The sequence below is a fragment of the Staphylococcus sp. FW104-15G4D genome, assembly GCF_058790135.1.
In genome coordinates, this window is record NZ_JBYTCH010000001.1 from 1,062,291 (window position 1) to 1,119,961 (window position 57,671).

Sequence of the window (57,671 nt, forward strand, 5' to 3'; positions counted from 1 at the left end):
AACAATCACGTTCACCTAAATGAACATAGTTATTTTTACCATCACCGATGACTTGAACCTCTACATGCTTTGCAACGGGAATAAAAGCTTCAACGTATACACGATCATCATTAAAATATTTTTGACCTTCACTTTTAGCTTCTTTTAATGATTTTTCTAATTGTTCAGGTTCTTTAACGATACGGATACCCTTACCTCCACCGCCACTTGCAGCTTTAAGAACAAGGGGGTATCCTATTTCTTCCGCGAGTTTTTTAATTTCATCAACAGATTCAACCTCGCCGTCAGATCCAGGAATTACTGGAACATTTGCAGCATGAACGGTCTGACGAGCTGTAATTTTATCCCCCATCATTTCCATTGTCTTTTTATTAGGGCCAATGAAGTGGATATCATTTTCTTCAACAGCTTCAGCAAAAGTAGTTGATTCAGATAAGAAACCGTAACCAGGGTGTATCGCATTTGCTCCGGTAATTTCTGCTGCTGAGATAATACGTTCTATATTTAAATAGCTATCTAAAGGATTAGCTTCTCCAATACAAATCGCTTGATCAGCTAAACTTACATGCAGACTATCTTCGTCGCCTTTGGCATAGATGGCTACTGTTTCGATTTTCATCTCTCTACATGCGCGAATAATCCTTACGGCTATTTCCCCTCTGTTTGCAATCAAACAACGATACATAAGTCTATTCCCCCTTACTTCACTTTGACTAATACTTGATCATATTCAACATTAGTACCATGTTCTACAACAATTTCAGTAACCTCACCACTCACGTCACTAGTGATTTCGTTCATTACCTTCATTGCTTCTATGTAACCAATGATATCTCCTTCTTTAACTTGATCACCAACTTTAATTTGGGGATCCGTTAATTCTTTACTATCTTGTAAGAAAAACGTACCAACCATAGAAGATTTAATTTCTTTGTCATCACTAGAATCTTGCGTTTGGTTGTTAGTATCTTGAGTTTCATTATTAGTTTGTGTCATTTCATTTGATTGTACATTTGCAGTTTGAGATAAACCTTGTGATGAATTACCCTCTGTGAAATCAAGTTCAATTTCATTCTCAAAGTCTTTATATTTAAACTTTTTTACATCATTTGATTTTACTAAATTTATAATTTCTTCTATTCTTTCAAGATTCATTATTATTTGTCCTCCTTAATTAGTGATGCTAATTTCTTAGAAGTGTTTCTTACATTGCTTAAATTAAATAATGGTTGTTCTGACACGTTTTTTAATTTTTGATCAAAATCATTTTCAAATTCAATTAATTGTTTAAACGCTTCTTCTGTAGATATCCATTCAAATCGAATAGTCTCTCCAGGTTTAAGTTGCGCTAATTTTTTTAAATCTAATTGAGAAACTGTAGCAATTTTAGTATAACCACCTACAGTTTGTTTATCATTTAATAGAATAATTGGATTTCCGTCATTAGGAACTTGGATGCTTCCTAAAGCTACAGGTTCAGAAATAATGTCAGCCGTTTTCAAAGGTGAAACGGATGGACCAACTAATCTGTAACCCATACGATCCGACTGATCTGAAACCTTAAATTCAGAATTGATAAATGTATCTACTGCTTCCTCTGAAAATGAACTAAATTGAGGACCTTTAATAACATGAATAGTATTATCCTCTACTAATGGTTTATAGTCGGTTGCTTTACCTAAATTCTCATTATAAGATGCATTACTTTGAGTAGGTATAATATCATGCTTTTTAAGCGCTCGTCCTTCAAAACCACCAAGTCCACTTCTAGTATGAGTAGAATAACTCTCTGCAATCCTTTCTATTTTTAACGGATGACCAAACACAAGATATCCTCTCGCACCTTCAGTAACCTGACCGATTTCTAATACATCGTTAGTCTGTACTTTATATACTACTTGTGAATCAATGGAATTACCGTTTAATTTTGCATTGGATGTACCACCGATAAATGCAAAAGTATTTTCTTTAAGAAACTGTACTTTAGGGCCAATAACAGTGTATTCAATCGCAGGTCCATCATTACCAATTAATTTTTGAGCCATTTTAAAACTATAAAAGTCTAAAGCACCAGCTCCGGAAAATCCTAAATCTTGATAACCTATACGTCCTTCGTCTTGGATTGTTGAAAATAAGCCAGGTTGTAAAATTTTAATACTCATCTTTATTTGTCACCCACTTATCTATATCAAATTTTCCATTTTCAATTTCCTCAGATATATTGTTATATTCATGTTGATCAATCTCATAAAACTGAATATAATCTCCAGCTTCATACATTGTCATCGGAGTTCGATTGAGATCAAAAACCTTAAGAGGTGTACGACCAATAATTTGCCACCCTCCTGGAGAGTCCATTGGATATAATCCCGTTTGATTATTGGCTATTCCAACAGAACCAGCCTCAATCTTAAGTCTTGGCTCAGAACGTCTTGGTGTATGTAAACGTTCGTCAAGCCCCCCTAAATAAGGAAATCCTGGCATAAAGCCTAACATATAAATAAGGTATGGCTGACGAGTGTGAATCTGTTTGACTTCTTCTTTAGTTAAATGATTATGTTCTGCAACTTCAGCCAAGTCAGGTCCATATTCCTCACCATATAAAACAGGAATTTGAATAATACGCTTATTTCGAGTTCTAGCATCTGACTCGTTTTGTAAGCGGTTAAGTTCTAAATTTTCTAACAATTCATTTCCTTCTATCCTCTTATTATCGAAGTATATTAGAATTGCTCTATAAGATGGAATGATTTCTGTTATCTCTGAATGATTCTGATTCTTTATGTATTGTACTGTTGATTGAACGAGTTGGTAAGTGCTTTCACTAATTTCATTATCAAAATAAATCATCACAGTTTGTTCATTTATAATTTGAGTTTCCAACTTTAAAATCCCTCCCCTTTAAATTTTTAAGGATTTATTTGCTGTAACTATTTAATTGTATCATTGCAATAAAATGTTTGTTTAATAATTAATTCAAATTGTTAGTGATAATTACTAATAATTTGATATTTAGAAATTAAGGTCTTTCAAAAAATATAGCATTTCTATTTCAAAAAATCGCTAATATTTATTTAATCATACATATTATTTTTTGTCATGATAAAAATGATGAATAACAAAAGGATTTTATCCTACTCATCTATTAAGAACTACATTTAATGGTGTAATGTTTCTTTAAAGCTAAAATTTCTATAATAATAACATAAAAAAGTCCAAGTCATAAAATATGACTCGGACTTAATACTAGAATTCATTAGTACTAGCAATTTTAAAATAAAATATTTAATTATTTGATATCAACGATTTTAACGTTCATTTCTTCGCCGTTAGGAAGAGGAACACGAACTTCGTCATTTAATCCTTTACCTATTAAAGCATTTGCCATAGGAGATTCATTTGAAATTTTTCCTTTGAATGCGTCAGCTTCAGCAGAACCTACTATTTGATAACTTTCTTCTTCATCACCTGGTAATTCAACAAAAGTGACTGTTTTACCAATTTGAACAACGTTATTATCGCCATTATCTTCAATGATAAGCGCATTTCTAATCATATGTTCAATACGTTGAATATCTTGTTCGATAAATCCTTGTTCATCTTTTGCTGCATCGTACTCAGAGTTCTCTGATAAGTCACCAAAAGAACGAGCTACTTTAATTTTTTCAACAACTTCTGGTCTTTTAACCGTTTTTAATTCTTCTAATTCTTGCTCAAGTTGTTCATAACCTTCTTGAGTCATTGGGTATTGTTTTTGGTTTTCCATAATGTCATCTTCCTTTACTATAAGTTACTATTTTTTGCTAACGAGTGATTGAATCTTCGTAGTCATAATATCTATTGCGACCTTATTACTGCCACCTTCAGGTATGATTATATCTGCATGTTTTTTTGTTGGTTCAATAAATTGTTCATGCATTGGTCTGACTACATTTAAATATTGATTAATTACAGACTCCATAGAACGTCCACGTTCTTGAGTATCACGTGTAAGTCTACGTAAAATTCTTAAATCTGCATCTGTATCAACATAAATTTTTACATCCATCATATCTCGTAAAGTTTTATTTTCTAAAGCAAAGATACCTTCTACGATAATAACATCTTTTGGTTCAAATGCAATCGTTTCATCACTACGAGTATGTTTCGAATAATCATAAGTAGGAACTTCGATGGCCACACCATTTCTTAAATCTTTAAGATTTTGTATAAGTAAATCATTATCGAATGCGAATGGATGATCATAATTTGTCTCAAGTCTTTCTTCAAAAGTTAAATGAGACTGGTCTTTATAATAGTAATCTTGAGCTAAAAGTGCAACACTGTGGCCTTCAAGATTCTTCATAATTTCATTAGTAACAGTGGTTTTACCTGAACCAGAGCCACCAGCAATACCAATAATTGTCGTTTGATTCATTAGCCGATTTCCTTTCTCATCATGTTATTAGCATAAATAGGTTTGTCGACTTTAATTTGAACAATTTGCAGTGGATGACGTGCGGCATCTAAACTATTGCCTTCCTCATCATAAATAGCATCAACAATTTGCCTGAAACTATCAATTTCAGGACCAAAGAATTCAATTTCTTGTCCTGGTTTGAAATGGTTTCGCTGTTGTATGGTAGCAAGTTGCGTTTGTTCATCATAGTCGAGTACTAGTCCGCAAAAATCGTAAGCTGATTTCTTAGATTGTTCTTCTCCAAACATTTGCTCTTCATATCCAGGTGTCCCTTGGAAGAAAGCTGGCGCTGTATCACGATTTGCGCATTTATCCAGTTCTTTGAGCCATTCAGGTTTAATCTTAAAATTCTCAGGATCCATAGCATAAGCGTCTATGACTTTTCGATAAACTGATACGACAGTTGCAATATAATGAATAGATTTCATCCTACCCTCAATTTTTAAAGAGTCGATTCCTAATTCCATCATTTGTGGTATAGATTCAATTAATTTTAAATCTTTTGGACTCATTGCAAACGGTGTAACATCTCCATCTTCATAAAATAAATCAAGTTCTCCATCATTATCTACTTGAAGTAAATCATAGTCCCAACGGCAACTTTGACAACAACCTCCACGGTTTGAATCACGAGCTGTCATATGATTACTTAATGTACAACGTCCTGAATATGCTATACACATTGCACCATGAATAAAAGCTTCAATTTCAATATCAACTTTTTCCTTCATTTCTTTCATTTCCATAGCGCCTGTCTCACGTGCTAACACAACACGGTCTAAACCTTCTTCTTTCCAAAATTCAACAGCTTTATAATTTGAAAGAGATTGCTGAGTAGATAAATGAATTTCAAGTCTTGGTGCGACCTCTTTGCATGTTTCTATGATTAATGGATCAGCTACAATAATTCCAGTTGCGCCTGTTTTATCTAACTGACGTAGATAGTCCTCTAATCCATCCATATTTTCATCATGTGCAATAATATTTGTTGTAACGTAGATTTTAGCACCATAACGATTTGCAAATTCTACGCCTTCAGCAATTTCATCCATAGTAAAATTATCTGCATTTGAACGTAAACCATACTCTTGACCACCTAAAAATACTGCATCAGCACCATAATGTACAGCTATTTTAAGTTTCTCTAAATTTCCTGCTGGAGCAAGTAATTCTGGCTTTTTCATTTTTGGTTTCGAACTTGATTGAACTTCTTCTAGAGTTTTCATTATTAATGATAAGCCTCCCTTAGTAAACCGTTTGTTTATATAAGAAACCTTCATCGAATGGACGATGTTCAGGTTGAATTTCCTCTATAGGATCGACTAACATGAATTTTTCATCATCATATGCTTCAGGGTCTTCATTATATAAGTCAATTGCTTCTCTATATTGCTCTGTTACTACATTGATATAGTCTTCTGATTGTAGAACGCCATCGATTTTGAATGCGTCAATTCCCGCTTCAAAGAATGGTTCTAATTCCTCGATTAAACAAATATCATTCGGAGACATAATATGCGTTCCATTATAATCTTCAAAAACTGGATATTTGTTATCGCGTTCTTCATCATATAAAAGTAAATCTTGTTGTGCATTATTGCGCTCAATCTTCATTTGTCTGTCTTGGAATGTATAGTAATTACCTAACAACATTCGTTTCGATTGAAACATGCATGTCATTCCATGTACTTGGACTTCGATTTCAACATTAGCATTCTTTTTAATATTAATCATCTCTTCTAAGCTAAGCTCTTTAGCTAAAACAGCTCTTGATGCACCCTTTTTCCCCCAATAATTACATTGGAAATAATTTGTTACTAATGCTCCAGCATCCCAATGTAAAGGGATAGGATTTGATTGTTTTTTAACAAACATTACTACTGCTGGATCACCGAAAATAATTCGATCCACTTGAATTTGATGTAAAAAATGTATGTAATCTTCTAAAGCATCTAAATGATAATTATGAAACAAACCATTGACCGCAGCATAAACTTTTTTATTGTTTCTATGTGCTATTTCAACAGCTTCTTTCATCATTTCACGATTAAATTCTCCTGGAAGTCTTAAACCAAATTTTTGTTCACCAATAACAAATGCATCTGCACCTTTTTCTATTAGTGTTTCCATATGAGTTATTGACTTAGGAGTAACTAATAATTCAACCATAGTCATTCTCCTTTAATTGATATTGCTAAACCATCATCTATATTTAAAAAGTTAGTTGTATACCCTGATTGCTCCATTAACCACTGGTTATATTGTTGTACCTTTTTAACCATTTGACGAACATTTCTAGATCTCACAATGTCTATATTCGATACAAAACCGTGGTATAAGACATTGTCAGTTACTACAATCCCACCTTTTCTTAAAAGAGGCGTATATAACTCAAAGAACTTTTTGGATTGAGCTTTGGCTGCATCGATAAATATCATATCATATTCTCTATCATTGACTTGTTGGTATGTTTCTAGCGCATTACCTTCAATCAATCTTATTTGTTCATTGTAACCATATTGATGAAAATAATTTCGCGCCAAAGCAATCATATCTTCGTTACGTTCAATGGTAGTTACATGTATATCATTTGCTACTGAAGAAAATTGCATTGAACTATAGCCAATAGCAGTACCAATTTCTAGAATGTTTTTGGTATGATTCATTCTTATTAATTGTTTAATCATATCTAAAGTTAATTTATCTACAATAGGAACTTGATTGTCTTCTGCATAAGGTCTTAAATTCTCTATGTTTGTATCTAACTTTTGATGTAATTGAGTTAAATAGTTTTGGTTCAAATCCATTTTGAAATAACTTCCTTTATTATAAAAACTAAAAAGATTTGTAGACATAAAATAAATCAGTCCAAAATTGATTATCATTTTAATCAATATAAATGACTGATTTCTATAATGGTGCTTCTATTTCTTTCATATTAGAAGTGAATGATCGTTTCATAGAAATTAACTTTACATATTTTACCATAAATTATTAATAAATATAAGTGCGAAATATGTGATTCAATTTATTTTAGTATGTTATTAAAGTAATTATAGTTTGAGTTTTTAAGTTCGATATTACTAACTCAATTAAATAACAATAAACTCATTTTTAATCAAAAAAGCTCTAAGATGTATACTAAAAACTTACATCTTAGAGCTATGAGTTTTAAACAATTAAAGCTTACATATTAATAATGAGATACTATTCATTAATCTCAGTATTTACAACCTCTTCAATCATATCCCATTCTTCATCTGTTTCGATAGGTACTAATTTACCACCATCTCCAGATTCATCAGGTTCATTAATCATAGGTACGAGTTCAATCATATCATCTTCATCAGATTGAGCACCTTCTTCGGCTAATACAACATACTCCTTTTTGTATTCAGGATGGTAAAATTCTAACATTTTACGATATAAAACTTCATTGCCGTCTTCATCGAATAAAGTTAATAATTCTTCTTCGTTATTAATGCTTAAATCTGATTCATGATTTTGTTCGTGGTTATGTTCTGTCATTTTTATATCTCCTTTATTGGATAGAGTCTAAATAGCCTTGTAATATAAACACAGCTGCCATTTTATCTATAACTTTCTTTCTCTTTTGCCTAGAAACATCTGCTTCTAGTAATGAACGTTCAGCAGCCATCGTACTTAATCGTTCATCCCACATTATAATTTCTATGGAAGGCAAGGCTTCTTGAAGTTTCTCTTTGTATTGTAACGAAGCCTCTCCTCGAAATCCAATAGAATTGTTCATATTTTTAGGTAATCCTATAACTACAGTACCGACTTGATTTTTTTTAATAATATCGACTAATTCTTCTATGCCTAATTCGTTTTGTTCTTCGTTGATACGGAGTGTGTCTAAACCTTGGGCAGTCCATCCCATTAGGTCACTTATAGCAATGCCAACAGTTTTGCTTCCTACGTCTAAACCTATAATTTTATGTTGTAACATTTTAATGGTCAGACTCTTTTAAATAATAAGAAACAAGTTCTTCCATAATCACATCTCTATCAATATGACGAATTTGATTTCTCGCTTCATTTTGGCGTGGAATATAGGCAGGATCACCAGAGAGTAAATAACCTACAATTTGATTTACTGCGTTATATCCTCTTTCTTCTAATGTACGGTGCACATTGTTAAGTACTGATTTGACATCTTCTTTTGGAATCTCTTCATAGTCAAATTTCATCGTTTTATCAAAGTTTTCCATATGTGACACTCCTTTTAATGCATATTATTATTCAAGTTAATTCTACAATATTATGAAATTAAGTTATAGATTTTTAATGTAATCTTTAATGAAGTGTAATGCTTCTGTTATGTTTTCAGGTTGTGTGCCGCCACCTTGAGCCATATCCGGACGACCACCGCCTTTACCACCTACGATAGGTGCCATGTTTTTTATAATGTCTCCTGCTTTAACTTGATCTGTAAGTGATTTAGGAACAGTAGCTATTATGGAAACTTTACCATCAACATTACTTGCTAACACAATAATCATGTCTTGTAACTTAGATTTAAAATCATCCATCGTTGAGCGTATCGCTTTAGCGTTTGGAACTTCAACTTCAGTTGCTAATACTTTCAAGTCATTGATAACTTCAACTTGGTCTTCAACATTTCCCATTTTAAGAGAGGTGATTTCTTTGTTACGTTGTTCTAATTGTTTAAGTAATGATTTTTCTTCTTCTTGTAACTGAGTTACTTTACCAACTACTTGTTCATCTGATTTGACTTTAACATGATTTTTAATGGTATTAAATTTAGACTGAATATCTTCGAGATAAAGGAAAGCAGATTTTCCTGTTAACGCTTCAATACGTCTAACTCCTGCACCAGTACCAGATTCACTTACAATTTTAAATAAACCAATTTCTGCAGTATTACTTACATGAATACCACCACATAATTCGATAGAAAATGGAGCCATATTTACTACTCGAACAATATCACCATATTTTTCACCGAAGAGAGCCATTGCCCCCATAGATTTGGCTTCATCTATACCCATTTCTTGAATACGAACATCAATGCCTCTCCATATTTCTTCATTCACTCTTCGTTCAACTTGATCTAATTCTTCTTGCGTCATTGGGCCGAAGTGCGAGAAGTCAAAACGTAACCGATCTGCTTCTACTAATGAACCTGCTTGGTTTACGTGATCACCTAATACTTCTTTTAAAGCAGCATGTAATAAATGCGTAGCACTATGATTCTTTTGAATTGCACGACGGTCTTCTTTATTAACGCTAGCATCCACTTCTGCTCCAACTGTAGCTTGTCCATATTGCACAATACCTTTGTGTAGATTCTGACCATTTGGTGCTTTCGTCACTTCAGATACTGCAATTTCAAATTTATCATTTCCAATTGTACCTTCGTCTGCTACTTGGCCACCACTGACAGCATAAAATGGCGTAGCTTTTAGTGTGAAATAAACAGTCTCTCCAGCTTCCACTGACTCGACTTCTTCACCATTGTATATTAAATGCGTGATTATAGATTGGTAATCAGTTGTTTCATATCCAACAAATGTACTATCATCAGTAATATTTTTTAGCACTTCACTTTGTATTTGCATAGATTGAGAGCTTTGACGTGCTTGTCTAGCACGGTCTCTTTGCTGTTGCATTTCATTTTCAAAAGTAGTCATATCAACTGATAAACCTTCTTGAGTTGCTAATTCTTCGGTTAATTCTACAGGGAAACCATAAGTATCATACAGTTTAAATGCATCTTCCCCTTTAATTTCATGATTGTCTTTTTTAGCTTTTTCAATTAACTGATTTAGAATTGATAAGCCTTCCTCGAGTGTCTCATGGAATCGTTCTTCTTCTGACTTAATCACTCGTTTAATAAAATCGGCTTTTTCTTTAACATTTGGATAATATGGTTCCATAATTTCAGCAACAATATCCACAAGTTTATACATAAATGGTTCATTAATACCTAGTGATTGACTAAATCTAACTGCACGACGTAATAAACGACGTAGGACATATCCACGCCCTTCATTTGCAGGTAATGCACCATCAGCAATAGCAAACGCAATGGTTCTAATATGATCTGCAATAACTTTAAATGCTACGTCTTGCTCTTCAACTTCTAAATATTTCTTTCCTGAAACATTTTCAACTTCATTTATAATAGGCATAAATAAATCTGTTTCATAATTTGTTCTGACATTTTGTGAGATTGAAGCCATACGCTCTAATCCCATGCCAGTATCAATATTTTTATTAGGAAGTGGTGTATACGTATTGTCTTTATTATGATTAAATTCACTAAATACTAAATTCCATACTTCTAAATATCTTTCATTTTCTCCGCCAGGATACATTTCTTCGGCAGGATCATTCTGACCATATTCGTCACCACGATCATAGAAAATTTCTGTATTAGGTCCCGATGGCCCTTCGCCAATATCCCAAAAGTTACCTTCGATTCGAATAATACGAGTTTCATCTAAACCAATATCTTCATTCCAAATTTGATAAGCACCCGTATCTTCTGGATGAATTGTTACATATAATTTTTCTGGTTCCATACCCATCCATTTCTCACTAGTTAAGAATTCCCAAGCGAATTCAATTGCTTCTTGTTTAAAATAATCTCCAATTGAGAAATTTCCAAGCATTTCAAAAAATGTATGATGTCTCGCTGTAAAGCCAACATTTTCAATATCATTAGTACGAATGGCTTTTTGTGAGTTTACAATTCTTGGCTTTCTTGGCGTCTCGCGACCATCAAAGTATTTTTTTAGTGTTGCTACACCTGAGTTAATCCATAGTAATGAATCATCATCAATAGGTACAAGTGGTGCAGAAGGTTCAATCATATGACCTTTTTCAACGAAGAAATCTAAATATTTTTGTCTAATTTCACTAGCTTTTAAATTTTTCATCTATAGAACACTCCCTTGGGAAATAAGTATTTAATAAAGAAATACGAATTTTAACTTAATGATAATCACACGAAAAATAAAAAACGTTCATCCACAAAGGGACGAACGTTATCGCGGTACCACCCTAGTTATAAGAAAAATAATAGTAGCTATAAAAGAAACTATTTATAACTTAATTAAATTTCTTACCACTTAAAATCACGTATTCTCTATGACATAAAGTAGCGTTCAGTAACATTGATTGCACTTTACACCAGCCAGTACATCTCTAAAATCAACAAGTTACTTACTCATCTTTATGTGAACTTAAGTTTATTTTATTTATTTTAATGACGAATGTCAATGCTCGGCAAAATCGTAAGGCGTCATTTCTCCCATATTAATCATAGGATCAATCTTAAATATAGTGGTTTCACTAAGAACAATGTCATTTTGTGGTGCGTCAGTTGTTGCGTTCTCTTCATCAGTTTGTGTAGTATCATGTTTTTCAGTGCTATTTACAGATGAATGACCTGAACTACCTATAACTTCTTGCTCATCACCAAAATAAGATTTTAATAAGTGATTCAACTGAGTTAAACGTTCTTGGCCTTTTGTCTTCAGTCCTATATCAAATGCTTGGGGATCCCCAAGTAAAACAAGTGATTGCTTAGCACGGGTCAGACCCGTATAAAGGATAGGTCTTTGTAACATACGAAAGTATTGTTTAACTATAGGCATAATAACAATTGGAAATTCTGACCCTTGAGATTTATGAATAGATGTACAATAAGCATGAGTAAGTTCAAGTAAGTCTTGTCGAGTAAAGGTAATTTCATTTCCTTCAAAATCTACTACTATTACATCTTTATTAAGAGCATTTTCTTTAGCCCAAAATATGCCTACAATTACACCAATATCACCATTAAATATATTGTCATTAGGTCTATTGACCAACTGAAGTACTTTATCTCCTTTACGAAATACAACATCTCCGAATTCAATTTCACGACTATCTTTTTCCTTTGGATTTAAAATAGATTGTAATACTTGATTGAGACGTTTTATTCCTGCATTACCTTTATACATAGGAGCAAGGACTTGAATATCACTCATATTATACCCTTTACTCACTGCACTTTTAACAACTTTATCTACTACATCAGGTATTTGGTCTGAAGTACAGTTAATGAAACTGCGATCGTGAAAACGTTGAGTTATATCTATGGGTTCGCCTACTTTCATACGATGTGCTAAATCAACAATACTTGAGCCATCCTGTTGGCGATACACTTCCGTAAGATTAACACGCGGAATTCTTTTAGAATCAATGAGGTCTTTAAACACTTGACCCGGTCCAACTGAAGGGAGTTGGTCTTCATCTCCTACAAATACAATTTGAGCATCTAATGGAACAGCACTTAAAAATTGATGAAATAACCATGTATCTACCATAGACATTTCATCTATAATGATAAGCCGTGCATTAATTTCATTATCTAAAATATCTTCAGGTTGTGTTTCTTGATTCCAACCTATTAAACGGTGAATTGTCATTGCTTCTAATCCAGTAGATTCCTGAAGTCTTTTAGATGCGCGTCCAGTTGGTGCAGCAAGTACAACTGGATAATCATCCTCGTTGTAATCATCATAATCTAATGATAATCCATGTATTTCTGCATAAAGCTCTACGATGCCTTTAATGACAGTAGTTTTACCAGTACCGGGACCACCAGTAAGAAGCATCACTTTTGAATTGATTGCCGTCTCTAAAGCTTCTTTCTGTGAAGTTGCATAATTTACTTGATTTAGTGACTCAATTTCACCAATATGCATTTGTAAATCTGATTGTTCGATTTCTTTTAACTTTTTATTATTAGTTTGAATACGATAAAGATTTTGAACACTCTTTAATTCCGAATAATACAAACTTGGAATTGAAACTTGTTCTTCGCTTTGAATCAATTTTTTCTCTTCAGAGAGTTGCTCAATCTTTTGCTCTAGCATTTTAGTAGAAATTACAACTTCAGAGCTATCGTTAAGCATAGTTTGCGTTGATTCAATCACATATGAATTAGGCAAATATGTATGTCCTTGTTTGATACATTCTTCTTCAAGTGTATAAAGCAATCCTGCTTTCAAACGCTCTTCAGAATCTGCTGCAATACCAATGTTTCGCGCTAATTGATCAGCTTTATTAAAACCTATTCCTTTAATATCATAAACGAGTTGATAAGGATTTTCGTCTAGTATTTTCAATGTATCTCCCATATAAAACTGATAAATTGCCATTGAAAGTTTAGGACCAAATCCTAAATCATGTAACCGAATCATTATTTTTTCTGATTCTTGATTCGAACTTATTTGTTCTGCAATCTGCTTTTGCTTTTTCTTAGGTAAACTAGGGACTTTTTCTAACACTTCAGGATTATTTAATATATCATTGATTGCATTCTCGCCTAATGCATTAACAATATTTTGAGCAGTTTTCTTTCCTATTCCTTTAAATAAATCACTAGATAAATAACTAATAATTGCATCTTTGGTTTGTGGAAGTTCCTTTTCAAAAGTTTCAGCTTTTAATTGTTTACCATAACGTGGGTGGTCGACAATTTGCCCTTTAAACGTATAGACGTCTCCTTCAACTACATTTGGAAGAAACCCTACAACAGTTGGCATGCTATCAAAGGACTCATTCGTTTCAATCGTGTCTACTTTAAGAACTGTATAGAAATTATCATTATTTTGAAATAATATAGCATCTACAGTACCTTTGATCATTGATTTATCAAAAAGTGTAGGGTCAGACATGTTACTCCTCCTCTTTCATCGTCTTAAACGTTTTTAAAGCGTGTTGACTTAATAAATGCTGTTCATCAATAGAAACTGCTTGTTCAAAATAAGCAATAGCTTCATCAACATCTTCTTTTTTCATATAGCTTGCTAGGCCGAGATTATATATAGCATCTACATGTTTAGGGTCAATTTTTAATACGTGATTTAACTGATTAATGGCTTGTTCAAACATTTCGAGCTGGCATAAGACAAGTCCATATTGAAATTGAATCTCAACATCATCGTTATCGTCTTTTTCAGCTGCAGTCATCAAGAATGGTAATGCTTCTTTAAAAGCTTCTAATTGGTTAAATGACATTCCAATCATATAATTACAATCTACAGTAGCTACATTGTTTTTTAATGCCTTTTGATATAATTTAATTGCTTCTTTAAAGCGACCTTGATTATAGTAAACATTCGCTAAATTATAATATACAGCACCATTAGACGGATCAATAGTAATCGCTTTTTGGAAGAAACGCTCGGCTTTTTCTATTTCTCCTGCATCAGATAACACAATTCCTGCATTAATGTAGTTTTCAACTGCATTAGGATTTTCTTCAATATTTTCGAAAAGCGCTTTTAAAGCATCTTCGAACTTACCATCTTTAATATATTGATAAATCTGATTCTGTTCATGCATCATTCGTACCTCGTTTCTAAATAATTATAACATGTTAAAAAAATAAAAACCGTTAACCCAAAGATAGTCATCTTATGAATTAACGGTATTCAAGTTCACGGTTTAAACTACGTAACTAAGTTGACCTTCATTTTTGTATACATCATCTATAGTAGCTCCACCTAAGCAGACTTCTTCATTGTAAAAGACAACCGCTTGTCCAGGAGTAATTGCGCGTACAGGTTGGTCGAAAGTTACACGAATTGAAGATTCATCCTCTTTTTTAACGAATACTTTTGTATCTTTCTGACGATAACGGAATTTCGCAGTACATTCGAAACCATGCTCTAAGTCAATTTCATTTTCATTAACAAATGAGAAATCTGAAGCGATTAAGTAATCACTATATAAAGCATCATGATGGAAGCCTTGCTCAACATATAATAAATTGTCATCTAAGTTTTTACCTACAACAAACCATGGATCTCCATCTCCACCTATTCCTAAGCCATGACGTTGTCCAATTGTATAATACATTAAACCGCTATGTTGTCCCATTTTTTTACCATCTAATGTTACCATGTCACCTGATTGTGCTGGTAAATATTGCGATAAAAATTCCTTGAAGTTTCTTTCACCAATGAAACAGATTCCTGTAGAATCTTTTTTTTTGGCTGTAGCTAAATCTTGTTCTTCTGCGATTCGTCTAACTTCACTTTTTTCAATGTCACCAATTGGGAACATAACTTTAGAAAGTTGTTCTTGTGATAGTTGGTTTAAAAAGTAAGTTTGATCTTTATTATTATCTACACCGCGTAACATTTCTACATGCCCATCCTCGTGTCGACGTATACGAGCATAATGTCCAGTTGCGACATAGTCAGCACCTAATTTCAAAGCATGCTCTAAGAATGCTTTGAATTTAATTTCTTTATTACACATTACATCAGGATTTGGTGTGCGTCCTTTTTTATATTCATCTAAAAAGTAAGTAAATACTTTGTCCCAATATTCTTCTTCAAAGTTAACTGCGTAATATGGTATACCAATTTGGTTACATACTGCAATGACATCATTGTAATCTTCTGTGGCGGTACATACACCATTTTCATCAGTGTCATCCCAGTTCTTCATAAAAATACCTATAACGTCATAACCTTGCTCTTTTAATAGGTGTGCAGTTACTGAACTATCAACACCTCCAGACATACCAACGACTACGCGTATATCTTTATTTGACACTATGATTCCTCCTTAAATTTATGATAAATTTTATGAATTTCGGCTACTATATATTTAATTTGTTGTTCGTTCATTTGTTCATTAAAGCTAAATCTAACAGAATGTTTTGCACGTTCTTCATCTTCAAACATTGCTGCTAAAACATGTGACGGTGTTGTAGAACCTGCTGTGCAAGCTGACCCAGATGATACGTATACATTAGAGAGGTCTAGTAGAGTTAACATTGTTTCAACATCAATAAATGGGAAATAAAGATTTAAAATATGACCTGTTGAGTCTGTCATAGAACCATTAAGTTCGAACGGAATCGCACGTTCTTGCAAACTAACTAAGAATAATTCTTTTAAATTCATTAAATGAACATTATTTGCGTCACGATGTTGAACTGCTAATTCCAAAGCTTTAGTAAGTCCAACTATTTGAGGAACATTCTCTGTACCAGCTCGACGTTTCGTTTCTTGTTCCCCACCTAGCTGATTAAATTCAAGCGGAGTATGGTCCTTTACTAAGAGTATACCAGCTCCTTTAGGGCCCCCAAATTTATGTCCAGTTACACTCATTGTATCAATTTTGAAATCATGAAAGTCAATTTCTAAATGACCAATAGCTTGTACAGCGTCAACATGGAATAACGCATTAGTTTCAGCAATAATGTCCTCAATGTCATACATATTTTGAACAGTACCAACTTCATTATTAACAAACATAATTGATACAAGAATTGTTTTATCTGTGATTGTTTCACGTAATTGATCTAAATCAACCGCTCCAGTATCATCTACATCTAAATATGTTACGTCATAGCCTTCTCGTTCAAGTTGCTCAAATACATGTAAAACGGAATGATGTTCAATTTTAGAAGTAATAATATGATTTCCTAATTGTTCATTCGCTTTTACTAATCCTTTGATTGCAGTATTATTAGATTCCGTAGCACCACTTGTAAATATCACTTCATGAGGTTTTGCACCTAATAGTTGTGCAACTTTTCGGCGTGATTGATCTAAATATTTACGTGCATCTCTACCTATTGAGTGAATAGAAGATGGATTACCATAATGTTCTTTATAGATTTCCATCATTGCATCAACGACTTCTGTTTTTACTGGTGTGGTCGCGGCATAATCTGCATAAACTTCCATGTGTGGACACTCCTCGTCATGTTATCAATGTTCCTATAATAGCACCAATACTTGCTTTTTTCTACCTTTCTGTTTATGGAAAGAATTTTTATTTCTATAATATTTTAACATCTTAAATAGTAATTTTTCGATGATTAATCTTTAATGAAACTCATTTTCCAAAAAGATGAAACCTTTCTATGCATGAGCATATAAATGTTGCATTCAATATTCAGTTGTTATACTTCAACTATTAAATTGTCATGAAAGGAAGCTATAAAATGAAAGATATTAAATTATCAGCATTAAATCTTGTACCTATTAGAGAAGGTCAAGACGATAAAGACGCTATTAATGACATGGTTAAATTAGCTCAAGGTTTAGATGAATTAGGTTACGAACGTTATTGGATAGCTGAACATCACAACGCTCCAAATTTAGTTAGTTCTGCTACGGCATTACTTATTCAACATACTTTAGAACATACGGAAAGAATTAAAGTAGGTTCAGGTGGAATTATGTTACCTAATCACGCACCACTTATAGTGGCCGAACAATTTGGCACGATGGAAACACTTTTCCCACATCGCGTTGATTTAGGTTTAGGTCGCGCGCCTGGTACAGATATGATGACTGCTAGTGCATTAAGACGTGACCAACATAATGGTGTATACCAATTTCCTGAAGAAGTCGAACAACTAGAGAAATACTTCGGACCGGGGAATCAACAAGCATATGTAAGAGCTTACCCTGCTGTAGGTAAAAATGTTCCTCTATATATACTAGGCTCTTCTACTGATTCTGCTCATGTGGCTGCTAGAAGAGGATTGCCATATGTATTTGCCGGACATTTTGCGCCTCAACAAATGAAAGAAGCTATTCAAATATATAAAGAGTTATTTGAACCTTCTGATGTGTTAAGCGAACCTTATGTCATTGTATGTTTAAATGTGATTGTTTCAGATACAGATACGCATGCAGAATATTTAGCAAGCACAATGGCTCAAGTAATGGTGAGTATTACAAGAGGCAGAATGCAACCTGTTCAACCACCAACTGATGATTTAAAAGGATTACTTACTCCGAGAGAATATGAACTAGCTAAACAACGTTTCAGTGGCTCTTTAATTGGCTCAGAGGATTCTGTTAAGCGTCAACTTGAAGGCTTTATAAAGGAATATGGAGAAATTGATGAGCTAATGGCAATAAGTTACATTTATGACCAAGATAAACAACTTGAATCTTATCAAAGATTACAAAAAGTAATTCAGTCATAATATAAAATAAAGGGAGGGCGTCTGCCCTCCCTTTATAACTGTATGGTTAAGACTTATTTGTCGTCTTTGTCTTTTTTGTCGTCGTCTCCGCCACCAGTGTATTCGTTAATTTTATCTTTTGCTTTGTTAACTTGTTCGTTATCGCTATCCTTGAATTTTTCTGCTGCTTCTTTTGCTTTATCCATGAAACTCATAAATAATAGCTCCTTTCGAATTTGAAAAATTATTTTTTGCTTATTAATAAGGTCACTTGCTTTATCTTTGACATTTACAACGAATTCATTCGTTTCGCCATAAGCACTATTTTACGGACCTTCACTTTCAAGTTCTTGGTTGATGGTAGCATTTCCAATTGACTATTTGACGTTAGCTTAAGTTTATTTAAACTTAATTTCGTCTGCCATACTTACTACCTCTTCGATGTATTAATTGTTATACCACTTGAAAATGAGGATAAACATTATTAATTAAATTTTTCTATAAAAATTTAGGATTTATGCGATTAATGAGTATATTTCTAACTTAAATAGATTACTAAAATGTTAAATATAGAACATATAGCCATCTAAATCTTCATTGGTTTCTTTATAATCAGCAAGATATTTTAAAGTTGTGTTATCTAACACATCTCGAACTGAATCTCTCATTCTCAACCATAATTGTTTCTGTGCAGGTGGTTCAGATTCAATACTTTCTACAAACGTAATCGGACCTTCAAGTAAGCGAATAATATCGCCTGCTGTGATTTCATCAGCTGGTACTCTAAGTTGATAACCACCTTTAGCACCACGCACACTTCGAATTAATCCAGCATTTCTTAAAGGGCCGACTAATTGTTCAAGATATAAATCACTTAGTTTATTTTCTTCAGCAATAGACTTTAAAGATACACAACCTTGACCTTCTCTTTTAGCAAGAGAAATCATCAATGTTAATCCGTATCTCCCTTTTGTTGATATTTTCATTGTATAACCTCACTTAATTCGAATTATATATTCCCATTCTATCATTTTTTACGTTAAGATAATATTAGAAAGGTGTGACAAATGTGAGTACAGAACCTCTAGCGTCTCGAATGAGGCCTATGAATATAGATGAGATTATATCACAACAGCATCTCGTTGGTCCTAAAGGTATTATTAGAAGAATGGTTGAGACTAAACGACTTTCTTCCATGATATTTTATGGACCTCCAGGTATTGGTAAAACGAGTATTGCCAAAGCCATTTCTGGAAGTACGCAGTTTAAATTTAGACAATTAAATGCTGTAACAAATACTAAAAAGGATATGCAAATGGTTGTTGAAGAAGCCAAAATGTCTGGCCAAGTCATCTTGCTACTTGATGAGATACACCGTTTGGATAAAGCAAAGCAAGACTTTCTTTTGCCTCATTTAGAAAATGGCAAAATTGTCTTGATAGGAGCCACTACGTCAAATCCATATCATGCGATTAACCCAGCTATCCGTTCTAGAGCTCAAATTTTTGAACTTTATCCTTTAGATGACCATGATGTAAGAATTGCACTTGATCGTGCAATTGAGGATAGTGATAGAGGTCTTAAAAGTTATCATCCTATTGTAGACGAAGATGCTATGGAGTACTTTTCCACTCAAAGCCAAGGTGATGTAAGAAGTGCTCTAAATGCTTTAGAGTTAGCAGTTCTCAGTGCAGAAGTAGTTGAAAACCAACGTCACATTACATTAGATGATGCTAAAGATTGTTTACAAAAAGGTGCTTTTGTGAGCGATAAAGATGGCGATATGCACTATGATGTAATGAGTGCTTTTCAGAAATCAATTCGAGGTAGTGACGTTAATGCAGCATTACATTATTTAGCACGACTTATTGAAGCTGGCGACTTACCTACCATTGTAAGGCGTTTATTAGTCATTAGTTACGAAGATGTTGGCCTAGCTTCACCATCTGCGGGGCAACGAACATTAGCGGCAATTCAGTCAGCTGAACGTCTTGGATTTCCTGAAGCTAGAATTCCACTTAGCCAAGCTGTGATAGAACTGTGTTTATCACCTAAATCTAATTCAGGAATCACAGCTATAGATAGTGCTTTGAGTGATATCAGAAAAGGTTTAGTAGGACAAATACCAGACTATTTAAAAGATGGTCATTACTCTGGCGCTAAAGACTTAGGAAGAGCAATTGGCTATAAATATCCTCACAATTATGAAAATGGTCACGTCGTGCAACAATATTTACCAGACAAACTTAAAAATAGAATTTACTATGAACCTAAAACAACGTCTAAGAGTGAGCAACAATTTAAAGATGTTTATGAAAATTTATTAAACAAAAAATAAAAGTTAGCTATATTCCAATAATAAGATAGTTGAATAGTAGTTATATGCAACTTCTGTTCAATCTATCCTATGGAATATAAGCTAACTTTTTTGAGGTTACTGACCTTTATCTTTAATACGTCTAACTGGAATATCTTTTAAAATATCATTAATAACATAGCTTGCACATATGAGTCCTACCACACTTGGTACAAAGGCGTTAGATGAAGGTGGCATTTGACCTTTACGATTAATCGCATTTTTATCGCCAACAGTTTCTTTTACATCCTCACGAATCACAATTGGACTTTCATCAGAGAATACGACTTTGACTCCTTTTCTAATGCCTTGTCTTTTTAATCTATTTCTAATCACCTTGGCCATTGGATCTGTATGCGTTTTAGAAATATCTGCAATTTCAAAACGTGTAGGATCCGTTTTATTTGCTGCACCCATACTTGAAATCATATCAATTCCACGCTCTAGACATTCTTTCATAAGGTGTACTTTATAAATAATGGTATCACTCGCATCAATAAAGTAGTCTATATGATAATTATTAAAAATTTGTTCATATGTTTCTTCTGTATAAAACATATGAAGCGACGTTACTTTACAATCTGGATTAATCAATTTAATTCGCTCTTCCATAAGCGTGACCTTACTTTGACCTATCGTAGATGTTAATGCATGAATTTGTCTATTAACGTTTGTAATATCAACATCATCTTTGTCAATAAGTATAATATGACCAATATTTGTTCTAGCAAGTGCTTCTGCAGCGAAAGATCCGACTCCTCCGATACCAAGAACTGCTACAGTTTTATTTTTTAATAAATCTAAGCCTTCTTGACCAATTGCCAATTCATTTCTGGAAAATTGATGTTTCATTCTGTACTCCTTTATCAAACTAAACCTTAATTAGCTTTTCATTTATGTATGTATATTCATCATTGTAAAAATTCACATAAAAATACGCAAGACCGAAGTCTTGCGTATCGATAGAGTCCGTAGGTGCCGTAGTTGTAAATAGCTTGATCATTCGGCCTGCTATATACAGGTGGGTGCCCTGTTTCTCGTTTTGCAAGTCCTCCTATAGAGGCGTGTGCGCTGCGAGAAAACCTATTGGGCTCCCTGATCAAAGAGTGTTAGGCCCAAATAAAAAGCAAACTTACGTACACCACAGATGACTATCTTATGAAATAATCTTACCACAAATTCGAATTTAAAGAAATTTTTAAACTCAAAGTATCAACTTTTTTATGTCTAAATTTTTAACTTTAGTAAGCGGTATTGAGTTTTCATCTAGGTCCACATTGCTCGTGGGATTTCTTTTTGAAATTCTTTATGTTGGGGCCCCTTTGTCCCGACTTGCATTGCCCGTGGGATTTCTTATCGAAATCCTTTGTGTCGGGAGCCTAACCCCAACTTGCATTGCTCGTAGAATTTCTTTTTGAAATTCTCTATGTTGAGGCCCCTAGTGTCTGATTCGTAGTGAGAGTTCTTCTAGTTGTTTGTCTGATACTTCTCCTGGTGCGTCTGTTAATAGGCATGTTGCTGATGCTGTTTTAGGGAATGCGATTGTATCTCTTAGGTTTGTTCTGTTAGTGAGTAACATCACTAGTCTGTCTAATCCTAATGCTATACCGCCGTGTGGTGGTGCACCGTATTTAAATGCATCAAGTAAGAAGCCGAATTGTTCTTTTGCTTGTTCAGTAGAGAACCCTAAAACTTCGAACATTTTTTGTTGTAATTCACCATCATGTATTCTTATTGATCCCCCACCAAGCTCATAACCATTTAATACGATATCGTATGCGTTTGCTTGAACATTTTCAGGTTCAGAATCTAGTTTAGAAATATCTTCTTGTTTAGGAGATGTGAATGGATGATGTGCAGCAACATAACGTTTAGCATCTTCATCATATTCAAGTAATGGCCAATCAGTTACCCATAAGAAGTTTAATTTAGACTCGTCGATTAATCCTAATTCTTTGGCCAATTTAATACGTAATGCTCCTAAACTTTGAGCAACCACACTAGGTTTATCGGCTACAAACATAACTAAATCACCAGGTTTAGCTCCAGTCAATGTTTTTAATGTTTCTACATTAGCATCTTCAAAGAATCTAGCGATTGGGCCACTTAAGCCATCTTCGACTACTTTAACCCAAGCTAATCCTTTAGCACCGTAAATATTTACAAATTCAGTTAATGAATCCATATCTTTACGTGTATATTGATCCGCAGCACCTTCAGCAACAATTGCTTTAATTTCGCCTTCATTTTCAACAGTATCTTTAAAGACTTTGAAATCCATGTCTTTACCTAATTGAGATACATTAATGAGTTCCATATCAAAGCGTGTATCAGGTTTATCTGAACCATATCGGTCCATAGCTTCAGCGTATGTCATACGTGGGAACGGTCCCTCTACATCGATACCTTTAACATCTTTAACAACTTTACGTAACATCTCTTCGCCCATTGAAATAACGTCTTCTTGATCAACAAAACTCATTTCAATATCTACTTGCGTAAACTCAGGTTGACGGTCTGCACGTAAATCTTCATCACGGAAACACTTAACGATTTGATAATATTTATCAAAACCACTTATCATTAATAATTGTTTAAACAGCTGAGGTGATTGAGGTAAAGCGTAAAATTCACCTTCATGAACACGTGAAGGTACTAAATAGTCACGAGCACCTTCTGGTGTAGATTTAGTTAATACTGGCGTTTCTATATCGAAGAAGCCATTATCATCTAAATATTGACGAATTGAACGTGTTGTTTGATGTCTCATTTTGAAAGTTTGAGCTAATTCTTGTCTACGTAAATCTAAATATCTATATTTTAAGCGGATGTTCTCGTCTACATTGACGTTTTCTTCGTTAATTGCAAACGGAGGCGTTTCTGACTTATTAATAATCTCTATATTTGAAACTTGAACTTCTACTTGACCTGTTTTAATTTTAGGATTAATTGTTTCTGGGTCACGTTTAGTAACAACACCTTGTACTTCTACAACATACTCAGAACGTACTGTTTCAGCTACTTTTAAGGCCTCTTCTGAAAAGTCCGGATTGAAAACGATTTGAACAATACCTTCACGATCTCTTAAATCTACGAAAATTAATCCTCCGAGATCACGGCGATTGTGTACCCATCCTTTTAAAGTTACCTTTTCATCTAATAAATCTTCTGTGACTAAACCACAATATGTTGTTCTCTTACTCAAAGTTATACTCCCTTTCTACTTTTTAAAATAATTAATTAACTGATCAAGTTGTATATTTTCTGACTCGCCTGTAGTCATATTTTTAATTGCAATGGAATTATTCTCAAGTTCTTGATCGCCAATGACAATTGTATATTTTGCATTTAATCTATCGGCTTGTTTCATTTGTCCTTTAATTTTTCTATTGAGATAATCTTTATCAGCTTTCACACCATTTTTTCGTAAGTCATTTAAAAGCTTCACTGCATAACGATCAGCTTCCTCACCCATCGTTACGATAAATAAATCAAAGTTTTCTTCAATATCTAACTCAATACCTTCTTCTTCTAGTGCAAGTAAGAGTCTTTCAATACTTAAAGCAAATCCAATACCAGTTTCACTTGGTCCATCTAATAACTGTAGTAAACCATTATAACGACCGCCACCGCATAATGTAGTGATAGCTCCATCATAGTTTGGATTATCCATCATAAGTTCAAATGCTGTGTGAGTATAATAATCCAGGCCTCTTACTAGATTTGGGTCTTCTACGTAAGGAATATTTAAGTCATCTAAATGATGTTTTACTTGTTCATAGTATGCTTTAGAATCGTCATTAAGATAATCTGTTATACGAGGTGCGGTTTTGATTGCTTCTTTGTCTCTGTCAATTTTACAATCTAAAATACGCATCGGATTTGTGTGCAAACGAGATTGGCAGTCTGAACAAAACGTATCAATAACAGGTTCAAAATGATTAACAAGCGCTTCGTTATATTCTTTTCGTGATTCACTATCACCGATACTATTAATAACGAGTTTAAGATGTTTTAAACCAAAAGATTCGTAAATGTGCATTACCATAGCTAAAACTTCAGCATCTATACTCGGATTTTCAGCACCAATCGCCTCTACACCAAATTGATTAAATTGACGATAACGTCCTTTTTGTTTACGTTCATATCTGAACATAGGACCGTTATAATATAATTTAACAGGTTGATTAGGATTACCTTGCATTTTATGTTCTATATAAGAACGAACAACCGCTGCAGTACCTTCAGGTCGTAAAGTTAAACTACGATCTCCTTTGTCTTTAAAGGTATACATCTCTTTTTGAACTACATCGGTAGAATCGCCAACACCTCTTGCGAATAGTTCAGTACTTTCAAATATAGGTGTGCGAATTTCTTTATAATTATATAATTCCATGAGTTCATCTAATTTATTCTCAATGTGGCGCCATTTGATTGAATCTTCAGGTAAGATATCTTGCGTGCCTCTTGGAATCTTTATCATATCATTGTCTCCTTTGTCGTTAGTTTCAGAATAGGTCATAGTGACGACTAAGGTGATGATTATCCCCAATTAAGAAAATAAAAAGTCCCTTGTATAGTTTAAAACTATACAAGGGACGTAATAACCGTGTTGCCACCCTAATTGATCAGTCTCTTAATAAGAGCTTGACCCACTCAATACGCTTAACGTGCGTAAGCCGACATTAGTTTCCTAAAGTACCTCTTCTTGTGTTCAAGAATTAAACTACTCAGTACAATCTTACAGCCTAGGATTGTATTTCTACGCAATACTTTGCTACCTTTTTCGTTTAATCTTCCAAGAATAATAATGGTTTTATTTATAAAGTTCATTAATTATGATAACGAGTTTTATTTTAATTTGCAAGTTCTATGATGAGAAATATTGTTTAAGACCATCAACTACTGCTTGCTCTACGACATGACGATGTAGTTGGTCTTTAATCATATTTTCATCGGTTGGATTACTAATATATCCGAGTTCTAACAATACAGCTGGCACATCAGTTTGTCGGAGTACTTGATAATTCTGTTGTCGCGCACCTCTATTAGTAAGCAAGGCTTTTTTCTGGATATTAGAATTTAATGTTTGAGCTAGCGATTCTTGATTATCTTGTAACCAATAAACGGTTGCACCGTTAGCATTAGAGGAATCTAAAGAGTCATTATGTATACTGATAAATGCGTCGCCTTTAATATTTCTATCATCTAAAGACACATATTTATCTGTGGTGCGAGTCATTTTGACTTTGGCACCTTCTTTTTCAAGTAATTTTTTAAGTTCTTTAGCAGTTTTCAAAGTGTAATTCTTTTCTAAACTTTTAGAGGGGGTGTTACTTGATGCACCCTGGTCACTACCACCATGACCAGGATCAAGTACAATTGTTTTACCTTTAAGAGGATTAGAAGCTTTAGAGTTGTCAGCATGTATATTTAAGTTAGTATGCCAACCGGCAACCCAGCCTTTTTCTGTTCCAGCCCGATTTTGGACTTCTATCCATTTACCTTGTTTATCTACTTTCTTAAAGCTATCACCTTTTTCAATTTTGTAAATGATAGGATAGGCTGCATTAGGACCTGTTCTTAATTCAGCATTTTCAGTGATTGTAATTTGACCAGTATCCTCATCACCTTGATTGAGAAACATAAATAACAAGATAATAAATAGAATGAATGCTATGACTACTACAAGTGTAAGCCAATTTTTTAGGCCATGTCGTGTTAACCAAGCATCTATTTTGTTCATAGAATTTTTCCATCCTGTGATTCATAGATTATAGTAACAGGACCATCGTTGTTAATTTCAACATTCATGTGTGTACCAAATTCGCCTGTTTTAACAGTTAAACCGTATGATTCTAATTCCTCATTAAATCTTTCATAAAGTTGTTTCGCTTCTTCAGGGCTTTTTGAATTTGAAAATCCAGGACGATTACCTTTTTTAACATCTGCATAAAGTGTGAATTGAGATACAGATAAGATTTGTCCATTAACTTGTTGTATATTAAGGTTTAATTTGTCATTTTCATCTTCAAATAATCGAGCGTTAGCAATTTTTTTGGCAACGATTTTGATATCTTCTTCAGTAGAATCTTTGCCTACACCTACTAGTAAACAAAATCCTCTCTCGATTTCATTATCGATAGAATCATTTATTACTCTCGCATGTTTAACTCTTTGTACAATTATCTTCATTTCTTTTGCACCTCTAGTTCCAAACTCTCGATACTGTATATACGTCACCTAGTTGTTTTATCTTTTCAACGACGCGATAAACATCGTTAACATTTTTCACCATCACGCTAATATTTATCACAGCATTTTTGTCTACATCAGAACGACCTGAAACTTTAATTAAACTACCTGCTGTCGAATTAACAGCTTGTAGCACTTCATTAAGTAAACCATTTCTATCGTATGCTGTCACTTCTAAATCAACTTGATAACGTTGAGTTGAATCTTTAGATTTAACCCACTCTACAGAAATCAACCGGTCTGTCTCGTTTTTTATATTTGGACAATCTGTACGGTGAACTTTTATACCGTGACCTTTGGTGATATATCCTACAATATCATCACCAGGTATAGGATTACAACATTTTGACAGTTTGATAAGGACGTTTTCTAATCCTTCAACATAAACACCACTGTCAGTAATAATATCTTCTTTAATAGGAACTGATTTTGTAACTTCTTGGGCTTCATTTAAAGCTTTCTGTTTATCTAATATGCGTTGTTTTTCAGTTAGTTTATTAACAATTTGTACGGAAGTTACGCCACCAAATCCTACAGCCGCAAATAAATCCTCGTCGTTTGCAAAATGATACTTATCATTTACAACCTCTAAATTCTTTTCGGTTAAAACATCTTCAACACGAAATCCCTGTTCCTTAATTTCTGCTTCAACCATAAATTTACCTTTTTCAATATTTGAGGAGCGGTCTTGTTTTTTAAAGAAACTTTTAATTTTACTTTTCGCACTTGAAGATTTTACGATTTTCAACCAATCACGACTCGGTCCATATGAGTGTTTACTGGTACGTATTTCAATGATATCACCTGTTTGTAGTACATAATCAATAGGTACAATTTTGCCATTTACTTTTGCACCGATCATTTTATTACCTACTTCACTATGTATGGCATAAGCGAAATCAATAGGCACTGCTCCATATGGCAATTCAATAACGTCACTCGCAGGTGTAAACGCATAAACTTTGTCGCTTTGTAAATCGTATTTTAAAGACTCCATAAATTCTTGAGCATCAGTGGAGGTATGATCTGTTTCAGCTAGTTCTTTTAACCAATTAAGTTTGTTTTGGAAATCTTGAGTTTTCTCATTAACCGTTTTTCCCTCTTTATAAGCCCAGTGAGCCGCTACACCGTGTTCGGCAATTTCATGCATTTCATATGTTCTAATTTGTATCTCGAGTGGATCACCATTAGGACCTACAACTGTAGTATGAAGAGATTGATACATATTTTGTTTTGGCATAGCTATATAATCTTTAAACCTACCCGGCATAGGTTTCCATAATGTATGAACAAGACCTAAAATGGCGTAACAATCATTAATTGAATTAACAATGATACGTATTGCTAATAAATCAAAAATTTGATCAAATTGTTTTTTCTGTTTCATCATTTTACGGTAAATACTATAAATATGTTTAGGTCTACCATTAATCTCACCAGAAAGGTTCATTTTTTCCATTTCTGCTTCAATTTTGTTTATCGCATTATCTATATATGCTTCACGTTCACTACGTTTTTTCTTCATTAGATTTACAATACGGAAGTATTGGACGCTATCAATATATCTTAATGCTGTATCTTCTAATTCCCATTTGATTGTGTTAATACCTAAACGATGCGCAAGTGGAGCATATATCTCCAAAGTTTCCTTTGAAATTCTGACTTGTTTCTCTCTAGGCATTGCTTTCAATGTTCTCATATTATGCAGACGGTCTGCTAACTTTACTAAAATAACTCGAACATCTTTAGCGATGGCTATAAATAGTTTTCTATGGTTTTCAGCTTGTTGCTCTTCTTTAGAGCGATATTTAACTTTTTTAAGTTTTGTTACACCATCTACAATACGAGCAACCTCTTCATTGAACATATCTTTAACATCTTCAAATGTATAAGGCGTGTCTTCTATGACATCATGTAGAAAGCCGGCTACGATTGTAGGCCCATCGAGTCTCATCTCAGTTAATATACCTGCAACTTGAATAGGATGCATGATATAAGGTAAGCCATTTTTTCTAAACTGACCCTGATGGGCTTCATAAGCGATATGATAACTCTTAAGTACATATTCATATTCACTTGCCGATAAATATGATTTAGCTTTATGAAGAACCTCATCCGCACTATATGGATATTCGTTGTTCAAATTATGACACCCCACTCAAATTTATTACTATTACATACCTTAGTATTTAAACGCTAAATAAACGAGTTAATTTATTTGCTTTTATAGGTTTTTGATTTTGAAAATTAAAATATAATATATTTGTAAAATTCTGATTATATAAAATCTATGCCCTTATCTATACAATAAGTAATACTTACTTCCACTTTACTATAACTTTTACCCTAACTTAAATAAGGTAGTTCACTTTAATTTAAATAATAGTTCTATGATACTACAATTTTTTAAATAAATAAACGTGGGTAGACTTTAAAGCTTACAATCTATTTATTAAATTTCGCTAAAATAAGGTTACTTTTGCAAATATAAAAAAGCTATATCCTGTATTAAAATTTAAATAATACAAGATATAGCTTTGAACATAACTTTAGTTATTCATCATATGAAATAAGACTCATGACATCATAATCTTTTATCTTTTCAATACCATGTAGATATTTTAATTCGATAATAAATGCAATACCTACAACGATGCCACCTAATTTCTCTACAAGTTTAATTGCCGCTTCAATTGTACCACCCGTAGCGAGTAAATCGTCTGTAATCAACACACGTTGACCTGGTTTAATCGCATCTTTGTGCATAGTTAAAATGTTTGTACCGTACTCTAAACTATATTCGTAACGAATAACCTCTCTAGGTAATTTACCTTCTTTACGCACAGGAGCAAATCCAATCCCCATAGAGTATGCCACTGGACAACCAATAATAAATCCTCTAGCTTCTGGCCCTACTACAACATCAACATCTCTTTCTCTCGCATACTCCACGATTTGATCAGTCGCGTATCCATATGCTTTACCATTATCCATAATTGTAGTTATATCTTTAAAACTTACTCCCGGTTTTGGCCAATCTTGAACTTCTGAGACATATTGTTTTAAATCCATTAAATTTCCTCCTAAATTTTAACTCAATTGAGACTTTATCCATTTTTTAATATTTGAAAAGTCATCGTACAGTAATCTTTTTTCTACTTCTATTCGAGATTGTCTTAATTGGTAAAGACGACTCGTCTCGATATCTTTTTTACTAGAGTGTGAATTTATTTTAATAAGACCATCCTCGTTGTAAATAAAATCAAGCTCACTAAAAACTTTAAGCATAAACTTTAATATTTCTGGCTTAACTTTTAAAAACTCACACAACATCATACCCTCTTTAGCTAAATTTGTTTCTTGTTTGTTAATTAAAGCTTTAAAACATTCTTTAAACAATGCTTTGCTTGGCATACCTTCAAAATAAATTGATTGATCATGTTGTAAAACAAGATAAAGCTGGGAAAATTGTAATTGTTTAAGCGTTTCTTCAATTTCATTCATTGTTGTAGGTAAATCTCTGAGAACTACTTTATCATATTGTGATTCTATAGTTTCACCATAATAATAATGATGCTCATTGGTTTTATCCTTTTTAGGATGAATCACATATGCTGTATTAGAATTATTTTCAGTGAATTGAAGATGCTTACGTTTGCTTCGATAATCTAAGATTTGTATTGTTTCTGTAGCAATATCTTGAATAATTAATTGGGGTGATTGATTTCCATTCCATTCATTGATTTGAAGGTTACCTATTAAATTAAGTGGTTGCCCCATTTCGATTTCTTTAGCAAGATGTCCATAACTCCAGTAAAGTGCCGCTAATTGATTCTCCCCAAGTGCCACTTTTAAATGTTTACCTTCCTGGCCAATAGCTTTAATCGATTTAACATTTAAATCATTAACTTCAAATGTAGGACTATTAAAGTCTGTACCAAATGGACGCAATTTTTGTATATCTTGAATATTTTTAACAGTAATTTCACTTTCATTGAGCAGTACATCTACATGTTTACGTGGTGCTAAAGATGTTGATTCTGAAAGTTGCTTCATCCATTCGTTAAGACCTTTTCGTAGTTCATCAATATTTTCTATATCCATAGTCATACCAGCAGCCATATGATGACCACCAAATTTAGTAATTAAATCCTGATGAGCATTTAAAATTTCAAACATTGACACCTGGTCTATCGAGCGTGCAGAGCCTTTAGCATGATTTTGCTCTAAATCAATATTCAAGATTAGAGTTGGCAGAGCATAAGTTTCAACAATCTTAGATGCTACAATACCGAGTACTCCTTCATGCCAATTCTCTTTAGCTAATAATAAAAATAAATTTCCTTGTTGAACTTGTTCCTCAGCTAATGAAAGCGCCTCTTCAGTAATTTCTGCTACAATATCTTTTCTTTCTTGATTGAAATGCTCCACTTGTTCAGCTAAAAATTCTGCTTCCTCAAACTCATCTACCATTAATAATTCAGCAGCTAGTGATGCATCTTCTAATCTACCTACCGCATTGAGTCGAGGTCCAATGATAAACCCAATTGTTTCTTCGTTGATTTGATCATTATAACCTGCTTGTTTCAATATAGCATTGATAGAAACAGGTGTCTGATCATTTAATATTTTCAATCCTCTTTTAACTATTGAACGATTTTCATCTGTTAAAGACACTAAATCTGCAATCGTTCCTATAGCTGCTAATGCTATAAATTGCTGAGGGGGATGACTTAATAAAGCTTGCGATAGCTTATATGCCACACCAGCACCACAAAGATATTTGAACGGATAGTCAAAATCCGGGTGCATTGGATGTACAATGGCTAATGCCTCTGGTAAAGTACGTCCAATCTCATGATGATCTGTCACAATGACATCCACACCGAGGTCTTGAACCATTTTAATTTCATCATGCCCTTGTATTCCATTATCCACTGTAATGATTAGTGAGATCCCCTCATCATATGCATTACGAAAGGCATGTTCATTAGGTCCATAACCTTCAGAAAACCGATTAGGAATATACCATCCTACTTGAGCACCCAATTGCTGTAATGTATTAACAAGAATAGTTGTTGAAGTGACACCATCAGCATCATAATCGCCATAGACTAAAATACGTTCATTTTTATCAATAGCTAAATTTATGCGATCAATTGCTTTTTGCATATCACTTAATAACCAAGGGTCATGGTCAAGTACTTTATCTTCTAATACATCTAAAATATTATTTTCTTGAACTAGATTCTTGCTTTCCAAAACTTTTTTTACAATAGGTGAAAGCTTAAGTTTCTTAGCAAGATCATCTGTTATGTATTCAGTTGGCTGGGCTAAATCCCAATGATATCTTGATTTAATCATAACAATCGTCCTCATTTCCAAAAGTCATTATACCGAACTTTATTTAAAATAAAAAGTACAACCCGTTGAGGATTAAATAATTTCAACAAAAAACTGTCAATTAAGCATTAAATACTTAATTGACAGTTAACTAATAGATTAAACTAAGATTTTTTCATCATTTGATTTTTTCTCTTTATAAACCGTTAATTTACTGTTTGGAGATTTCTTCAATTGACGTTTTTTCATGATACCCCAAAGCGGTACGGCGATAAATACAGAAGAGAATACTCCTGAGATTAAACCAATTAATAACGCTAATGAGAAGTTAAATATAGTTGGTGCACCAAAAATGAGTATAGCAACAACTACAACTACAACGGTTAAGACCGTATTAATTGAACGTGTCATTGTTTGTCTAATTGATCTATTAACAATATCGTCAATTTGCTCAGGTGACGTAACCACCTTAACCTTATGCAAGTTTTCTCGAACACGGTCGAAAGTAACAATTGTATCATTAATAGAATAACCTACAATTGTTAATACAGCTGCGATAAATGTTAAGTCAACTTCTAATCTAAATAAACTAAATACTGCTACGATTATGAATACGTCATGTAATAACGCAAGTACTGCAGATAAGCCCATTCGCCATTCAAATCGAAGTGATACATAAATAATAATACCTATTGAAGCTAGGATTAACGCTGTCATAGCATTTTTAGCGAGTTCTTGACCGATTAATGGTGATACTGAGTTAATTTGTGGTGTATCACCAAACTCTGATTTCATCTTATCACTTAGCTTGTTATCTTCTGCCCTTGTTAAATTTTTCTTGAATTGTACAGTAGCATTTTTATGACCGCTGCCATTAATTTGAACTTGGTCTGGCGATAAGCCGACATCTTTAACAGCTTTTTCGACTTTACCTTGAGTGAGTGATTGATTTGTCTCAATATCTGCTCTTGTACCAGAAGAGAAATCAATACCTAAATTAAGTTTAAAAATTGATAAAATAACTAAACCAACTATGACGATTAAAATACTTAACGCGATAAGCGGTTTTGCTAACTTAACGAAATTCCACTTTTCAAATGATGTTTTAAGGTCATGAACATCTTTACCTTCATTAATGTCATGGCGATCTTTTTTCTTAACTCCAAATAACCAATATTTTTTCTTAAAGAAGTTAGATGATACTAATAATGATAATAGTCCACGTGACAAGAAGACAGCTGTAACGAATATCATTAGAATACCTAATAGTAACATCGTCGCGAAACCTTTAACTGAGCTCTCACCGAAGAAGAACAGAACAGCTGCAGCAATAACAGTTGTTAAGTTTGAGTCAAAGATCGTTAGGAATGAACTTTTGTTTGCTTTAGAATATGCCTGCTTGAGCGTTCGACCTATTCTTAGTTCGTCTTTAATCCGCTCATACATAATAATGTTAGCATCAACAGCCATACCTACACCAAGCACAAGTGCGGCAAGTCCCGGTAAAGTTAACACACCAGAAATAAAGTTAAATGCAACTAATGTTAGGTAAATGTAAGTAGTCAATGCAATAATTGCTACTAAACCTGGTAATCTGTAGAAGCCAAGCATAAATAGATAAATTATTCCTACACCTATAAATGAAGCGAATATTGTTTTATCTAGAGCATCTTGACCAAATTGTGCGCCAACTGAATTAGAATAAATTTCTTTAAGATCTACAGGTAACGAACCGGCATTTAGTAATTCAGCGATTTGTTTAGCTTCTTTAACACCTTTTTTACCATTGAAACCACCGGAAATTTCGACGCTATCTGAATTAATTGGCTGATCTACGTTTGCGGCAGAAACATATTTAGGGTCTTTACCTTCTTGTTGCTTCTTAGCCTCTTTCTTGTAACTATCACCCTTTTTATAGTCCATCCAGACAACCATAACATTGTCACGTTTTTTTGAAATCTTTTCAGTAACCTTTTTGAATTTTTCTTTGCTTTTAACCTTAAATGTTACTGTTGGTTGATTAGTTTCTTGTTTAAATTCTTGTTTGGCTGAACCTTGTTTGATATCTGAACCAGACATTAAAACATGGTCTTGAGCGTCCCTAATTGTTAAATTCGCTTGCGTAGATAACAATTTACGTGCTTGAGCTTGGTCCTTAATACCAGCTAATTGAACACGTATACGGTTAGGATCTTCAATTTGAATTTTAGGTTCTGAAACACCTAGAACATTAACTCGGTTTTCGAGTGTTCTTGATGTTGCTTGAAGTGCTTTCTTGTCTATCTTTTCTCCTTTATCTAAAGGATTAACTTGATAAAGTACTTCGAAACCACCTTGTAAATCAAGTCCTAAATTAACATTTTTAACTACATTCTTATATGTAAGTCCCATTCCTGTAAAAAGAAGAGCCACAAGTAGTATGAATGCAATTAATCTACTAGTTTTCTTCACATGAACACCTCATTATTTACTTATGTATTTAGCATACTCGATGATTATTTTATCATGCAAGTTAAAATGATATTACGTTCACTTTAACGACCTATCTATATTAACATACTACACTCAATAGTGAAATTATTGGCTTAATTTAAAACTTTTAAACAAATTTAACATAATGATTTGTATATAAAAAAAGTGGAACTCCTTTTAAAGAGTCCCACTTTTAATTAAAACTGACCTCATATTATGAAGGGTCAACTTGTTTGATGGCTGGTTTCTCGAAAGTCATTTCCGTACCATGACCATTTACTGTAATGACAACTGTTGTTTCATCAACAGATTTAACAGTACCTTTAATACCGCCTATTGTAGTAACCTTTTGTCCTGATTCTACACGGCTAATCATTTCACGATGCTCTTTAGCACGTTTTTGTTGTGGTCTGATTAAAAAGAACCACATTAATACCAATAATAAAATTGGTAAAATCAATGATGTGAATTGGCCCATTGTTAAATTCTCCTTTTAAAAGTTCTTAGGGTTCTCTACATTTAATCCATACTGTTCAAAGAACGCATCTTTAAAGTCTAAAAGACGGTCTTCTCGAATGGCTTGTCTTATATCTTCCATTAATTTTAGCAGAAAATGTAAATTATGAATAGTAGTAAGACGGATACCAAAAGTTTCTTCCGCTTTGATTAAATGTCTAATATATGCTCTTGAATAATTACGACAAGTATAACAGTCACAATTATCATCTAATGGTCCAAGGTCATCTGCATATTTTGCATTTTTTATAACTACACGACCTTTTGAAGTCATACATGTACCATTTCGAGCGATTCTAGTAGGAAGCACGCAATCAAACATATCCATGCCTCTGATGCTACACTCTATTAATGCATCAGGTGAGCCTACCCCCATAAGATATCTAGGTTTATCTTTCGGCATAAATTGTTCGGTATGTTCAACCATGTCATACATAACTGGCTTCGGTTCTCCCACAGACAGACCTCCGATAGCATAACCAGGAAAATCAAGGTCAACAAGCTCTTTCGCACTTTGCTCACGTAAATCTTTGTATTCTCCACCTTGAATAATACCGAACAATGCTTGATCTTCGGGACGTTGATGCGCTTTTAAACATCTTTCTGCCCAGCGTGTGGTTCTTTCAATTGAGTTTTTAACATAATCGTATTCAGATGGCATGGGCGGACATTCATCAAACGCCATCATGATATCTGAACCTAAATCATTTTGTATTTGCATAGACTTTTCAGGGCTAAGGAAAAGTTTAGAACCATTAGTATGATGTCTAAATTCAACGCCCTCTTCAGTTATTTTACGCAAATTACTCAAACTGAAAACTTGAAATCCACCAGAGTCTGTTAAAATCGGACCATCCCAATTCATGAATTGATGTAGGCCCCCAGCATGCTTGATGATATCATTTCCAGGTTGTAGCCACAAATGATATGTGTTGCCCAAAATGATTTTTGCTTCAATATCTTTAAGTTCTTCAGGGCTCATCGTTTTAACTGTAGCTTTTGTTCCCACAGGCATAAACATCGGTGTCTCAAATGAACCATGTGGTGTATGTACAATACCTAATCTTGCCCCTGATTGTTTACATGTTTTAATATGCTCATAAGTTACCGCAGGCATACGTTAAACCTCACATTCTTCTTTAAATAATTAACATTGCATCTCCAAAACTGAAGAATCTGTACTCCATTTCTACCGCTTTATGATATGCATTTAAAATGTTTTCTCTAGTACTAAATGCTGAAACTAGCATTACTAATGTAGATTTAGGTAAATGAAAATTAGTAATTAATCCATCTATTGCTTTATATTCAAATCCAGGATAAATAAATATATCCGTCCAGCCACTTTTTTCAACAAATTGCTCGTGGTCTCTTCTAATAGTTTCTAAAGTACGTGTAGATGTTGTTCCCACCGAAATTATTCTTTTACCTTTGGCCTTTGTTTGATTAAGTAAATCAGCAGTTTCTTGAGTCATTTGATAATATTCGCTATGCATTTCGTGATCATCAATGTTATCAACGCTAACTGGTCTGAACGTGCCTAACCCTACATGCAATGTTATAAAAGCGATATTGACCCCTTTTTGCTTAATTTGATTTAATAAATCATCCGTAAAATGTAACCCTGCAGTTGGAGCTGCAGCAGAACCACTTTCTTTAGCGTATACAGTTTGATACCTATCTGGATCATCAAGACGTTCTTTAATGTATGGAGGTAAAGGCATCTCACCAAGCTCATCAAGGCGTTCTTGTAAAATACCATCATAGTGTAGACGCATAATACGTCCACCTTGTTCTAATTCTTTAATACATTCAGCAACAATTTTTCCGTCGCCAAATGATAAGCGATTACCCACCTTGATTCTTTTAGCAGGTTTTAGCAATACTTCCCAATCGTTTCCCTCAATTTGAGTAAGCATAAGCATTTCTACTTTAGCGCCAGTTTCCTCTTTTAAGCCAAATAGTCTTGCGGGCATCACTCGCGTATCATTTAAAACCAGTGTATCTCCAGGATTTAAATAATCAATGACATCTTTAAAATGGAGGTGAGTCATTTTACCAGTCTCTCTTTGAAGCACAAGCAAACGACTTTGGTCTCTATTTTTTAAAGGTGTTTGAGCTATTAAAGATTCTGGCAAATGATAGTCAAATTCTTCAATATTCAACTTACTCCCTCTTTTCATTCGTATTATTAAAATGCTCGTAAGCGAAAGGCGTCGCTTTTCGTCCACGTGGTGTTCGCTCTAAAAAGCCTTTTTGTATTAAAAATGGTTCATAAACATCTTCAATAGTAATGCGCTCTTCACCTATAGATACAGCAATTGTATCTAAACCAACAGGGCCACCATTATATTGATTGATAATACAGTTCATCATTTTATGATCTATATAATCTAAACCTTCTTTATCAACTTGAAGTAATTGTAATGCTCTTTTTGTTGTTTCAATATAAATTTGATCATCTTCATTGACTTGCTGAAAGTCTCTAACACGTTTCAATAAACGATTTGCTACTCTTGGTGTACCACGAGAACGTCGAGCTAATTCTAAAGCACTCTCTTCATCAATACCAGTACCAAGTACATCTGCAGTTCGAGTAATTATTTCTTTAAGATCATTTTCATTATAATACTCAAGTCTCAAGTGCACCCCAAATCTATCTCTTAACGGTCCTGTTAAACTACCTGCTCTGGTTGTAGCACCGACTAATGTAAATGGTGGTAAATCTATTCTAATACTACGTGCCTCGTCACCTTTACCAATAATAATATCTAAAAAGAAATCCTCCATTGCTGGATAGAGTACCTCTTCAACGACACTACTTAATCTATGAATTTCATCTATAAAGAGCACATCACCTGGCTGTAGTCCTGATAGAATTGCAGCTAAATCTCCAGGTCTTTCTAATGAAGGACCTGAGATTGTACGTATATTAACTTCCATTTCATTAGCTATAATATTTGAAAGTGTTGTTTTACCTAATCCTGGTGGCCCGAATAAAAGCACATGATCGAGAGGTTCTTCTCTTAAATTAGCAGCTTTAATAAACACTTCTAAATTACTTTTAATAGAGGTTTGACCAATATATTGTTTGAGTTTAGTAGGTCTCAATGATAATTCGAAATCCGAATCTTCATTATGAAATTGTTGATCGACCATTCTTTTATCCATATTCGTGCCTCCATAAGATACATACTCTATTTATTAAGAAACTAACGTTTGTAAGCCTAATTTTACAGCTTCGTCTACACTAGATACACTTTGCTTGTTTAACACTTTTTCAACCTTAGAAAGTTCACGTTTTGAGTATCCTAATGCTTCTAATGCTAACATAGCTTCTTTAACAACTTGACTTTGTTCATTATTATTAACATCGACTTGAAGCAATGATTCTGAATCTTCCTCAGTAATGGTGACTTTACCTTTTAAATCTAATACGATTTGTCTGGCCGTTTTTTTACCAATGCCAGGGAACTGAGTTAGATAAGCATCATTTTCATTTTCAATTGCTCTTTTCACTTCATTTGGAGAACTAGCTGCTAAAATAGCTAAAGCTGACTTGGGACCAATTCCCGTAACTTTAATTAAACTATGAAACATATCTTTCTCTTCTTCACTAATGAATCCATACAACAATTGTGCATCTTCTCTAACAATCAAAGAAGTGAAAATTTGTACATCTTGATTTAAATATTTTTGAAAACGATAAGAATTAGGTGTTTGAATTTCATAACCTATTCCTGAAGTTTCAACCACTACATGAGTTGGAAATAATTGCGTTAATGTCCCTTTTACATAAGCATACATGTTGGCCCTCCCTTTACATACTCATACTAATTAACTCAACTTTTGAAACATGCTCTATTTCTCTAAGTGTATTGACTACATCATCAATTGAGAGATAGGATGATTGAGCGTTAAGTGATAAAGTAATCGTAGCTTTATCTTCCATAGGTACACTTTGATGTATCGTTAATACAGATAATTGAAGTCTTGAAATTGTATTTAATACTTGTGCTAACATTCCTACGATATCATTAACATATAAAATGAGTGTAAACTCCCTATGATCTAGCATCTTTTCATCTACAGGAAATATAGTTTCCCTATATTTATAAAAGGCGCTACGGGATAAGTTGAACTGTTTAACTGCATCATAAATGGACAATTCAGGATTGTTTTTTAAAGCATCTTTAACTTTCAAAGTTTTAACAACAGATTCAGGTAATACATCTTCTCTAATTAAATAAAACTTTCTATAGTCTTTATTGTCCATAGTCTACACTCCTATTCGACAAATTCAAATTCTCCACCTAGAATTCTAACGATATCTCCATTACTACATCCTCTTTCTCTTAACGCATCATCAATACCCATTGAACGCATTTGTCTTGCGAATCGACGAACGGCAGGATCACTATTGAAATCAGTCATTTTGAACATTCTTTCAATTGCATTACCACTTACTACATAAGCACCATCGTCGTCTCTTGTAATTGTAAATGCATCTTGGGAAGGCGTGTGTTTATATAAAACACGATTGACGCCTATATTTTCATCTTCTTCAACTGAGAAGTCAACATCTTTAACTTCTTCTAGTTTATCAGCAATGAGATACAACAATTGATCTATGTTATCTCGTGTGATAGTTGATACCGGAACAATTGTAATATCTTCGCCAACTTCTTCTTTAAAAAGTTCTAAATTATCTTTAGCGTCAGGAATGTCCATTTTATTAGCCACTACAATCTGTGGGCGATCTTCAAGTCGTTGCTTATAATTAACAAGTTCTTGATTGATGATTTTATAGTCTTCAATAGGATCTCTTCCTTCAGAACCACTCATATCTATCATGTGAACAATCACTTTAGTTCGTTCTACATGTCTTAAAAATTGATGACCTAGACCAACGCCATCTGAAGCACCTTCTATAAGACCAGGTAAATCAGCCATAACAAAACTTCTACTGTCTGGCGTAGAAACTACACCTAAGTTTGGCTTAATCGTAGTAAAATGATAAGCTCCAATTTTAGGTTTTGCTTTTGAAACAATAGATAGTAACGTAGATTTACCAACACTAGGGAAACCAACTAAACCGACATCCGCTAATAATTTAAGTTCTAAGGTTACATCTAGTTCCTCACCGGGCTCACCATTTTCGCTGAAATCAGGTGCTGGATTACGTGGAGTAGCAAAACGTGAGTTACCACGACCACCACGGCCCCCTCGTGCAACGATAGCTCTTTGACCGTCTTCAACTAAGTCGGCTAAAACCTCTTCAGTTTCTACACTTTTAATAATTGTACCTGGGGGTACTTTTAATACTAAATCTTCAGCATTTTTACCATGCATATTGCTACTTTGCCCATTTTCACCTTGTTTAGCTTTAAAGTGTCTTTGATATCTAAAGTCTAAAAGTGTTCTTAAACCTTCATCTACTTCAAATACAACTGAGGCACCTTTACCACCGTCACCTCCAGCTGGTCCACCAAAAGGTACATATTTTTCTCTTCGATAAGCAGTGATTCCGTTACCTCCATCACCTGCTTTGAGAGATATTTTGACTTGATCGACAAACATATATCTCACCTCTTTTACTCTGAATTTTTCATCCTTATAATTATATCATTATCCCTATTTATAGAAAAATTTTTAATGTGTATATCAATTTAAACAAAAATAAAACACCAGAAGCATTCACTTCTGGTGTTAACTAGACAAAATTATTCAGCAACTGCGTATACAGAAACTTGTTTTTTGTCGCGACCTTTGCGTTCAAATTTAACAACGCCGTCGATTTTAGCGAATAATGTATCATCGCCACCACGACCTACATTTTCACCAGGGTAGATTTTAGTACCACGTTGGCGATAAAGAATTGAACCACCTGATACATATTGACCGTCAGCACGTTTAGCACCTAAACGTTTAGATTCAGAGTCACGTCCGTTTTTAGTAGAACTTACCCCTTTTTTAGATGCGAAGAATTGTAAGTTTAATTTTAACATCGGGATACACCTCACTTATAATTTAATCTGATATTCTCATTATATTCTTCTTCAATTGTTTGTAAAGAAACTAACATCGCTTGAAGAATTAATTGTGCTTCTTTGTTATTAGTATCAACACTTCTTATATGAAAATGACCACCATCATCATCGTAATCGATGTCAGGCTTTTCTGATGTCAATCCCATAATTGCGTTCACACTACCAAATAAAACTGCTGAGGCACCAGCACAGACAATGTCATGACCATATTCACCATGATTCGCATGACCATCCATGATCACATCTGTGACTTTGCCTTCATCATCAACTGTAATATCAACAGTAATCATAAAATTATGCGTTAATTTTATCGATAGTTAATTTAGTAAATGGTTGACGATGGCCTTTTTTACGTTTTGAGTCTTTACGACGTCTGTAAGTGAATACAGTGATTTTTTTGCCGCGTCCTTGTTTGTTAACAGTAGCAGTAACTGAGGCACCTTCAACAGTTGGCGCACCAACTTTGACTGAATCTCCACCTACAAATAATACTTTATCAAAAGTGAATGAGTCACCTTCATTTACGTCTAATTTTTCAACGAAGATTTCTTGACCTTCTTCTACTTTGATTTGTTTTCCACCTGTTTCAATAATAGCAAACATACTTTGCACCTCCTATATAATAAGTCACGCCATATACAGGTGACACCTTCATGAGCTATACAATGAAGCTAGCTTGAATAGACAAACAAGATAATATATTTGCCTTCGTACTTAAACCTGTATTTGAGCGGTTGTATGTAGCCTGAAACTACTCAACTACTGCATCTTACCATCACTAAGCTTTACTGTCAATTGCGTTTTGCATTTTTCGCGTAAATTTTATGATGATAGGATATAAAATTAATAATAAGATAAAATTAATTATAAACGTTGGGATTAATCTGAATAAAATAAAATCAATAAAATCAAATTGAATAAAACCAATTACTGCATATATGGCTGCTACATAAATTTCAAGTATCACTGTACTTAACAACACGATGCTAAATAGCATTGTATGGTCTCGATAAAACACTTTAAAGAATTTATCTACAATCACAACTAATATAATGTAACCAAACATATATAAACCGTATATACTTCCAAAATATAAATCTGTAACTATCCCGAAAAAGATAGCAAGCACAATTGATACACCAAAACCTCTATATACAGTCATTATCAATATGTACATTAAAGTTAAATGAGGAACAAAGATAATGTCGATTTTACCGAAATGCAATGGAATAACTAATCCTATAGCCGTATCTATATAAAATAAAAGTACTCCAATTAGTAAATAATAAAGCGTTCGCATTAGTTATCCCTGCTTTCATCATCGGGAATCGTGCTCACATCACGTTTTGCAACATATACATGATTTAAGTCAGCTAAATCAGCACCAGTCTTAACTCTTACCTCTTTGGCAAGTCCGTATTGATCATTTTCAACATCTGTAACTTCACCTATGTAAAGATCACTTGGTAACTGGTCAGCTAAGCCACTGGTTACTACCTTATCTCCTTTTTTCACACTATCTTTGTTGTTAATATCACTAATCACTAATTCTTCGTTTTTAGCATCATAATGATCAATCAAACCAAAAACATTTTTAGAACCGTGTTGTACGTTAACTGAAAGTTTACCTGCTCTCGTATGAGTGGAAATCAAATCGACTTGAGCAGAAAATTGATTTACCTTTGTGACTCTACCAACTAAACCTTCAGAAGTCATAACCGCCATATTATTTTTAATGCCAGATTTAGAACCCTTGTCTATCACAATTGTATTCATCCACTGATCTGGGTTTCTAGCAATCACTGTTGTTGAAATAGGCTCATATTTTGATAAATCTTTAACGTCTAATTCTTTTTTAAACTTTTTATTTTCAGTTTCTAACTTTTGATTCTTTGCCTCAAGTTGTTTAATTTTATTTTTATCTTCTTTCGATCCACCATTATTGAAAATATTTCCAATAGCTCCAGTTACAAAATGAATAGGATAACTCACAACTCTTTGTCCTAAAGAAACTGAGTCTCCTACATATTGTTCAGGAGGTGATTGGTTTTGGGAACGAATGGATAAACCAATTAACGCTATAAAAACGATAATTGCACATAAAACAACAATGAGCTTGTTATTTTTGAAAAAATTAAGCACCCAGAACACCTCTATAAGACTAAATTTATTATCCTTTTATATTTTATATTACTCACTACATGAAATAAAGCACTAACTAATCTAAAAGGTAAATTTTATAATAAGTAATGTTAAACTTTTTAAAAACATTATGCCTAAATACATAAAAAAACTACTAACCTTATCGTTAGTAGTTTAATAAAATATGACTTTAAATTTATTTAGTTTCATCTTCGCTATCATTTTTATCTTTCTTTTCGTCTTCGCTATATAGTGTTTCTTCTTTTCTCCAACGAGCAAAAAGATTTTGTGCTTTTGCTTGTTCGTTAGCTTGTTTTTCTTTTGATTGTTCAGCCATTAGAAATCACACCAACCTTTAATGTATTTATCTATATATAAAGGTTAACTTATTTAAAAATACATTTCAAATTCATAGTTTACAGTTTTTACTTAAAAGCTTCTGATGGTTTTAACTCTATATGTTGTCCTAATTTATTTAGATCCTGTTGCATTTCAAACTCTGTGTTATATACTCTTATAGAATCTGAACCAAATTTATATATTATGAATTCGTCCCCTCTTTGGCCTGCTAAGTATTTATTATTATAGCCCATTCTACCTATACCAGATACTGACATAAATTCTTTCTTATCAATCATATTAAATACATTTTTAATTTGACTAGAAGGGACATTATTGATGATGTCGTTTTCTTTTAATGAATAACTTTTGCCGTTTTTTGGCTGAGCAGGTAGTCTGTTATTTGCCGGAGTATCATGCATATTTTGTTGAATATAATTAGTACTTTCATGTAAAGGATTCCATTCTTGATCTCTAAGGAAAGGGGCATACTTCAATGCTATATAAATAATAGCAATAATAGCTAGCACAGCAATAATATTCTTAACTATACTAAATATAAATCTCATATTCGCCCTCCTTATCATATTTAATTAAGTATATGTTAAATGTTTTTAGTTTACATCAGACTATAGGTGTAGAAATATTATATCTGTAGACGGATGCTAACATTCATTAAATGAATTATAATAAGCAATATAACATGCATACGTGATGAGGAGGGACAGCGTTTGATAAGTATCTTAACTATTATTTTGATAGTATTATTAGTCGTACTTCTCTTTAGAGTTGGTCTATCTATACTACGTTTCTTAATATCTGCAGGGATTGTTTTACTATGTATTTATTTGGCGTATCAAGGAGTAATTTGGCTATTAGATAACTATCAAAACTTGATATCTTATGTTAATTAATTTAAGAGTTAGCTATACATTGTGAGTGAAATTTTCAAAACCTCTTCAATGTTTTTTAGCTAACTTTTTATTATTTTTTAATTAATTTAGTTAACCAATTTATTAATATATAACTCCCCACTAGAAGTAATCCCCACAATACACCTGTTATTATAGCTCCAATGATTATAAAAATTAATTCATTCAATTGCTTTGTTACTATACTACCTAACAAAGATGCTGTAACTATACCTATAATCGATAAAATAATCGTTATGAAACCACGTCTAATAGTCATTATATTATCTAGGATATTAAGCCTTATTACGTAAATCACTGGCATGATTATACCTAAAATTAGAAATAAACTCATATAAAATATCTCCTTATTTTTTAATAAGAAAATTATACACTATGTGACTGATATAAACTAATTGATTTCAATGCTCCTCAAAATAGCCTGCTTCAACCAAACTTGTAAATTGATTATCTCCAATGATGATGTGATCAAGTACATCAATTCCTAAAATAGCACCACACTCTTTTAAACGTAAAGTCGTAGTAATGTCTTCTCTAGAGGGTGTTACATCACCTGAAGGATGGTTGTGAACAATAATGATAGCATTAGAGGATTCTCTAATTGCAATATTAAATACCTCACGTGGATGAATAATCGAACTATTAAGTGTTCCTTTAAAGATCCAAGATTGTTTTATAACGATATTTTTTGAATTAAGTAATAATACTACAAAATGTTCCTGATCTAAATCTTTCATAGAAGACATCATCAAATCAGCCACGTCACTCGGATGAGTAATTTTAACTTTATCTATCGTGCTTGATGCATTTAGCCTTTCTCCTAACTCAAAAGCTGCTTGCAATATAATTGCTTTATACAATCCAATTCCTTTTACTTTTAGTAAATCATTGATAGATAATTTTTTTAAATCTCTAATAGAATGATGACTTTTTATAAGTTCATTAGCAATATCTATGCTAGAGAAGCCTTTTCTACCAGTATTAATAAGTATTGCCAGCAATTCCACATTTGATAAGCTTTTTGCACCGTAATTCATAAGACGCTCTCTAGGTTTCTCGGAAATTGCCATTTCATTTATTTTCAATAATATGTTCCTCCTAATACAATATTTAAATCATTATAGAAAAGCGAAGTGAAAATGAAAGAGAGGAAGACAAAAGGAATTAATGGAATATATTTTAAATCTTTATTAATCAAAAGTTTTATAAAAATGGATATAAAACCGCCAAAAATAAAAGTAAACATACATAAATAAATAAGAAAATTTAAAGGTAAGAATAAAGACAGCATGTTAAAAATTACGATATCTCCGTAACCTATATATTTGCGTAGAATTAGATATAGCAATTGCGAAATTAAAAAAGTAATTATAAAAGTATGAAGATATAAATGTGAACAAAAGGAGGCTACTATAACATAGATTAAGGACAATCTTATGTCGATCGATAGATTGTTAATATCGTATATAGAGAAACTGAGTAAAAAAAGAAAAGTTAATAAGAAATGAGAGAAATTGATATTACCATGTGAAAAGTAATACAAAAATATTGGTATAAGCGCTAAAACTTCCCCTATCAAATAATATATTTGTAATTTCTTGTGACAACAGCGAGCGCGCCCTTTGAGTAATATGTAGCTCATAATCGGTAATAAGTCATAAGGCTTAACATTTTGATTACAATGATCACAAACGGATCTTGAAAGGAAATAATTAAATTTTAATGTACCCTTGTGACTAAATTGGTATAAAAAACTAAATATCACACTACATGAATAAGCCAGTAAAGCCATGTATCATCCTCCTTTAAAATAATTATAAGTAATTTCTTTTGAATGTAAATAGTTGCATAATTAGAGGAATTTTATCATTGGAGTACTTATTTATTGGCTATGTTTAATTTCCATATTTTAATGGCTTTCATATAAAAAAGAGTAAAACAAGTTAGTATAACTACTCATTTTACTCTTTCTTAATTTAGTTAAATTTAATTTTTGCTTTTATTTCGCTTATAAAATACAAACTACCCGTGATGATTAAACCTTCACCAGTGTAATTTTCAATAAACTGTACATAATCTTCTACAAGTTCTACATTATCTAAATTAGTTTCATCAGCAATTTCTTCTTTAGTTAAAGCTTTAGGAAAATCGAAATCCGCTAAATAAAACTGCGAGGCAATTTCACTTAAATTATGAATCATCGAATTAATTGGTTTGCCTTTAATTGCTGAGAAGAGTACATCAATTTTATCTCTACCATAGTAATGTTTAATAGTATCGATTAAAGCTTCTACACTTTCATTATTATGTGCACCATCGATAACCATAAGCGGCTGTTCTTTCACTTGTTCAATACGTCCAGTCCAATTTACAGATTCAATACCATCAATCATCTTATTAAAATCTAAATCAATAATATCCGCTTCATTAAGTTCAATAAGCGCCGTAATTGCTAAGGAAGCATTTTCTTTCTGATGTTCACCCATCATATTTAAAATGATAGTTTCTAGTTCATAATCTTTATATCGGTAAGTAAACTCATCATCTTGTGAAATGATTGTTACTTCTCTATCTAACTCAATTGGTTTAGCGTTTTGTTCTAAAGCATAGTCTCTCACATACTTAAGAGCTTCATCGTTTTTCACAGCATAGATAACTGGTGTATATGGTTTAATTATTGCTGATTTGTCTTTTGCTATATCTAGATAAGTTGACCCAAGAATATCAGTATGATCCAATCCAATACTAGTTAAAATTGATAAAATTGGTTTAAATACATTTGTTGAATCGTGTTTAATTCCTAAACCAGCTTCTATGATAACGAAATCAACTGGATGGATTTCACCGAAGTAAAGGAACATCATAGTAGTAATAATTTCGAACTCTGTTGCTCCACCAAGTTCTGTTTCATTTTCTAAAGCTTCACTAACTGGCTTAACACGCTCAACTAAATCTACAATTTCATCATTAGTAATTGGTGTGCCATTTAAACTAATGCGTTCATTAAAACTTTCTATAAACGGAGATGTAAAGGTTCCGACATCATAACCATTTTCAACCAAAGCAGTTCTTAGATATGCTACCGTAGACCCTTTACCATTGGTGCCGCCAACATGTATACCTCTAATTTTATCTTGAGGATTATTAAATTGTTCTAACATCCATTCCATACGTTTGACACCTGGTTTAATACCAAATTTCGATCTTTCATGTATCCAATACAAGCTGTCTAGGTAATTCATGATCATACTCCTATGCTTTTAATTGTTCGATTCGTGATTTAACACCATTATACTTCTCTTGATAATGTTGTTGTTTTTCTTTTTCTTCATTAATTATTTTCTCAGGTGCTTTATTTACAAAGTTTTCGTTTGATAATTTTTTGTCTACTCTATCTAATTCACTTTTAAGTTTATCTAGTTCTTTTTCTAAGCGAGCGATTTCTTTATCCATATCAATAAGTCCTTCAAGCGGTAACACAACTTTACCCGCTACAACTACTGATGTCATAGCTTTTTCAGGAATTTCAACTTCTGTATCAATAGTGAGTTCGCTTGGGTTACAGAATTTGTTTAAATAACTCGCATTATCTTTCAATGTTTGCTTAACGTTATCATCTTTAGTTTGAATTAAAATTGGTATTGATTTAGAAAGTGGCGTATTCACTTCAACTCTTGATTGACGAACAGATTTAATGATTTCAACAAGTTGCTGCATTGTTTGCTTACTTTCGTCAAACATATATTCAGAGTTAACAGTTGGCCAATCTGCGTTAACTATAGTTTCACCTTCATGAGGTAAACTTTGCCAGATTGTTTCTGTAACAAAAGGCATAAATGGATGTAACATCTTCATAATTTTATCAAGAACATAGCTTAACACTGAACGTGTAGTTTGTTTTTGAGCTTCATCATCACCATTCATTGGTATCTTACTCATTTCGATATACCAATCACAGAATTCGTCCCAAATAAAGTTATAAAGCGCACGCCCTACTTCACCAAACTCATATTTGTCACTTAAATCTGTTACGGTTTTAATTGTTTCATTTAGGCGAGTTAAAATCCATTTATCAGCCAGCGATAAGTTTCCAGATAAATTGATATCTTCTACTTTAAACTCTTCACCAATATTCATTAAACTAAAGCGCGCAGCGTTCCAAATTTTGTTTATAAAATTCCATACAGATTCAACTTTTTCAGTCGAATAGCGTAAGTCATGACCTGGTGATGAACCAGTAGCTAAGAAGTATCTCAAGCTATCTGCACCATATTCATCAATTACATCCATTGGGTCTACACCATTACCTAATGACTTACTCATTTTACGTCCATCTTCAGCTCTTACTAAACCGTGTAGTAAAACATCATTAAATGGTCTTCTATCTGTGAATTCTAATCCTTGGAATATCATTCTTGCTACCCAGAAGAAAATAATGTCATAACCTGTAACTAAAGCATTCGTTGGATAATAACGTTTAAAGTCTTCAGATTCAGTATCTGGCCAACCTAAAGTAGAAAATGGCCATAAAGCACTTGAGAACCAAGTATCTAATACATCTGCATCTTGCTCCCAATTGTCAATGTCATTTGGTGCTTCTTCCCCTACGTAGATTTCACCAGTTTCTTTATGATACCAAGCAGGAATCTGATGTCCCCACCATAATTGACGAGAAATAGTCCAATCTCTTATTTCTTCCATCCAACGATTAAATGTGTTTTCGAAACGACCTGGGAAGAAATCAATTCTGTCGTCTGTTTTTTGGTTATCTAGTGCTCTTTGAGCTAAAGGTTTCATTTTAACAAACCATTGTGTTGATAAATACGGTTCGACGATTGCACCTGTTCTTTCTGAGTGACCTACAGAATGCGTATGCTCTTCGATTTTAATAACTAAATCTTGATCTTTTAAATCTTGAACAAGTTGTTTACGACATTCGAAACGATCCATACCTTCATATTTACCAGATCTCTCATTCATTTTACCGTATTCATCCATTACGATGATATTTTCTAAATCATGTCTTTGCCCAATTTCAAAGTCGTTTGGATCATGCGCAGGTGTGACTTTCATTGCACCTGAACCAAATTCTATATCAACATATTCATCAGCTAAGATAGGCAATTCTCTACCAACAATTGGTAAAATTACTTTTTTACCAATAACATCTTTATAACGTTCATCGTTAGGGTTAACAACAATCGCTGTATCACCTAACATTGTCTCGGGACGGGTAGTCGCAATTTCAATATAACCTTCACCGTCTGCGTAAGGATATTTAAAGTGATAAAATGCACCTTGCACATCTTCATGAATAACTTCAATGTCAGATAAAGCCGTTCTAGCTTGAGGATCCCAGTTAATAATTCTTTCGCCTCTATAAATTATATCCTTGTTATATAAATCAACAAATACTTTTCTAACAGCTTTACTTAGACCTTCATCAAGAGTGAAACGCTCTCTACTATAATCCAATCCTAAGCCTAGTTTAGCCCATTGTTGTCTAATAAATGAAGCGTATTCCTCTTTCCAATCCCATGCTTGTTCTAGAAATTTTTCTCGACCTAATTCGTGTCTTGAAATACCTTGTTCATTTAATTTTGCTTCTACTTTCGCTTGTGTAGCTATCCCAGCATGATCCATACCTGGAAGATACAAAGTATCATATCCTTGCATTCTCTTCATACGAGTAATTATATCTTGTAACGTTGTGTCCCACGCATGTCCTAAATGTAATTTTCCCGTCACATTTGGCGGCGGAATAACAATAGTATATGTATCTTTCGATTTATCTTCTGATGGTTTAAAATAACCATTTTTTACCCATTCTTCATAACGACCAGCTTCTACTTCTCTTGGGTCGTATTTCGGTTTCATTTCCATGTAAAAACCTCCTAATAAAATAAAAAAACATCCACCCTAAAAATAGGACGGATGTTCCGTGGTACCACCTATATTCAAGAAAAATAAAGTCTTTTAACTTAAACATACTTTATTCTTCGAGCACTTAAGTATAAGATTAACGCTCTCACACGCTTTCACCTACTGAATATTTGTTCAGTGAAAGTTTCATTTTGGGCTACCTTCAATTAAAATCATCTACATATTCACACCAAACATATGCTCTCTTTGAAATGATTAGAATTTACTCTTCCCTATCATTATATTCATTTACTTATTTATAGTATAATGGATACATCAATAAGTCAATGTATTGGAGGTAAAATTTATGAATGAGTGCGCCTTTGGTACTAAAGATGAAACATATTTAGAATATCATGATTATTTTTGGGGTCAACCTTTATATGATAGTAAAGAACTTTTTAAGTTAATCGCCTTAGAATCCCAACATGCCGGTTTATCATGGCTTACCATCTTAAAGAAAAAAGAATCCTATGAAGAAGCATTCTATAATTTCGAACCAAAAAAGGTTGCCAAAATGTCTGATAAAGATATTGATCGCCTTATGGAATTTCCTAATATAGTTCATAATAGAAAAAAGTTAGAAGCTATTGTTAGCCAAGCACGAGGTTACTTACAAATTGAAAAAGATTATAAAAGTTTTAGTGATTTTCTTTGGTCATATGTTAATCATCAACCTATTAATATGGGTTATAAAAAACCCAGAGATCGTAAAACAGTAGATGATAGAGCTACACAACTTTCTAAAGATTTAAAAAAATATGGTTTTAAATTTTTAGGTCCTGTCACTGTATTTTCATTTCTTGAGGCTGCAGGATTATACGATTCACATCTTGAAGGATGCCCTGTTAAACCGAGCCATTCTTAGATAGAAATAAACGCATTTCCTATCAACTTAGGAAATGCGTTTTATTATTTATTTAACGAGATTTCGCTCTAAATTTTAAGAAGTAATTAATCACAGGTGCAACTAAGAAAAGAATGAAGAAAATTCTAAAGATGTGATAGCTTGAAATCATTGCTACATCAGCACCAGTAGCTATAGCTACTAAAACTATTTGACTCATACCTCCTGGGGCTGCACCTAAGAATAATTCATTAATTGAATTATGCGTGAAAAGATGTATGATAACCACCATTATAAAAGCCGAAATAATTAACATTATATTCTGAAAAGCTATTGCTACTGCGATACGACCTTTTAAATCATTAAGTAGATGAGCAATTTGAAGGCCTATACGTATCATATAAATCACTTGCGCAGATGCGAGTAACCAATTATCTAAAGTGAAATTTAAATTTGTAGTCATATTCCAAACAATTAAGACAAATATAGGAGCTAACAATTGTTTAGTAGGAAAGTTAATTTTCGCCATCAAGAAATAAACTATTGCTACAGCTAAAAATATTATGATTATTTGCCAAAAATCAAGAGCCTGTGTCAATGCTGGAGCTTTGCTTACATGTTCCCCAGTGGTATTATGGGAATCTTGGAAAAAATATGAAATCAACGGAACTAATATAACCACAAATATTATACGAGATGTTTGAGTTAAACTTACAACTAAAATATTAGCTTTCTTATCTTCCTCAGCCATAATTAACATTTGGCTTAATGCACCTGGAATTACACTTAAAATAGCTGTTTCCGAATTAACTTGAGCTATTTTCTTAAAGAAATAAGCTATTAATAATGCTAAGACTAATAAAAGTACAGTTACTATGATGATTGTTAACCAATCATTTTTTATATCACCGATCACTGTTTTCGTAAAAGTAGAACCAATTTGTACGCCAAGAAATATTAAACCAATTTGACTTAACCAAAAAGGCCATTTGATCTCCAATTTAAATGCTTTCACACAAATAACCGCTGCAATAATTGGTCCAAACATGAAAGGCAACAGTATGTGAGAAATCTTTAATATTAAACTTATTATTATAGCTAATGCTAAGACAATAAAGTTATTTCTCTGTATATTATTCATCTTATCTCACTACTTTCATAAAAGAACATTAACAAAACTTAGACTGGGATAATAGCTATCACCCCAGTCATTTATCTTTTTTATTTAGTTCAATTTATCATACAATACGGCCTAGTGCGTTATCAAATGCTTGAATTGTTTTTTCAATATCCTCTTTAGTATGAGCCATTGAAAGGAAAGTACCCTCGAATTGAGATGGCGGTAAGAATACACCTTCTTTTGCCATTTCTCTATACATATTACTAAATAGTTCTAAATCACTTTTATTTGCTTCATCAAAATTAGTAACAGGGCCCTCATTTAGGAAGTATCCTATCATTGAGCCTGCTCTATTTACAGTAATAGGTACATTATGTTTAGCGAACACATCTTTTAGACCTTTTTCAAGAATGTCCCCTAATTCATTAAAATATTCATAAGACTCAGGAGTTAGCTGACTTAATGTTTCATACCCACTCGTCATTGCTAAAGGATTTCCTGATAGAGTTCCAGCTTGATAAATATTTCCTACTGGAGCTATTTGATCCATAATTTCTTTTTTACCACCAAATGCACCAACTGGTAATCCGCCACCAATAACTTTTCCTAAACAAGTTAAGTCTGGAGTAACACCAAAGTAACCTTGAGCACAATTATATCCTACGCGGAAACCAGTCATTACTTCATCAAAAATAAGTAAAGAACCATATTCATTTGTAATGTCACGTAAACCTTGTAAGAATCCTTCTAAAGGCGGAACTACACCCATATTACCTGCTACTGGTTCAACAATTACACCAGCGATATCGTCACCATATTTTTCAAAAGCTAATTTTAATGATTCTAAATCATTATAAGGAACTGTTATTGTGTTTTTAGCAATTCCCTCTGGTACACCAGGAGAGTCCGGTAATCCTAATGTAGCTACGCCAGAACCAGCTTTAATTAATAAAGAATCACTATGACCATGATAGCAACCTTCAAACTTAATTATTTTACTACGACCTGTATACCCTCTAGCTAAACGTAGAGTATCAAGTGTAGCTTCAGTACCTGAAGACACCATTCTTACTTTTTCTATTGATGGCACTCTGTCAATCACGAGTTCTGCTAGTTTATTTTCTTGTAACGTTGAAGCACCAAAGCTTGTACCGTTATCAACTGCTTCATGAAGCTTTTCTATCACACGTTTATTTTTATGTCCTAAAATTAGTGGTCCCCAACTTAGTACATAATCAATGTATTCATTGCCATCTATATCATATATTTTAGAACCGTCTGCATGATCCATAAAAATAGCAGGTGTATCTACCGATTTAAATGCTCTGACAGGGCTATTAACACCTCCAGGCATTAAATTTTCAGCTGTTTCCATAGCTTTTATAGATTTTTCATAACCCATAAATAAAATCCTCCTTAGTAGTGATTCATTACTTATCTAAATAGCGACAAATATCCTTAGCAAAGTAAGTGATGATTAAATCCGCACCAGCACGTTTCATAGAAATCATTTGTTCCATCACAATTTTTTCTTCATCAATCCAACCATTGAGGGCCGCAGCTTTAGTCATGCTATATTCACCACTGACATTGTATGCAACAACAGGAACATTAGTATTATTTTTTACGTCTCTAACAATATCTAAGTAACTTAAAGCTGGCTTAACAATCATCATATCGCAACCTTCTTTAAGATCGCTTTCTAATTCTCTCAATGCTTCTAAACGATTTGCTGGATCCATTTGATAAGTTTTTCTGTCACCGAAAGATGGAGCTGAATCTGCTGCATCACGGAACGGACCGAAGAAACTAGACGCATATTTAATACCATAACTCATAATTGGAATATTTTCGTACCCAGCTTGATCTAAGCCTTTCCTAATTTCTGCAACGAAACCATCCATCATATTACTTGGAGCGATAATATCTGCGCCTGCTTCTACTTGTGATATAGCAGTTTTAACTAATAAAGGTAATGACTTATCATTGTCAACATCATGAGTATGATCATCAATAACGCCACAATGGCCGTGATCTGTATATTCACATAGACAAGTATCCGCAACAATTAACAAGTCATCATACATTTTTTTAGCAATACGCGTTGCTTCTTGTACAACACCGTTATGATCGTATGCACCTGAACCTACATCGTCTTTGTTATTAGGCACTCCAAAGAACATTATTGCTCTAATGCCTAAATCATAAGCATCTTTAATTTCTTCATGTAATAGATTTAAACTAATTTGATATACACCAGGTAGTGAATGAATTTCAGATTTAATGTCATCTTGTTCGACTACGAAAATAGGATAAATTAAATCCTCTTTTCTCACGTGTGTCTCTCTCACTAAATCTCGCATTGTATGAGAAGAACGTAGTCTTCTATGTCTATCAAATTTCATTATTCTCCCTACTTTCTAAAATTTTGGCTATTATTGATTCCGAAGTTTGTGAATCAGCAACTTGCACATTTTGATTATAATTTTTAAGAACTGTAGCTGTTTGCTTACCTATCGCATAGTAATGGTGAAACTCTGGAGTATCTCCATTTTCAAAATAATAACGAACTGCAGATGAGCTTGAGAAAGTTATAGCATCTAATTCATTATTTTTTACAAGTTGTTTAACCTCATTAATATTTTGATGGTGAGGTATAGGTTTATATAAATCAATCTTAATCACAACATTATTAATATTCAATTGATGTGCTAATTTTGGTCGTGCAAGCTGACTAGAAGGAAGTAAGATTCGCTGATTCATAGAATTAAACTCTTTAAGAAATCCTTCTTGAGAAAAATCACTTGGAATAAAATCAACATTTATATTTAAATCCTCACAGTATTGAGCCGTTTTCTCGCCGATAACTGCTACCTTCTTAACTTTAACGCTTTTTAAATACTCATAAAAGTATTTGACTGCATTTTTAGAAGAAAAAATAAGCCAGTCATAGTCATGATTAAGCAAATGCTCATTAAACGAAAGTTCTTGTATTTGAATCAATGGTTTATGAATAATATTGACTAAATTACTTTGAACTTTACTTGTTTGGGTCATAACTATAACTGGTTTCATCATTGAGTTCCACCTTTAAGACATGGTAATCTTTTTAATTATTTTCCTCATTTAACTTTCTAATAATTTCATAAGCGCCTTGTTCTTTCAATACGCGACTAACTTCTTGACCTAATTCAACAGGATCTAAACCTTTGGCAGTATGTTCATAACGTTCTTTTCCATCTGGTGTCATAATTAATCCTGTGAACTCGATTTGCTTATCACCATCTATAGTGGCGTACCCACCGATGGGTACTTGGCAACTGCCATCCATCTCCGACAAGAAGGTACGTTCAGCAGTAACACATTGTGCGACATCTTGATTATGCACTTTTTTAAGCAACTCTAAAAGTTCTTTATCATCGCTTCTACATTCTATACCTAGTGCTCCTTGTCCAATAGCTGGTAGAAGGACATCTTTATCTAAATAAGTTGTAACTATGTCGTCTGACCAACCCATACGTTTTAGACCTGCTGCAGCGAGTATAATTGCATCATAATCTTCTGTTTCTAATTTTTTTAAACGCGTATCTATATTACCGCGGATCCATTTAATTTCCAAATGAGGATATTTAGATAAAATCTGTGCACCTCGACGAAGTGAACTTGTACCGACTATACTACCCTCTGTTAACTCACTTAGTGGGGTGTGATTTTTCGAAATATAAGCATCGAATGGAACTTCACGATCTGGAATACATCCTAATGTAAGACCTTCGGGAATAATACTTGGCACATCTTTCAGAGAATGAATAGCCATATCGCTTTCTTTATTAAATAATTCATTTTGAATTTCTTTAACAAATAGACCTTTACCTCCAACTTTGGATAGTTGTTTATCTACAATTTGGTCCCCTTTTGTAACAATTTCTTTGATTTCGATGTCTAAATCAGGATCGATTTTTTTTAATTTATCTATAAATTGTTGACTTTGAGTCAAAGCTAGTTTACTTCTACGTGATCCAACAACGAGTTTACGCATATGTTGAATGCCTCCTAGGTACTAAAATCTATTAAATACTCGAAATAGTAAAAATTAAGCAACTTTTTAATTAAAGTGCGTTGTAAAGAATAAATTAATCATACTAAGACAGAATAGAATGATATTAAAATAAATTAAATTTCTTTGTGCAATCCATTTTCTAATACGTAACAGGATGTAAACACCATATAATAAAGTAATAATTGAAGAAAAGATAACTTTTGGATCTATAAAAATACGATTACCGATGGCAAAAACGCCCCATTGAGCACCTAAAATAATACTCAAAATAAGAACGATAAAGCCTATTAGTGTGGAGTAAAATATAATCGACTCTAAAGTAGCGACGCTACCAATTCTAAAGTAATTTTGATCAAAAATTTTCTCTTTTAAGTTTCTATATTGAATAATGTATAGCAAAGCATTCACAAATGCTACTGCAAAGAAGGCGTAACTTAACACAGCTAAACCTATATGAACAAGTAAAAGTTCATTAATCACAGCTACTTGTTGTACCTGTGTTTGATAGTGTTCAGGCTGAAACGTGTTCATCGCCATAAGTGCTAATCCTACTAAATTCAAGAAGAAAACGGAGAAATTAAGAACTTTAATTAAATTCAATATTAAAGAAAGTGAAATAATAATCCACGTAAGTGTGAAAAAGACATCAAATATCGAATTTAAAGGCACTTTTTGAGTTTGAATGATAAAAACAGATAAAGAGATTGTTTGTAATACCCAAACAATCCCTAATGAATAAACGCCTAAAGTCCTAACTTTATAACTTTTACTAATAAAATCTATAAAATAGAACACTATACTTAGAATATATATAATTAATATAATTTCATGAAATCGAATAAACAGGGTTTCTTGCATATTATCACCATATTAA

57 protein-coding genes, 1 other RNA gene and 2 other annotated features (1 of these 60 only partly in view) are annotated in these 57,671 nt (G+C 33.2%); of the genes, 4 read left to right on the top strand and 54 right to left on the bottom strand.

Translation table 11 applies throughout. From position 1 onward, the window contains the following. From AC3WQX_RS05185 to AC3WQX_RS05265, 17 genes are all read right to left on the bottom strand, one after another. A protein-coding gene (locus AC3WQX_RS05185) for an acetyl-CoA carboxylase biotin carboxylase subunit (RefSeq protein WP_002436565.1) crosses the window boundary here: on the bottom strand, nucleotides 1-685 show its 5' portion. 677 nt of this gene lie to the left of the window's left edge; 685 of the gene's 1,362 nt are visible here — the first part of the coding sequence; it begins with the start codon at nucleotides 683-685; its stop codon lies off the left edge, out of view. Between the two features lie 14 nt (nucleotides 686-699). Next, nucleotides 700-1,155 carry an acetyl-CoA carboxylase biotin carboxyl carrier protein gene (locus AC3WQX_RS05190; protein WP_002453375.1) on the bottom strand — a complete coding sequence of 152 codons (456 nt, stop codon included), beginning with the start codon at nucleotides 1,153-1,155 and terminating at the stop codon, nucleotides 700-702. Between the two features lie 2 nt (nucleotides 1,156-1,157). Continuing rightward, complete coding sequence (locus tag AC3WQX_RS05195; protein ID WP_023350167.1) at nucleotides 1,158-2,162, bottom strand: 5-oxoprolinase subunit C family protein; 1,005 nt, start codon at nucleotides 2,160-2,162, stop codon at nucleotides 1,158-1,160. Further along, entirely contained in the window at nucleotides 2,152-2,883 is a 732-nt protein-coding gene (pxpB, locus tag AC3WQX_RS05200; RefSeq protein WP_023350166.1) for a 5-oxoprolinase subunit PxpB, read from the bottom strand. The genes AC3WQX_RS05195 and pxpB overlap by 11 nt, the downstream gene beginning before the upstream one ends. 406 nt (nucleotides 2,884-3,289) lie before the next feature. Next, nucleotides 3,290-3,766: a transcription elongation factor GreA gene (greA, locus tag AC3WQX_RS05205; RefSeq protein WP_023350165.1), complete on the bottom strand. Its 477-nt coding sequence runs from the start codon at nucleotides 3,764-3,766 to the stop codon at nucleotides 3,290-3,292. 27 nt (nucleotides 3,767-3,793) lie between these two features. Next, on the bottom strand, nucleotides 3,794-4,417 hold the full coding sequence (udk, locus tag AC3WQX_RS05210; protein ID WP_002436118.1) for a uridine kinase: 624 nt from the start codon (nucleotides 4,415-4,417) through the stop codon (nucleotides 3,794-3,796). Beyond that, nucleotides 4,417-5,685, bottom strand: a complete 1,269-nt coding sequence (locus tag AC3WQX_RS05215) for a peptidase U32 family protein (RefSeq protein WP_023350164.1) — start codon at nucleotides 5,683-5,685, stop codon at nucleotides 4,417-4,419. Before AC3WQX_RS05215 ends, udk begins: the two co-directional genes overlap by 1 nt. 19 nt (nucleotides 5,686-5,704) lie before the next feature. Then, a complete protein-coding gene (locus AC3WQX_RS05220; protein WP_002470056.1) occupies nucleotides 5,705-6,628 on the bottom strand; it encodes a peptidase U32 family protein in 924 nt (307 codons plus the stop codon). A gap of 2 nt (nucleotides 6,629-6,630) precedes the next feature. Further along, nucleotides 6,631-7,266 carry an O-methyltransferase gene (locus AC3WQX_RS05225; protein WP_023350163.1) on the bottom strand — a complete coding sequence of 212 codons (636 nt, stop codon included), beginning with the start codon at nucleotides 7,264-7,266 and terminating at the stop codon, nucleotides 6,631-6,633. 400 nt (nucleotides 7,267-7,666) lie between these two features. After that, entirely contained in the window at nucleotides 7,667-7,987 is a 321-nt protein-coding gene (locus AC3WQX_RS05230; protein ID WP_023350162.1) for a DUF1292 domain-containing protein, read from the bottom strand. Between the two features lie 13 nt (nucleotides 7,988-8,000). Next, nucleotides 8,001-8,429 (bottom strand): Holliday junction resolvase RuvX, encoded by a 429-nt coding sequence (gene ruvX, locus AC3WQX_RS05235; protein ID WP_002435990.1) that lies wholly within the window; start codon nucleotides 8,427-8,429, stop codon nucleotides 8,001-8,003. Between the two features lies 1 nt (nucleotide 8,430). Next, a complete protein-coding gene (locus AC3WQX_RS05240; protein WP_002435994.1) occupies nucleotides 8,431-8,691 on the bottom strand; it encodes an IreB family regulatory phosphoprotein in 261 nt (86 codons plus the stop codon). A 63-nt stretch (nucleotides 8,692-8,754) separates the two neighbouring features. Further along, nucleotides 8,755-11,385 (bottom strand): alanine--tRNA ligase, encoded by a 2,631-nt coding sequence (gene alaS, locus AC3WQX_RS05245; RefSeq protein ID WP_023350161.1) that lies wholly within the window; start codon nucleotides 11,383-11,385, stop codon nucleotides 8,755-8,757. Nucleotides 11,386-11,724: 339 nt separating this feature from the next. Then, a complete protein-coding gene (gene recD2 / locus AC3WQX_RS05250) occupies nucleotides 11,725-14,175 on the bottom strand; it encodes an SF1B family DNA helicase RecD2 (protein ID WP_023350160.1) in 2,451 nt (816 codons plus the stop codon). Between the two features lies 1 nt (nucleotide 14,176). Beyond that, complete coding sequence (locus AC3WQX_RS05255; protein WP_002470021.1) at nucleotides 14,177-14,845, bottom strand: tetratricopeptide repeat protein; 669 nt, start codon at nucleotides 14,843-14,845, stop codon at nucleotides 14,177-14,179. A 102-nt stretch (nucleotides 14,846-14,947) separates the two neighbouring features. Further along, on the bottom strand, nucleotides 14,948-16,066 hold the full coding sequence (gene mnmA / locus AC3WQX_RS05260; protein ID WP_002436098.1) for a tRNA 2-thiouridine(34) synthase MnmA: 1,119 nt from the start codon (nucleotides 16,064-16,066) through the stop codon (nucleotides 14,948-14,950). Continuing rightward, the gene (locus AC3WQX_RS05265) at nucleotides 16,066-17,208 is read right to left on the bottom strand and encodes a cysteine desulfurase family protein (RefSeq protein ID WP_002436113.1); all 1,143 of its coding nucleotides are present in this window, start codon (nucleotides 17,206-17,208) and stop codon (nucleotides 16,066-16,068) included. Before AC3WQX_RS05265 ends, mnmA begins: the two co-directional genes overlap by 1 nt. A gap of 260 nt (nucleotides 17,209-17,468) precedes the next feature. Here AC3WQX_RS05265 and AC3WQX_RS05270 point away from each other — a divergent pair, with 260 nt between their 5' ends. Then, entirely contained in the window at nucleotides 17,469-18,464 is a 996-nt protein-coding gene (locus AC3WQX_RS05270; RefSeq protein ID WP_023350159.1) for an LLM class flavin-dependent oxidoreductase, read from the top strand. A gap of 53 nt (nucleotides 18,465-18,517) precedes the next feature. Here the strand turns inward: AC3WQX_RS05270 and AC3WQX_RS05275 are convergent, their stop codons facing one another. Then, nucleotides 18,518-18,658: an SAS049 family protein gene (locus tag AC3WQX_RS05275; RefSeq protein WP_002436115.1), complete on the bottom strand. Its 141-nt coding sequence runs from the start codon at nucleotides 18,656-18,658 to the stop codon at nucleotides 18,518-18,520. A 348-nt stretch (nucleotides 18,659-19,006) separates the two neighbouring features. Next, nucleotides 19,007-19,429 carry a cysteine metabolism transcriptional regulator CymR gene (gene cymR / locus AC3WQX_RS05280; RefSeq protein ID WP_002436108.1) on the bottom strand — a complete coding sequence of 141 codons (423 nt, stop codon included), beginning with the start codon at nucleotides 19,427-19,429 and terminating at the stop codon, nucleotides 19,007-19,009. Between the two features lie 83 nt (nucleotides 19,430-19,512). Between cymR and AC3WQX_RS05285 the strand changes: the two genes are divergently transcribed. Next, the gene (locus tag AC3WQX_RS05285; protein ID WP_030064671.1) at nucleotides 19,513-20,781 is read left to right on the top strand and encodes a replication-associated recombination protein A; all 1,269 of its coding nucleotides are present in this window, start codon (nucleotides 19,513-19,515) and stop codon (nucleotides 20,779-20,781) included. Between the two features lie 96 nt (nucleotides 20,782-20,877). On the opposite strand, the gene AC3WQX_RS05290 is transcribed toward AC3WQX_RS05285, so the two are convergent. The 24 genes from AC3WQX_RS05290 to AC3WQX_RS05405 form a co-directional block, all read right to left on the bottom strand. Beyond that, nucleotides 20,878-21,651: a tRNA threonylcarbamoyladenosine dehydratase gene (locus AC3WQX_RS05290; protein WP_002435982.1), complete on the bottom strand. Its 774-nt coding sequence runs from the start codon at nucleotides 21,649-21,651 to the stop codon at nucleotides 20,878-20,880. Nucleotides 21,652-21,761: 110 nt separating this feature from the next. Beyond that, a non-coding RNA gene (gene ssrS / locus AC3WQX_RS05295) (6S RNA) lies at nucleotides 21,762-21,952 on the bottom strand. Between the two features lie 285 nt (nucleotides 21,953-22,237). Continuing rightward, nucleotides 22,238-24,004 carry an aspartate--tRNA ligase gene (gene aspS / locus AC3WQX_RS05300; RefSeq protein ID WP_002436088.1) on the bottom strand — a complete coding sequence of 589 codons (1,767 nt, stop codon included), beginning with the start codon at nucleotides 24,002-24,004 and terminating at the stop codon, nucleotides 22,238-22,240. Nucleotides 24,005-24,019: 15 nt separating this feature from the next. Further along, entirely contained in the window at nucleotides 24,020-25,282 is a 1,263-nt protein-coding gene (hisS, locus tag AC3WQX_RS05305) for a histidine--tRNA ligase (RefSeq protein ID WP_023350155.1), read from the bottom strand. Between the two features lie 387 nt (nucleotides 25,283-25,669). Beyond that, on the bottom strand, nucleotides 25,670-26,545 hold the full coding sequence (locus AC3WQX_RS05310) for an N-acetylmuramoyl-L-alanine amidase family protein (protein ID WP_002436126.1): 876 nt from the start codon (nucleotides 26,543-26,545) through the stop codon (nucleotides 25,670-25,672). Continuing rightward, nucleotides 26,542-26,994, bottom strand: coding sequence for a D-aminoacyl-tRNA deacylase (gene dtd, locus AC3WQX_RS05315; protein WP_030064674.1), 453 nt, complete (start codon nucleotides 26,992-26,994; stop codon nucleotides 26,542-26,544). The genes AC3WQX_RS05310 and dtd overlap by 4 nt, the downstream gene beginning before the upstream one ends. A 13-nt stretch (nucleotides 26,995-27,007) precedes the next feature. Beyond that, nucleotides 27,008-29,197: a RelA/SpoT family protein gene (locus AC3WQX_RS05320; protein WP_002436070.1), complete on the bottom strand. Its 2,190-nt coding sequence runs from the start codon at nucleotides 29,195-29,197 to the stop codon at nucleotides 27,008-27,010. 410 nt (nucleotides 29,198-29,607) lie between these two features. Continuing rightward, the gene (locus AC3WQX_RS05325; RefSeq protein ID WP_002453394.1) at nucleotides 29,608-30,126 is read right to left on the bottom strand and encodes an adenine phosphoribosyltransferase; all 519 of its coding nucleotides are present in this window, start codon (nucleotides 30,124-30,126) and stop codon (nucleotides 29,608-29,610) included. Between the two features lie 18 nt (nucleotides 30,127-30,144). Further along, complete coding sequence (recJ, locus tag AC3WQX_RS05330; protein ID WP_023350152.1) at nucleotides 30,145-32,418, bottom strand: single-stranded-DNA-specific exonuclease RecJ; 2,274 nt, start codon at nucleotides 32,416-32,418, stop codon at nucleotides 30,145-30,147. A 138-nt stretch (nucleotides 32,419-32,556) separates the two neighbouring features. Next, nucleotides 32,557-34,848, bottom strand: a complete 2,292-nt coding sequence (gene secDF, locus AC3WQX_RS05335) for a protein translocase subunit SecDF (RefSeq protein ID WP_023350151.1) — start codon at nucleotides 34,846-34,848, stop codon at nucleotides 32,557-32,559. A gap of 235 nt (nucleotides 34,849-35,083) precedes the next feature. Next, complete coding sequence (yajC, locus tag AC3WQX_RS05340; RefSeq protein ID WP_002436110.1) at nucleotides 35,084-35,347, bottom strand: preprotein translocase subunit YajC; 264 nt, start codon at nucleotides 35,345-35,347, stop codon at nucleotides 35,084-35,086. Between the two features lie 15 nt (nucleotides 35,348-35,362). Beyond that, nucleotides 35,363-36,502 carry a tRNA guanosine(34) transglycosylase Tgt gene (gene tgt, locus AC3WQX_RS05345; RefSeq protein ID WP_002436105.1) on the bottom strand — a complete coding sequence of 380 codons (1,140 nt, stop codon included), beginning with the start codon at nucleotides 36,500-36,502 and terminating at the stop codon, nucleotides 35,363-35,365. Between the two features lie 22 nt (nucleotides 36,503-36,524). After that, nucleotides 36,525-37,550, bottom strand: coding sequence for a tRNA preQ1(34) S-adenosylmethionine ribosyltransferase-isomerase QueA (gene queA, locus AC3WQX_RS05350; protein WP_002436078.1), 1,026 nt, complete (start codon nucleotides 37,548-37,550; stop codon nucleotides 36,525-36,527). Between the two features lies 1 nt (nucleotide 37,551). Continuing rightward, nucleotides 37,552-38,556 carry a Holliday junction branch migration DNA helicase RuvB gene (ruvB, locus tag AC3WQX_RS05355; RefSeq protein WP_023350149.1) on the bottom strand — a complete coding sequence of 335 codons (1,005 nt, stop codon included), beginning with the start codon at nucleotides 38,554-38,556 and terminating at the stop codon, nucleotides 37,552-37,554. Nucleotides 38,557-38,589: 33 nt separating this feature from the next. Next, nucleotides 38,590-39,192, bottom strand: coding sequence for a Holliday junction branch migration protein RuvA (gene ruvA / locus AC3WQX_RS05360; RefSeq protein WP_002436096.1), 603 nt, complete (start codon nucleotides 39,190-39,192; stop codon nucleotides 38,590-38,592). A gap of 13 nt (nucleotides 39,193-39,205) precedes the next feature. Then, a complete protein-coding gene (locus tag AC3WQX_RS05365) occupies nucleotides 39,206-39,661 on the bottom strand; it encodes an ACT domain-containing protein (RefSeq protein WP_002436060.1) in 456 nt (151 codons plus the stop codon). A gap of 11 nt (nucleotides 39,662-39,672) precedes the next feature. After that, entirely contained in the window at nucleotides 39,673-40,965 is a 1,293-nt protein-coding gene (gene obgE, locus AC3WQX_RS05370; protein WP_023350148.1) for a GTPase ObgE, read from the bottom strand. A 143-nt stretch (nucleotides 40,966-41,108) separates the two neighbouring features. After that, nucleotides 41,109-41,393, bottom strand: coding sequence for a 50S ribosomal protein L27 (gene rpmA / locus AC3WQX_RS05375; protein WP_001830822.1), 285 nt, complete (start codon nucleotides 41,391-41,393; stop codon nucleotides 41,109-41,111). Between the two features lie 11 nt (nucleotides 41,394-41,404). Then, a complete protein-coding gene (locus AC3WQX_RS05380; protein ID WP_002436010.1) occupies nucleotides 41,405-41,725 on the bottom strand; it encodes a ribosomal-processing cysteine protease Prp in 321 nt (106 codons plus the stop codon). Nucleotides 41,726-41,729: 4 nt separating this feature from the next. After that, nucleotides 41,730-42,038: a 50S ribosomal protein L21 gene (rplU, locus tag AC3WQX_RS05385; RefSeq protein ID WP_002436008.1), complete on the bottom strand. Its 309-nt coding sequence runs from the start codon at nucleotides 42,036-42,038 to the stop codon at nucleotides 41,730-41,732. Between the two features lie 12 nt (nucleotides 42,039-42,050). Beyond that, nucleotides 42,051-42,181 (bottom strand) — a sequence feature (ribosomal protein L21 leader region). A gap of 32 nt (nucleotides 42,182-42,213) precedes the next feature. Then, nucleotides 42,214-42,735 (bottom strand): rod shape-determining protein MreD, encoded by a 522-nt coding sequence (gene mreD / locus AC3WQX_RS05390; RefSeq protein WP_023350147.1) that lies wholly within the window; start codon nucleotides 42,733-42,735, stop codon nucleotides 42,214-42,216. Further along, the gene (mreC, locus tag AC3WQX_RS05395) at nucleotides 42,735-43,577 is read right to left on the bottom strand and encodes a rod shape-determining protein MreC (RefSeq protein ID WP_030064686.1); all 843 of its coding nucleotides are present in this window, start codon (nucleotides 43,575-43,577) and stop codon (nucleotides 42,735-42,737) included. The genes mreD and mreC overlap by 1 nt, the downstream gene beginning before the upstream one ends. Nucleotides 43,578-43,773: 196 nt before the next feature. Beyond that, nucleotides 43,774-43,914, bottom strand: a complete 141-nt coding sequence (locus AC3WQX_RS05400; protein WP_002436055.1) for a hypothetical protein — start codon at nucleotides 43,912-43,914, stop codon at nucleotides 43,774-43,776. A gap of 88 nt (nucleotides 43,915-44,002) precedes the next feature. Further along, nucleotides 44,003-44,485 (bottom strand): DUF4930 family protein, encoded by a 483-nt coding sequence (locus AC3WQX_RS05405; RefSeq protein ID WP_023350145.1) that lies wholly within the window; start codon nucleotides 44,483-44,485, stop codon nucleotides 44,003-44,005. 165 nt (nucleotides 44,486-44,650) lie between these two features. On the opposite strand from AC3WQX_RS05405, the gene AC3WQX_RS05410 reads away from it, so the two are divergent. Next, complete coding sequence (locus AC3WQX_RS05410) at nucleotides 44,651-44,830, top strand: hypothetical protein (protein WP_037560643.1); 180 nt, start codon at nucleotides 44,651-44,653, stop codon at nucleotides 44,828-44,830. 70 nt (nucleotides 44,831-44,900) lie between these two features. Here AC3WQX_RS05410 and AC3WQX_RS05415 read toward each other — a convergent pair whose 3' ends face one another. From AC3WQX_RS05415 to AC3WQX_RS05435, 5 genes are all read right to left on the bottom strand, one after another. Beyond that, a complete protein-coding gene (locus AC3WQX_RS05415; protein WP_023350143.1) occupies nucleotides 44,901-45,182 on the bottom strand; it encodes a hypothetical protein in 282 nt (93 codons plus the stop codon). 67 nt (nucleotides 45,183-45,249) lie between these two features. Then, the gene (radC, locus tag AC3WQX_RS05420) at nucleotides 45,250-45,933 is read right to left on the bottom strand and encodes a RadC family protein (RefSeq protein ID WP_023350142.1); all 684 of its coding nucleotides are present in this window, start codon (nucleotides 45,931-45,933) and stop codon (nucleotides 45,250-45,252) included. Further along, nucleotides 45,930-46,640 carry a prepilin peptidase gene (locus tag AC3WQX_RS05425; RefSeq protein WP_030061504.1) on the bottom strand — a complete coding sequence of 237 codons (711 nt, stop codon included), beginning with the start codon at nucleotides 46,638-46,640 and terminating at the stop codon, nucleotides 45,930-45,932. The genes radC and AC3WQX_RS05425 overlap by 4 nt, the downstream gene beginning before the upstream one ends. 184 nt (nucleotides 46,641-46,824) lie before the next feature. Next, the gene (locus AC3WQX_RS05430) at nucleotides 46,825-48,090 is read right to left on the bottom strand and encodes a bifunctional folylpolyglutamate synthase/dihydrofolate synthase (protein ID WP_030061502.1); all 1,266 of its coding nucleotides are present in this window, start codon (nucleotides 48,088-48,090) and stop codon (nucleotides 46,825-46,827) included. A gap of 10 nt (nucleotides 48,091-48,100) precedes the next feature. Continuing rightward, a complete protein-coding gene (locus AC3WQX_RS05435) occupies nucleotides 48,101-50,731 on the bottom strand; it encodes a valine--tRNA ligase (RefSeq protein WP_023350139.1) in 2,631 nt (876 codons plus the stop codon). Nucleotides 50,732-50,771: 40 nt separating this feature from the next. Further along, nucleotides 50,772-51,019 (bottom strand) — a binding site (T-box leader). A 58-nt stretch (nucleotides 51,020-51,077) separates the two neighbouring features. Between AC3WQX_RS05435 and AC3WQX_RS05440 the strand changes: the two genes are divergently transcribed. Further along, nucleotides 51,078-51,638: a DNA-3-methyladenine glycosylase I gene (locus AC3WQX_RS05440; RefSeq protein WP_023350138.1), complete on the top strand. Its 561-nt coding sequence runs from the start codon at nucleotides 51,078-51,080 to the stop codon at nucleotides 51,636-51,638. Nucleotides 51,639-51,690: 52 nt separating this feature from the next. Here AC3WQX_RS05440 and AC3WQX_RS05445 read toward each other — a convergent pair whose 3' ends face one another. From AC3WQX_RS05445 to AC3WQX_RS05470, 6 genes are all read right to left on the bottom strand, one after another. After that, complete coding sequence (locus AC3WQX_RS05445; protein WP_023350137.1) at nucleotides 51,691-52,758, bottom strand: AbrB family transcriptional regulator; 1,068 nt, start codon at nucleotides 52,756-52,758, stop codon at nucleotides 51,691-51,693. 97 nt (nucleotides 52,759-52,855) lie between these two features. After that, the gene (gene hemL, locus AC3WQX_RS05450) at nucleotides 52,856-54,139 is read right to left on the bottom strand and encodes a glutamate-1-semialdehyde 2,1-aminomutase (protein ID WP_002435979.1); all 1,284 of its coding nucleotides are present in this window, start codon (nucleotides 54,137-54,139) and stop codon (nucleotides 52,856-52,858) included. 28 nt (nucleotides 54,140-54,167) lie between these two features. Next, complete coding sequence (gene hemB / locus AC3WQX_RS05455) at nucleotides 54,168-55,142, bottom strand: porphobilinogen synthase (RefSeq protein WP_023350136.1); 975 nt, start codon at nucleotides 55,140-55,142, stop codon at nucleotides 54,168-54,170. Next, a complete protein-coding gene (locus tag AC3WQX_RS05460) occupies nucleotides 55,132-55,812 on the bottom strand; it encodes a uroporphyrinogen-III synthase (RefSeq protein WP_037560641.1) in 681 nt (226 codons plus the stop codon). The genes hemB and AC3WQX_RS05460 overlap by 11 nt, the downstream gene beginning before the upstream one ends. A gap of 34 nt (nucleotides 55,813-55,846) precedes the next feature. Beyond that, on the bottom strand, nucleotides 55,847-56,776 hold the full coding sequence (gene hemC, locus AC3WQX_RS05465) for a hydroxymethylbilane synthase (protein ID WP_023350134.1): 930 nt from the start codon (nucleotides 56,774-56,776) through the stop codon (nucleotides 55,847-55,849). Between the two features lie 66 nt (nucleotides 56,777-56,842). Next, the gene (locus AC3WQX_RS05470) at nucleotides 56,843-57,655 is read right to left on the bottom strand and encodes a cytochrome C assembly family protein (RefSeq protein ID WP_023350133.1); all 813 of its coding nucleotides are present in this window, start codon (nucleotides 57,653-57,655) and stop codon (nucleotides 56,843-56,845) included. Between the last annotated feature and the right edge of the window lie 16 nt (nucleotides 57,656-57,671).

What these genes read in the sequence shown, in the direction of transcription:
- AC3WQX_RS05190 (WP_002453375.1), bottom strand. Translation starts at nt 1,155, where the DNA reads ATGAATCTTGAAAGAATAGAAGAAATTATAAATTTAGTAAAATCAAAT.
- AC3WQX_RS05195 (WP_023350167.1), bottom strand. Translation starts at nt 2,162, where the DNA reads ATGAGTATTAAAATTTTACAACCTGGCTTATTTTCAACAATCCAAGAC.
- greA (WP_023350165.1), bottom strand. Translation starts at nt 3,766, where the DNA reads ATGGAAAACCAAAAACAATACCCAATGACTCAAGAAGGTTATGAACAA.
- udk (WP_002436118.1), bottom strand. Translation starts at nt 4,417, where the DNA reads ATGAATCAAACGACAATTATTGGTATTGCTGGTGGCTCTGGTTCAGGT.
- AC3WQX_RS05215 (WP_023350164.1), bottom strand. Translation starts at nt 5,685, where the DNA reads ATGAAAACTCTAGAAGAAGTTCAATCAAGTTCGAAACCAAAAATGAAA.
- AC3WQX_RS05220 (WP_002470056.1), bottom strand. Translation starts at nt 6,628, where the DNA reads ATGGTTGAATTATTAGTTACTCCTAAGTCAATAACTCATATGGAAACA.
- AC3WQX_RS05225 (WP_023350163.1), bottom strand. Translation starts at nt 7,266, where the DNA reads ATGGATTTGAACCAAAACTATTTAACTCAATTACATCAAAAGTTAGAT.
- AC3WQX_RS05230 (WP_023350162.1), bottom strand. Translation starts at nt 7,987, where the DNA reads ATGACAGAACATAACCACGAACAAAATCATGAATCAGATTTAAGCATT.
- ruvX (WP_002435990.1), bottom strand. Translation starts at nt 8,429, where the DNA reads ATGTTACAACATAAAATTATAGGTTTAGACGTAGGAAGCAAAACTGTT.
- AC3WQX_RS05240 (WP_002435994.1), bottom strand. Translation starts at nt 8,691, where the DNA reads ATGGAAAACTTTGATAAAACGATGAAATTTGACTATGAAGAGATTCCA.
- alaS (WP_023350161.1), bottom strand. Translation starts at nt 11,385, where the DNA reads ATGAAAAATTTAAAAGCTAGTGAAATTAGACAAAAATATTTAGATTTC.
- recD2 (WP_023350160.1), bottom strand. Translation starts at nt 14,175, where the DNA reads ATGTCTGACCCTACACTTTTTGATAAATCAATGATCAAAGGTACTGTA.
- AC3WQX_RS05255 (WP_002470021.1), bottom strand. Translation starts at nt 14,845, where the DNA reads ATGCATGAACAGAATCAGATTTATCAATATATTAAAGATGGTAAGTTC.
- AC3WQX_RS05265 (WP_002436113.1), bottom strand. Translation starts at nt 17,208, where the DNA reads ATGGAAGTTTATGCAGATTATGCCGCGACCACACCAGTAAAAACAGAA.
- AC3WQX_RS05270 (WP_023350159.1), top strand. Translation starts at nt 17,469, where the DNA reads ATGAAAGATATTAAATTATCAGCATTAAATCTTGTACCTATTAGAGAA.
- AC3WQX_RS05275 (WP_002436115.1), bottom strand. Translation starts at nt 18,658, where the DNA reads ATGAGTTTCATGGATAAAGCAAAAGAAGCAGCAGAAAAATTCAAGGAT.
- cymR (WP_002436108.1), bottom strand. Translation starts at nt 19,429, where the DNA reads ATGAAAATATCAACAAAAGGGAGATACGGATTAACATTGATGATTTCT.
- AC3WQX_RS05290 (WP_002435982.1), bottom strand. Translation starts at nt 21,651, where the DNA reads ATGAAACATCAATTTTCCAGAAATGAATTGGCAATTGGTCAAGAAGGC.
- hisS (WP_023350155.1), bottom strand. Translation starts at nt 25,282, where the DNA reads ATGATAAAGATTCCAAGAGGCACGCAAGATATCTTACCTGAAGATTCA.
- AC3WQX_RS05310 (WP_002436126.1), bottom strand. Translation starts at nt 26,545, where the DNA reads ATGAACAAAATAGATGCTTGGTTAACACGACATGGCCTAAAAAATTGG.
- dtd (WP_030064674.1), bottom strand. Translation starts at nt 26,994, where the DNA reads ATGAAGATAATTGTACAAAGAGTTAAACATGCGAGAGTAATAAATGAT.
- AC3WQX_RS05325 (WP_002453394.1), bottom strand. Translation starts at nt 30,126, where the DNA reads ATGGATTTAAAACAATATGTCTCAGAAGTTCAAGATTGGCCAAAACCG.
- recJ (WP_023350152.1), bottom strand. Translation starts at nt 32,418, where the DNA reads ATGATTAAATCAAGATATCATTGGGATTTAGCCCAGCCAACTGAATAC.
- yajC (WP_002436110.1), bottom strand. Translation starts at nt 35,347, where the DNA reads ATGGGCCAATTCACATCATTGATTTTACCAATTTTATTATTGGTATTA.
- tgt (WP_002436105.1), bottom strand. Translation starts at nt 36,502, where the DNA reads ATGCCTGCGGTAACTTATGAGCATATTAAAACATGTAAACAATCAGGG.
- ruvB (WP_023350149.1), bottom strand. Translation starts at nt 38,556, where the DNA reads ATGGATAAAAGAATGGTCGATCAACAATTTCATAATGAAGATTCGGAT.
- ruvA (WP_002436096.1), bottom strand. Translation starts at nt 39,192, where the DNA reads ATGTATGCTTATGTAAAAGGGACATTAACGCAATTATTTCCAACTCAT.
- AC3WQX_RS05365 (WP_002436060.1), bottom strand. Translation starts at nt 39,661, where the DNA reads ATGGACAATAAAGACTATAGAAAGTTTTATTTAATTAGAGAAGATGTA.
- obgE (WP_023350148.1), bottom strand. Translation starts at nt 40,965, where the DNA reads ATGTTTGTCGATCAAGTCAAAATATCTCTCAAAGCAGGTGATGGAGGT.
- rpmA (WP_001830822.1), bottom strand. Translation starts at nt 41,393, where the DNA reads ATGTTAAAATTAAACTTACAATTCTTCGCATCTAAAAAAGGGGTAAGT.
- AC3WQX_RS05380 (WP_002436010.1), bottom strand. Translation starts at nt 41,725, where the DNA reads ATGATTACTGTTGATATTACAGTTGATGATGAAGGCAAAGTCACAGAT.
- rplU (WP_002436008.1), bottom strand. Translation starts at nt 42,038, where the DNA reads ATGTTTGCTATTATTGAAACAGGTGGAAAACAAATCAAAGTAGAAGAA.
- mreD (WP_023350147.1), bottom strand. Translation starts at nt 42,735, where the DNA reads ATGCGAACGCTTTATTATTTACTAATTGGAGTACTTTTATTTTATATA.
- AC3WQX_RS05400 (WP_002436055.1), bottom strand. Translation starts at nt 43,914, where the DNA reads ATGGCTGAACAATCAAAAGAAAAACAAGCTAACGAACAAGCAAAAGCA.
- AC3WQX_RS05405 (WP_023350145.1), bottom strand. Translation starts at nt 44,485, where the DNA reads ATGAGATTTATATTTAGTATAGTTAAGAATATTATTGCTGTGCTAGCT.
- AC3WQX_RS05415 (WP_023350143.1), bottom strand. Translation starts at nt 45,182, where the DNA reads ATGAGTTTATTTCTAATTTTAGGTATAATCATGCCAGTGATTTACGTA.
- AC3WQX_RS05425 (WP_030061504.1), bottom strand. Translation starts at nt 46,640, where the DNA reads ATGGCTTTACTGGCTTATTCATGTAGTGTGATATTTAGTTTTTTATAC.
- AC3WQX_RS05430 (WP_030061502.1), bottom strand. Translation starts at nt 48,090, where the DNA reads ATGAATTACCTAGACAGCTTGTATTGGATACATGAAAGATCGAAATTT.
- AC3WQX_RS05435 (WP_023350139.1), bottom strand. Translation starts at nt 50,731, where the DNA reads ATGGAAATGAAACCGAAATACGACCCAAGAGAAGTAGAAGCTGGTCGT.
- AC3WQX_RS05440 (WP_023350138.1), top strand. Translation starts at nt 51,078, where the DNA reads ATGAATGAGTGCGCCTTTGGTACTAAAGATGAAACATATTTAGAATAT.
- AC3WQX_RS05445 (WP_023350137.1), bottom strand. Translation starts at nt 52,758, where the DNA reads ATGAATAATATACAGAGAAATAACTTTATTGTCTTAGCATTAGCTATA.
- hemL (WP_002435979.1), bottom strand. Translation starts at nt 54,139, where the DNA reads ATGGGTTATGAAAAATCTATAAAAGCTATGGAAACAGCTGAAAATTTA.
- hemB (WP_023350136.1), bottom strand. Translation starts at nt 55,142, where the DNA reads ATGAAATTTGATAGACATAGAAGACTACGTTCTTCTCATACAATGCGA.
- AC3WQX_RS05460 (WP_037560641.1), bottom strand. Translation starts at nt 55,812, where the DNA reads ATGAAACCAGTTATAGTTATGACCCAAACAAGTAAAGTTCAAAGTAAT.
- hemC (WP_023350134.1), bottom strand. Translation starts at nt 56,776, where the DNA reads ATGCGTAAACTCGTTGTTGGATCACGTAGAAGTAAACTAGCTTTGACT.
- AC3WQX_RS05470 (WP_023350133.1), bottom strand. Translation starts at nt 57,655, where the DNA reads ATGCAAGAAACCCTGTTTATTCGATTTCATGAAATTATATTAATTATA.